General features: G+C 66.8%; 40 protein-coding genes and 1 tRNA gene (2 of these 41 cut by a window edge). 20 read left to right on the forward strand and 21 right to left on the reverse strand.

Annotated features, from left to right (window positions below; genetic code table 11):
• The 7 genes from AC1DX5_RS02210 to AC1DX5_RS02240 form a co-directional block, all read left to right on the forward strand.
• Nucleotides 1-1,837, forward strand: partial view of an alpha/beta hydrolase family protein gene (locus AC1DX5_RS02210; RefSeq protein ID WP_478013979.1) — the 3' portion only. It extends 134 nt beyond the left edge of the window; 1,837 of the gene's 1,971 nt are visible here — the last part of the coding sequence; its start codon lies off the left edge, out of view; its stop codon occupies nt 1,835-1,837.
• A 31-nt stretch (nt 1,838-1,868) separates the two neighbouring features.
• A complete protein-coding gene (locus tag AC1DX5_RS02215; RefSeq protein WP_478013980.1) occupies nt 1,869-3,797 on the forward strand; it encodes a S9 family peptidase in 1,929 nt (642 codons plus the stop codon).
• Between the two features lie 164 nt (nt 3,798-3,961).
• On the forward strand, nt 3,962-4,180 hold the full coding sequence (infA, locus tag AC1DX5_RS02220) for a translation initiation factor IF-1 (protein ID WP_010162480.1): 219 nt from the start codon (nt 3,962-3,964) through the stop codon (nt 4,178-4,180).
• A 56-nt stretch (nt 4,181-4,236) separates the two neighbouring features.
• Nucleotides 4,237-4,806 carry a Maf family protein gene (locus AC1DX5_RS02225; RefSeq protein ID WP_478013981.1) on the forward strand — a complete coding sequence of 190 codons (570 nt, stop codon included), beginning with the start codon at nt 4,237-4,239 and terminating at the stop codon, nt 4,804-4,806.
• Nucleotides 4,799-5,767 carry a ribonuclease gene (locus AC1DX5_RS02230; protein WP_478013982.1) on the forward strand — a complete coding sequence of 323 codons (969 nt, stop codon included), beginning with the start codon at nt 4,799-4,801 and terminating at the stop codon, nt 5,765-5,767. The genes AC1DX5_RS02225 and AC1DX5_RS02230 overlap by 8 nt, the downstream gene beginning before the upstream one ends.
• Before the next feature lies 1 nt (nt 5,768).
• Entirely contained in the window at nt 5,769-5,966 is a 198-nt protein-coding gene (locus tag AC1DX5_RS02235; protein WP_478013983.1) for a DNA gyrase inhibitor YacG, read from the forward strand.
• A 41-nt stretch (nt 5,967-6,007) separates the two neighbouring features.
• Nucleotides 6,008-6,083: transfer RNA gene (locus tag AC1DX5_RS02240), tRNA-Phe, on the forward strand.
• A gap of 7 nt (nt 6,084-6,090) precedes the next feature.
• On the opposite strand, the gene AC1DX5_RS02245 is transcribed toward AC1DX5_RS02240, so the two are convergent.
• The gene (locus AC1DX5_RS02245) at nt 6,091-7,674 is read right to left on the reverse strand and encodes a Na+/H+ antiporter (protein ID WP_478013984.1); all 1,584 of its coding nucleotides are present in this window, start codon (nt 7,672-7,674) and stop codon (nt 6,091-6,093) included.
• Nucleotides 7,675-7,904: 230 nt separating this feature from the next.
• On the opposite strand from AC1DX5_RS02245, the gene AC1DX5_RS02250 reads away from it, so the two are divergent.
• Nucleotides 7,905-8,663 (forward strand): FadR/GntR family transcriptional regulator, encoded by a 759-nt coding sequence (locus tag AC1DX5_RS02250; protein ID WP_465171753.1) that lies wholly within the window; start codon nt 7,905-7,907, stop codon nt 8,661-8,663.
• A 152-nt stretch (nt 8,664-8,815) separates the two neighbouring features.
• Nucleotides 8,816-9,799: a right-handed parallel beta-helix repeat-containing protein gene (locus tag AC1DX5_RS02255; RefSeq protein WP_465175599.1), complete on the forward strand. Its 984-nt coding sequence runs from the start codon at nt 8,816-8,818 to the stop codon at nt 9,797-9,799.
• Between the two features lie 42 nt (nt 9,800-9,841).
• On the opposite strand, the gene AC1DX5_RS02260 is transcribed toward AC1DX5_RS02255, so the two are convergent.
• Complete coding sequence (locus tag AC1DX5_RS02260) at nt 9,842-11,155, reverse strand: sensor histidine kinase (RefSeq protein ID WP_478013985.1); 1,314 nt, start codon at nt 11,153-11,155, stop codon at nt 9,842-9,844.
• On the reverse strand, nt 11,145-12,545 hold the full coding sequence (locus AC1DX5_RS02265; RefSeq protein WP_478013986.1) for a sigma-54-dependent transcriptional regulator: 1,401 nt from the start codon (nt 12,543-12,545) through the stop codon (nt 11,145-11,147). The genes AC1DX5_RS02260 and AC1DX5_RS02265 overlap by 11 nt, the downstream gene beginning before the upstream one ends.
• A 161-nt stretch (nt 12,546-12,706) precedes the next feature.
• Here AC1DX5_RS02265 and AC1DX5_RS02270 point away from each other — a divergent pair, with 161 nt between their 5' ends.
• The 5 genes from AC1DX5_RS02270 to AC1DX5_RS02290 all read left to right on the forward strand — a co-directional run bounded on the left by AC1DX5_RS02270 (nt 12,707) and on the right by AC1DX5_RS02290 (nt 19,973).
• Nucleotides 12,707-12,835: a hypothetical protein gene (locus AC1DX5_RS02270; protein WP_465171749.1), complete on the forward strand. Its 129-nt coding sequence runs from the start codon at nt 12,707-12,709 to the stop codon at nt 12,833-12,835.
• 131 nt (nt 12,836-12,966) lie between these two features.
• Nucleotides 12,967-14,292: an efflux RND transporter periplasmic adaptor subunit gene (locus AC1DX5_RS02275; protein WP_478013987.1), complete on the forward strand. Its 1,326-nt coding sequence runs from the start codon at nt 12,967-12,969 to the stop codon at nt 14,290-14,292.
• Between the two features lie 3 nt (nt 14,293-14,295).
• On the forward strand, nt 14,296-14,976 hold the full coding sequence (locus AC1DX5_RS02280) for an ABC transporter ATP-binding protein (protein ID WP_372857923.1): 681 nt from the start codon (nt 14,296-14,298) through the stop codon (nt 14,974-14,976).
• A 22-nt stretch (nt 14,977-14,998) separates the two neighbouring features.
• Nucleotides 14,999-17,455 carry an ABC transporter permease gene (locus AC1DX5_RS02285; protein ID WP_478013988.1) on the forward strand — a complete coding sequence of 819 codons (2,457 nt, stop codon included), beginning with the start codon at nt 14,999-15,001 and terminating at the stop codon, nt 17,453-17,455.
• Nucleotides 17,456-17,480: 25 nt separating this feature from the next.
• Nucleotides 17,481-19,973 (forward strand): ABC transporter permease, encoded by a 2,493-nt coding sequence (locus AC1DX5_RS02290; protein ID WP_478013989.1) that lies wholly within the window; start codon nt 17,481-17,483, stop codon nt 19,971-19,973.
• A 217-nt stretch (nt 19,974-20,190) separates the two neighbouring features.
• Here the strand turns inward: AC1DX5_RS02290 and AC1DX5_RS02295 are convergent, their stop codons facing one another.
• The 10 genes from AC1DX5_RS02295 to AC1DX5_RS02340 form a co-directional block, all read right to left on the reverse strand.
• Nucleotides 20,191-20,736, reverse strand: a complete 546-nt coding sequence (locus tag AC1DX5_RS02295; RefSeq protein WP_465171744.1) for an NADPH-dependent FMN reductase — start codon at nt 20,734-20,736, stop codon at nt 20,191-20,193.
• On the reverse strand, nt 20,736-22,304 hold the full coding sequence (locus AC1DX5_RS02300) for an aldehyde dehydrogenase (NADP(+)) (protein ID WP_478013990.1): 1,569 nt from the start codon (nt 22,302-22,304) through the stop codon (nt 20,736-20,738). Before AC1DX5_RS02300 ends, AC1DX5_RS02295 begins: the two co-directional genes overlap by 1 nt.
• 187 nt (nt 22,305-22,491) lie before the next feature.
• On the reverse strand, nt 22,492-23,718 hold the full coding sequence (locus AC1DX5_RS02305) for an SGNH/GDSL hydrolase family protein (protein WP_478014033.1): 1,227 nt from the start codon (nt 23,716-23,718) through the stop codon (nt 22,492-22,494).
• 116 nt (nt 23,719-23,834) lie between these two features.
• Nucleotides 23,835-24,947, reverse strand: a complete 1,113-nt coding sequence (locus tag AC1DX5_RS02310; protein ID WP_478013991.1) for an endo-1,4-beta-xylanase — start codon at nt 24,945-24,947, stop codon at nt 23,835-23,837.
• Entirely contained in the window at nt 24,944-26,410 is a 1,467-nt protein-coding gene (locus tag AC1DX5_RS02315) for a mannitol dehydrogenase family protein (RefSeq protein ID WP_478013992.1), read from the reverse strand. The genes AC1DX5_RS02310 and AC1DX5_RS02315 overlap by 4 nt, the downstream gene beginning before the upstream one ends.
• 100 nt (nt 26,411-26,510) lie before the next feature.
• Nucleotides 26,511-27,923 carry a glucuronate isomerase gene (uxaC, locus tag AC1DX5_RS02320; protein ID WP_478013993.1) on the reverse strand — a complete coding sequence of 471 codons (1,413 nt, stop codon included), beginning with the start codon at nt 27,921-27,923 and terminating at the stop codon, nt 26,511-26,513.
• Entirely contained in the window at nt 27,920-29,266 is a 1,347-nt protein-coding gene (locus AC1DX5_RS02325; protein WP_465175590.1) for an MFS transporter, read from the reverse strand. Before AC1DX5_RS02325 ends, uxaC begins: the two co-directional genes overlap by 4 nt.
• Nucleotides 29,267-29,300: 34 nt before the next feature.
• Complete coding sequence (manD, locus tag AC1DX5_RS02330; protein WP_465171736.1) at nt 29,301-30,512, reverse strand: D-mannonate dehydratase ManD; 1,212 nt, start codon at nt 30,510-30,512, stop codon at nt 29,301-29,303.
• A gap of 52 nt (nt 30,513-30,564) precedes the next feature.
• Complete coding sequence (locus AC1DX5_RS02335; RefSeq protein ID WP_478013994.1) at nt 30,565-32,934, reverse strand: glycoside hydrolase family 3 N-terminal domain-containing protein; 2,370 nt, start codon at nt 32,932-32,934, stop codon at nt 30,565-30,567.
• On the reverse strand, nt 32,931-35,327 hold the full coding sequence (locus AC1DX5_RS02340) for a glycoside hydrolase family 3 N-terminal domain-containing protein (protein WP_478014034.1): 2,397 nt from the start codon (nt 35,325-35,327) through the stop codon (nt 32,931-32,933). Before AC1DX5_RS02340 ends, AC1DX5_RS02335 begins: the two co-directional genes overlap by 4 nt.
• 156 nt (nt 35,328-35,483) lie before the next feature.
• Between AC1DX5_RS02340 and AC1DX5_RS02345 the strand changes: the two genes are divergently transcribed.
• From AC1DX5_RS02345 to AC1DX5_RS02370, 6 genes are all read left to right on the forward strand, one after another.
• Entirely contained in the window at nt 35,484-37,631 is a 2,148-nt protein-coding gene (locus AC1DX5_RS02345) for an alpha-glucuronidase family glycosyl hydrolase (RefSeq protein WP_478013995.1), read from the forward strand.
• A gap of 474 nt (nt 37,632-38,105) precedes the next feature.
• Entirely contained in the window at nt 38,106-39,185 is a 1,080-nt protein-coding gene (locus tag AC1DX5_RS02350; RefSeq protein WP_478013996.1) for a LacI family DNA-binding transcriptional regulator, read from the forward strand.
• Between the two features lie 81 nt (nt 39,186-39,266).
• Nucleotides 39,267-41,045, forward strand: coding sequence for an IlvD/Edd family dehydratase (locus tag AC1DX5_RS02355; RefSeq protein ID WP_465171732.1), 1,779 nt, complete (start codon nt 39,267-39,269; stop codon nt 41,043-41,045).
• A gap of 74 nt (nt 41,046-41,119) precedes the next feature.
• Nucleotides 41,120-42,871 (forward strand): glycoside hydrolase family 43 protein, encoded by a 1,752-nt coding sequence (locus tag AC1DX5_RS02360; RefSeq protein WP_478013997.1) that lies wholly within the window; start codon nt 41,120-41,122, stop codon nt 42,869-42,871.
• A 458-nt stretch (nt 42,872-43,329) separates the two neighbouring features.
• A complete protein-coding gene (locus AC1DX5_RS02365) occupies nt 43,330-45,567 on the forward strand; it encodes a copper-transporting P-type ATPase (RefSeq protein ID WP_478013998.1) in 2,238 nt (745 codons plus the stop codon).
• Nucleotides 45,564-46,760 (forward strand): serine hydrolase domain-containing protein, encoded by a 1,197-nt coding sequence (locus AC1DX5_RS02370; RefSeq protein WP_478013999.1) that lies wholly within the window; start codon nt 45,564-45,566, stop codon nt 46,758-46,760. The genes AC1DX5_RS02365 and AC1DX5_RS02370 overlap by 4 nt, the downstream gene beginning before the upstream one ends.
• A gap of 12 nt (nt 46,761-46,772) precedes the next feature.
• On the opposite strand, the gene AC1DX5_RS02375 is transcribed toward AC1DX5_RS02370, so the two are convergent.
• From AC1DX5_RS02375 to AC1DX5_RS02410, 8 genes are all read right to left on the reverse strand, one after another.
• Nucleotides 46,773-48,071, reverse strand: coding sequence for a glycoside hydrolase family 1 protein (locus AC1DX5_RS02375; protein ID WP_478014000.1), 1,299 nt, complete (start codon nt 48,069-48,071; stop codon nt 46,773-46,775).
• Nucleotides 48,068-48,790 (reverse strand): TetR/AcrR family transcriptional regulator, encoded by a 723-nt coding sequence (locus AC1DX5_RS02380; RefSeq protein ID WP_465171727.1) that lies wholly within the window; start codon nt 48,788-48,790, stop codon nt 48,068-48,070. Before AC1DX5_RS02380 ends, AC1DX5_RS02375 begins: the two co-directional genes overlap by 4 nt.
• Nucleotides 48,787-50,496, reverse strand: coding sequence for a carboxylesterase/lipase family protein (locus AC1DX5_RS02385; protein ID WP_478014001.1), 1,710 nt, complete (start codon nt 50,494-50,496; stop codon nt 48,787-48,789). The genes AC1DX5_RS02380 and AC1DX5_RS02385 overlap by 4 nt, the downstream gene beginning before the upstream one ends.
• Nucleotides 50,490-52,778, reverse strand: a complete 2,289-nt coding sequence (locus tag AC1DX5_RS02390) for a TonB-dependent receptor (RefSeq protein ID WP_478014002.1) — start codon at nt 52,776-52,778, stop codon at nt 50,490-50,492. The genes AC1DX5_RS02385 and AC1DX5_RS02390 overlap by 7 nt, the downstream gene beginning before the upstream one ends.
• A 154-nt stretch (nt 52,779-52,932) precedes the next feature.
• Nucleotides 52,933-55,020 (reverse strand): TonB-dependent receptor plug domain-containing protein, encoded by a 2,088-nt coding sequence (locus AC1DX5_RS02395; RefSeq protein ID WP_478014003.1) that lies wholly within the window; start codon nt 55,018-55,020, stop codon nt 52,933-52,935.
• A gap of 29 nt (nt 55,021-55,049) precedes the next feature.
• The gene (locus AC1DX5_RS02400) at nt 55,050-55,925 is read right to left on the reverse strand and encodes a hypothetical protein (protein ID WP_478014004.1); all 876 of its coding nucleotides are present in this window, start codon (nt 55,923-55,925) and stop codon (nt 55,050-55,052) included.
• Nucleotides 55,926-56,039: 114 nt separating this feature from the next.
• Nucleotides 56,040-57,662 (reverse strand): M56 family metallopeptidase, encoded by a 1,623-nt coding sequence (locus AC1DX5_RS02405; RefSeq protein WP_478014005.1) that lies wholly within the window; start codon nt 57,660-57,662, stop codon nt 56,040-56,042.
• Nucleotides 57,663-57,664: 2 nt separating this feature from the next.
• On the reverse strand, nt 57,665-57,671 hold the 3' portion of the coding sequence (locus AC1DX5_RS02410; RefSeq protein WP_478014006.1) for a BlaI/MecI/CopY family transcriptional regulator. Its footprint extends 377 nt past the window's final position; 7 of the gene's 384 nt are visible here — the last part of the coding sequence; its start codon lies off the right edge, out of view; the stop codon is at nt 57,665-57,667.

Below are 57,671 nucleotides of genomic sequence, written 5' to 3' on the forward strand. Positions count from 1 at the left end.
TCCGCTCGAGCTGTTCGCCCGGTTGCCCTTCATGGAAAGCCCGAAGCTGTCGCCCAATGGCACCAAGGTCGCCACTCGCCTCGCGATCAAGGGCGTGCAGCGTCTGGCGATCATCCCGCTGGACGATTTCCAGAAGACCAGGCAGCTCAGCATCGGCGATTCCGACCTGAATGGCTGGGCCTGGGTCAATGACGACTGGCTGGTCGCCAAGGTCGGCGCGGTCTCCAATGTCGGCGGCTCCGACTGGTATATCCGTCGCGCGGTGGGGGTCAGCGCCGATGGCAAGGCGATGCAGATCCTGGGCAAGAACGACGCCGCGCAAAATGCGGACGATCTGCTGTGGATCGCCAGCGACGGGTCGCCGAATGTGTTGCTGGCCATGCAGACATCGGTTTTTTCCGACGATCCCGGATTCTGGCCCGAGGTGCTGCGGTTCGACGTGTCGACCGGCAAGGGCAAGCGGGTGCAGAATCCCGTGGCCCAGGTGTTCGACTGGTATGCGGACGGCGCCGGAACCGTGCGGATGGGCATCGCCTATGACGACGACCGGCGTAGCTCACGGCTGCTGTACCGCGACAATGCCGACGCCTCGTTTCGCACTGTCGTCAAGGCCCGCGGCAAGGATGCGACGCTGGGCAACGTGCCCGCGATGTTCCTGCCCGAGCCTGGCAAGGCGGTTGCCTATGACGATGCCGACGGGTTCGACGCCGTCTATGATCTCGACCTCGCTTCGCTGAAGACGGGCAACAAGCTGTTCGGCGTGGCCGGTTATGACGTCGACGATCTGATCACGGGCGCCGGCGGCACCAAGATGATCGGCGCCGCCTATGTCGACAACCGCCCCCGCACCCACTGGTTCGACCCCGTCCTGGCCAAGGTACAGACGGATCTGGACAAGGCGGTCGGCACGCGCCAGGCGCTCATCACTTCCTGGAGCCGCGATTTCAGCACATTGATCGTCTATGTCGGCGGCGCGGACCGGCCCGGCGCCTATTATCTGTACCGGCTCGACGATGGCGTGATGCATGTCCTCGCCAGGGTGAACGAGGATCTGGGCAACGACGCGCTCTCCCCGGTGAAGACGATCCGCTACAAGGCGCGCGACGGCCTGGAGATCCAGGCGGTGCTGACCATGCCAAAGGGCGGTTCGACGAAGAACCTGCCGCTGATCCTGATGCCGCATGGCGGCCCGTTCGCCCGGGACGACGAGAGCTGGGACTGGTGGGCCCAGTTCCTCGCCAGCCGCGGTTATGCGGTGCTTCAGCCCAATTACCGCGGCTCCTCAGGCTTCGGTAACGCCTTTGCCGAAAAGGGCCGCGGCCAATGGGGCCTGGCCATGCAGGACGACCTGACCGACGCCGTGAAATGGGCGGTGGGCGAAGGCATTGCCGATGCGAAGCGCGTCTGCATCGTCGGCGGCTCCTATGGCGGCTATGCCGCGTTCCGCGCGGCGCAGCGCGACAAGGGCGTCTATCGCTGCGCGGTATCCTATGCCGGCGTCGCCGACCTGCCGGCGATGGTCCGCTACGACGGCAGCTTCCTGAATTCGGGGCGGCGCAAGGACTGGCTGCGCGCCCAGGCACCCGACCTGAAAGCCGTATCGCCGATCAACTATGCCGCGGATTTCTCGATCCCGATCCTGATCATGCACGGCAAGGCCGACCGGGTCGTGCCGGTGAAGCAATCGCGCGAGATGGTCGAGAAGCTGAAGGCGGCCGGCAAACCCTATCGCTATGTCGAACAGCCCAAGGGCGACCATCATTTCTCGGAAGAGGCGGACCGGGTCCAGTGGCTGAAGGAACTCGAGGCGTTCCTGAAGGAAAACAACCCTGCGTGAGCGATCGATGCTCGGCGCGTGGAGAAGATCGATGTGGCGTGAAGCCCTGGGTGCATTCCTCCTGATTACGCCAGCGTACGGCATTGCCGCTGCGGAGAAAGTGGCCTCGACCGAGCCGGTGCCGATCGCCACCTTCGCGGAACAGCCTTTCATCAACAATCCCGTTCTCTCCCCCGACGGCAAGTCCATCGCGGCGGAATCGACGGTGGGTGGCAAGACCTCCCTCTGCGTCTTCGCGCTCGCGGATATGAAGCTGATACGCCGTGTCGATCTGGGCGATGCGGGAATCGCGGAGATCCAGTGGGCGGGAAATGGCCGCATCCTCCTCACGAGATCGATGCAGGCGAGCTTCTTCGGCAGCGATATCGAAATCACACAGCTCTATGCCGTGGATTTGACGACCGGAGAGGCAAAGGTCCTGAATCCCAAGGGCCGCTCGCTTTCCGCCGGCGATGTCATCTACACCGATCCCACCGGTCGCTGGATCCTGCTGTCCAGCCAGCAGAACATGTCCCTCACTCCCTCCGTCAAGCGCGTCGACCTTCTCACCGGTGAGATCAAGCTCGTCGAGCCTAGCCGCTCGAACATCTGGAACTGGTACGCCGACGGCAACGGCGTCGTTCGTACCGGCATCTTTTATGACGGCGACCGCTGGACCCTATGGTATCGCGATGTGCCCGACGCGCCGCTCAAGGCGATCCGCGCACGCAACGCCGTGAAGAACAACGACGGCGCGGTCGATGGACTTTATTTTCTGGGCGGAGCCGACACGGGGCTGATCGTTACCAATGCGAAAACCGGGCGCTTCGCCGCCTACAGGATCGATTTCCGCACCGGTGAAGTCGGTGAGCCGATCTATGAGAATAGCGAAGTCGACGTGACGGAGGTCAGGATCGACCCGGTCACGCGCAGGGTGACAGGCGTGGGGTACGAAAACGACCGCTACCATATGGAATGGCTCGATCCCGAAAAACGGCAGCTTCAGACGACGATCGATCACGTCTTCCCAAAGGCAGACAACAGAATCCTGAACAGCAGCAACGATGGCCAGCGCGTGCTCATCTGGTCCGGCGGCGGCGACGATCCCGGAACCTATTATATGTTCGATCGGACGGCCAAAAGGATGCAGCGAGTCGCCGCGCCGTACGAGAAGCTCCTCGGTGCGAAGCTGTCCCCTGTCAACGCCATCCGATATACGGCCCGGGATGGGCTCTCCATCCCCGGCTATCTCACGCTCCCCAAGGATCGGCCTGCCAGTAACCTGCCGCTGATCGTCATGCCGCACGGCGGCCCTTTCGCCCGCGACAACTGGGATTATGATCGTTTCGTCCAGTTCCTTGCCAGCCGCGGCTACGCGGTGCTGCAGCCTCAGTTCAGGGGATCCACCGGCTATGGCAAGGATTTCGTGCGGCGCGGTTACGGCCAGTTCGGAAAAGCGATGCAGGATGACCTGGACGATGGCATGGATTGGCTCGTCAGGTCAGGCCAGGTCGACCCCAAGCGCGTCTGCATCATGGGCGGGTCTTATGGCGGCTATGCGGCGCTGTGGGGTGCGATCCGCAATCCCGAACGCTATCGCTGCGCGGTGAGCCTCGCAGGCGTGACCGATCTGCCGGGAATTCTCCGATACGACAAACGGATGTTCTCCGCGCCCCGCTACTTCAAGGCCTGGCAGCGCAAGGTGAAGGGCGAAGCGGACAACGAGACCGATCTGGAATCGGTGTCCCCTCTTCTTCAGGCCGATCGCCTGACGGTGCCGGTGCTGATCGTGCACGGCGACAAGGACTATACCGTACCGGTGAAGCAAGGCCGGCAGATGGTCGCCGCCCTGGAACGCCGGAAGGCGTCCGTGCAATCGGTCTTCTACCCCGAAGAAGGACACGGCCTGCAAAAGGAAGAAGACATTGCGGACTTTCTGAAGCGTCTCGATGCCTTTTTAACCACGAACAATCCGGCCTGATCCGTTGCTGCTCCCGCTATCCGAACCTGTCTCGATCCCGCTGGCGAATGGAGAGTTCTGCTGACAATGCCCGCTCCTACCGCCCGAATCGGCAGAGCTTCCCTTTTGGGCGCTTTGGCGCTAAGGCGCCCGCTCACGATTTCCCAACATCGCTAGAGGTTTGTTTGGCCAAGGAAGAATTGCTCGAAATGCGCGGCCAGGTGGTGGAGCTTCTGCCCAACGCCATGTTCCGCGTAAAACTCGAAAACGACCATGAAATCCTCGGCCACACCGCCGGCAAGATGCGCAAGAACCGCATCCGCGTATTGGTGGGCGACGAGGTGCTTGTCGAACTGACCCCGTACGACCTGACCAAGGGTCGCATCACCTACCGCTTCAAGTGACGCGCGCAGCGCGGCATCCCGGCGAAGGCCGGGATCCAGCATAAAAGGAGCCGCCAGTGCGGCTCGTCCTCGCTTCCACTTCTCCGCGCCGCCGCGACCTTCTCGCGCGGCTCGGTGTCGAGCCGGCACGCGTCGCCGACCCAGCCATCGACGAGACCCCGCTGCCCGGCGAGGCGCCGCGCGTCCATGCGCTGCGCCTGGCCGAGGCCAAGGCGCGCGCGGTCGAGCGGCGCGAGGGCGAGATCGTACTGGCCGGCGATACGGTGATCGCGCTCGGCCGGCGTATCCTGGGCAAGGCGGAGGACGAGGCCGAGCTGCGCCGCATGCTCGGCCTGCTTTCCGGGCGCCGCCATCATTGCCTGACCGCGGTCTGCGTGATCGACACCGCGGGCAAGGCGCGCACCCGCCTGTCCGACACGATCGTCGCGTTCAAGCCGCTGACCGAGCGCGAGGTCGACGCCTATGTCGCCAGCGGCGAAGGGCTGGGCAAGGCGGGCGGCTATGCCATCCAGGGCCGGGCCGAGGCGTTCGTGCGCTTCCTGTCAGGTAGCCATTCGGGCGTGATCGGCCTGCCTTTGTTCGAGACCCGCGCGCTGCTGATCGCGGCGGGCATGCCCCTTGGTTGAGTGCCCCTCCATCGAATGGCTGTACGAGGCCGGGATCGGCGAGGCGCGCGCCGCGCTGGTCGAGGACGGCGCGATCGTCGAGGCGCGGATCGAGCTGGATGACGGCGCGCTGCGGGTCGGCGCGGTGCTCGCGGCCCGGCTGGTCGAGATCACCGTCAAGGGCCGCGAAGGGCGCGTGACGGTCGAAGGGGGCGAGGCGGTCCTTTCCCCACTACCGATCGGCATCACCCAGGGCGCGGCGCTTACGGTCGAGATCGTGCGCGAGGCGATCCCCGAGGCAGGCCGCGCGAAGCTCGCCAAGGCCATGCCCGCCGAAGCGGGCGCCGCCCCTGCCCCCGCGCCGGACCTACTCGCCCGGATCACCGCATCGGGGCATCCGGTACGAACCCTGCGCGCGCATGAGCCGGATGCGCTGGAGGCAGCGGGCTGGTCGGAAGTGCTCGAGGAAGCGCTCACCGGCGAGATCGCCTTTCCCGGCGGCGCGCTGCGCCTGTCGCCGACTCCGGCGATGACGTTGTTCGATGTCGACGGCTATCCGCCGCTGGAGACGCTGGCGGTCAATGCGGCCCATGCAGTGGGCGCGGCGATCCTGCGGCATGATATTGGAGGCTCGATCGGCATCGACTTCCCGACGATCGAGGGCAAGGCGGCGCGCCAGGCGGTTGCGGCGGCGATCGACGCGGCGTTGCCCTTGCCCTTCGAGCGCACCGCGATGAACGGCTTCGGCTTCCTGCAGATCGTGCGGCGCCGTGCGCGCGCATCGCTGCCCGAACTGCTCCGCGCCGATCGGGCGGGGGCCGAGGCGCGCGCGTTGCTCCGCACGATCGAACGCACCCCGCCGCCGGGCATGTGGCACCACAAGGTTCGTCCGGGCGTTCTGGCCTGGCTGACGGCGCGACCCGCGCTGCTCGCCGAACTGGCGCGTCGCACCGGCATAACTCATGATTTCGAGGCGATCTGATATGGCGAAGACCGACAAATGCCCGATCTGCGGCAAGCCCGTGTCCCCGGAGCATACGCCGTTCTGCAGCCGCGGCTGCCGCGACCGCGATCTGCTGCAATGGCTCGGTGAGGGCTATCGCCTTCCCGCAGGGCCCGCCGATCCGGAAGAATCATCCAGTGCCACAGCCGGGCTGGACAGCGCCAACGACCGCGATTAAGAGGCCCGCTCTTTCCGGCGCCCATCAGGCGCGCCGGCCATGCCCGGGTAGCTCAGTTGGTAGAGCATGCGATTGAAAATCGCAGTGTCGGCGGTTCGATCCCGTCCCCGGGCACCACTCCTAGCTATCCATCGCGCTGCAGGATGATGCCCAGTTCCTCGACGTCGAGATCGCGTTCGAGATTGTGCAGAACTTCGTCCTCGATCAAGCCGGCGCGGTGGATGCGGATCAGCTCGGCACGCCCGGCGGCAAGGCCGATCAGCACGACGTCGAAATGCGTGCGGATACCCACCATGAACGAATCCGCGTCCGCCGCGTAGCGCTGGATCATGGCGAGGCGCTTGCGAGATTCCTCGAGCAGCTTCGGGTGGATCAGGGTGCCGTCCGGCGCAAAGGCATGCGCCTCCACTGCCTCGGTCCGGGCGCGGACGATGGCGGCTTCCGATGCGGCCATGCTCATTTTCGCCGGCGGATCCTTATCGACCGGACCGACCCATCGGATCAGCCAGCCAAGGCTCGCGCCCTGGATGACCACGGTGGCGAAGATCACGGCAAAGGCAGTGACCAGCATCAGGTCCCGGCCCGGCATCGATTCGGGCAGGGTGAGCGCCACCGCCAGCGTCACGACGCCGCGCATCCCCGCCCAGCTCAGCACCGTCGCCTGCCGCATGCCGAGCGGGCGCGCGCGCTTCCACCCCAGCCCGCGCAGCGCGGCGAGCACCCCGTCGCCGCCGAAGATCCAGACGAAGCGCGCCGCCGTGACCGCCAGCACCACGCCGAGCACCGGGACGGCCATCGTCGTCGAGACTGCCGCGATGCCGCCGACCCGGTCCAGCACGCCGCGCAGCGTGAAGCCGACCAGGATGAAGACCAGCGCTTCCAGCACGAACACCAGGGTCTGCCAGAAGGCGCCGCCGCGCAGCCGGACCTGTGCGGGCAGGAGGATATGCTGATACCAGCCAAGCACCAGGCCGGCGACGACCGTCGCGATCACGCCGGACACATGCGCCGCCTCGCCGGCGATATAGGCGACCCAGCACATCAGCGTGTTGGCCAGGATGATCAGCGTCTGATCTTTCAGGCGCCGGACCGCGACCATCCAGACCCCCGATACCAGCAGGCCGGCAATGACACCGCCAAGCGCGAGGAAGAGGAAGTTCGATGCCGCTGCGCCGGCGTTGAACGCACCGCTCAGCGTCGCGGCGACGGCGAAACGGAACAGCACCAGGCCAGTCGCGTCGTTGAGCAGGCTTTCCCCTTCGAGCAACGCGGACAGGCGCCGGGGAAGCGTGACGCCCTGCAGCACCGCGCGGGCGGATACCGCATCCGGCGGCGACACGATCGCACCGAGCGCAAAACAGGCCGCCCATGGCAGGGTGGGGACGAGCCAGTGGACGACGAGACCGACGACCAGCGTGGTGAACATGACCGCGCCGATAGCGAGTGACAAGATGCCCGGGAGATGCTGCCGGAAACGGCCGAGCGCCGTGTAATAGGCGCCGTCCATCAGCAGGGGCGGCAGGAACAGCACCAGCGCCAGCTCGGGATCGAGCGTGACCGGGGGCAGCCCGGGCACAAAGGCAAGCAGCCCACCGCCCACGAGCAAGGCAGTGGCCGATGGGAGGCCGACGCGCCGCGCGGCCCAATGCAGCGCGACAACCACGGCGAGCAGAGTCAGGATAAGTTCGAAGGTTTCGACAGGGTGCATCGGCTCTCCCGCACATCACCAGACCGATGCGCCGGCGTGGCATGGCTGATCCGGTTCCCACTGTGCCATTGCGAGCCGGCGGGAGCAAAGCCGGAAGCGGTCATGCCACCTGCCTTCTTCGCCCCGGCATCGACGGCGCCGCGATCAGCGGATAACCTTCCCGCGTCAGGCGATCGCGGACCAACCGCGGCGCCGGCGCGCGACGACACCGCCGATGCGAAAGGGAGCGATTGGCAGGGGAAACAGGCATTCCGGACCGTCCGGGCGAACCGGACCATGGCGGACGCAATCTCACCGGCAGGATAGTGCATGATCTCGGCCGCGCCATCGTGACCGAGCAATATTCGAGAGGCTCGCCCTTCCCGGTCGAAGCGGAGCTGTGCCAGCGCTTCGGCGCGAGCCGACCGGTGGTGCGCGAAGCCGTGAAGATGCTGACGGCCAAGGGCCTGCTTATCGCCCGACAGCGCAAGGGGACGCTGGTCCAGCCCGAGGCGCGGTGGAACCTGCTCGACCCCGACATCCTCAAATGGATGCTCGAGCGGGATTTCTCGATCGACCTGCTGATCGACTTTACCGAAATCCGCATCGCGATCGAGCCGCGCGCCGCGGCCCGCGCCGCAGAGGGCGCGACCGGGCCGCAGCGGCGGGCGATCGTGCGCGCGATCGAACGGATGTTCGCGGCGGAACGTGGCGAGGAGGACTCGCTCGCGGCGGACATCGCCTTCCACACCGCCGTGCTGGAGGCGAGCAACAACCGCTTCATGCGGCAGTTCACTGACCTGTCGGAGACCGCGCTGCGCTTCAGCATCCGCCAGACCAACGCGTACAAGGGCGTGACCCGCGCGAGTGCGATGGAGCACAAGCTGATCGCCGACGCGATCGTCGAGGGCGATCCGCGGCGCGCGGCGCGACAGATGCGCAGCCTGATCCAGGCGGCGCTCGACCTGCTGCTCCAGGCCGCGGGGCACCGACCCTTTCCGGAGATATGATCGACGCGGTGACGGCAAGACGTCATAATGAACGAGGCGATGCCGCTTAATATCGGACGGTGGTCGTAAAAGATTCGAGTCGTCGCCAATGCTGAAATTCGCTAATATCGCGCCTCCATTTGCCGCTCTTCGGCACCATGGGGGAGGACAATATGACATCGATCTGGAATCGTCTTGCGCTGTTGCTTGCAACGCTTTGCGCAACGTCGCTTTTCTACGCTGCGCCGGCGTCCGCGCAGGCGACGCGCACCTGGATTTCCGGCGTCGGGGACGACGTCAACCCGTGCAGCCGCACCGCACCGTGCAAAACCTTCCAGGGCGCGATCGCGAAGACGGCCGCGGGCGGTGAGATCAACTGCCTCGATCCGGGCGGCTTCGGCTCGCTGACGATCACCAAATCGATCTCGCTGGTGTGCGACAATACCGAGACCGGCGTGCTGGTGGCGGCGACCAATGCCTTCATCATCAACAGCACGACCGCTGTCGTCCATATCAGCGGCTTCGATTTCGAAGGCCTGGGCCAGACCGGATCGGCTGGCGTGAACGGCATCTATATCCTGAATGCCGCCGCGGTTCATGTGCGCAACACGAAGATTCGCGGGTTTCGTAACGGCTATGGGGTCAATTTCTCGCCGGCCAACGCCAGCGGCCAGCTGTTCCTCGACAATGTAACGATCTCCGAATCGGGTGTCGGGGGCAACGCGAACACCGGCGGTATCCTGGTCAACCCGGCCGCCGGCTTCTCGGCAAAGGTAACGATCAGCAACAGCCTGGTGTCCAACAACACCAATTTCGGCCTGAAGCTGGACACCACCGGAATCGTCGGCTCGTCAATCAACGCGACCGTCACCAACACCGTCTTCTCGAACGACGGAACGGGCGTGCTCGTCACGAGCCCGGTCAACACCGGCACCTCGCAGCTGTTCCTGCGGGACTCGGTGGTGACGCACAACGTATCCTACGGCATCATCGCCAGCGGACCCGGTTCCACGGTTCGGGTGGGTAACACCTCGATCACGGATAATGCGACCGGCATCGCGATGTTCAACACGGCGATGAAAAGCTATGGCGACAATTATCTCGACGGCAACACGACCGACGGCGCGTTCACCGCACCGAACCTCGCGAAGAAGTAACGGGCGTAGATACCGGCACTCGCCCCGGGGGCGGGTGCCGGCCTAGAGGATGATGCGGAACAGCGCGCCGCCAGCACGGCCGTCGCCGATGTCGATCGAGCCGCCATGCGCCACCACGACCTGCCGGGCGAGGTTCAGCCCGACGCCGGTGCCCTCGGCCCGGGTGGTGAAGAAGGGCAGGAAGATATCGCGGCGCAGATTCTCCGGCACGCCCGTGCCGCTGTCCTCCACCTCGATCCAGACACGGCCAGCGACATGCGACAGCGACAGCCGGACCCAATGCTCGTCGGTGCCGCGATGCGCCGCCTCGGCTGCGTTGCGCAGCAGGTTGATCAGCACCTGAGCCAGCAGATCGGGATCGGCGTCGAGCGTGACGTCCGCCTGCACCTCGAGCGTCAGCGGCACATCGATCCATTCGGCGGCGAACAGCTTGGCCAGCTCCGCGGCAAAGGGTCCGGCGTCGAACCGGCGGCGGCGCAAGGTCGGCGCGTGCGACACGGCACGATAGCTGTCGATGAAGCGGCGCAGCCCCTCGGCACGGCGCGATAGCGTGGTCACCGCGACGCGCGCGTCGGGCACGTCGGGCGGCTCGGCATCGAGCAGCATCTCGGCCGTCCCGGCGAGCGAGGTAACCGGGGTGAGCGAGTTCAAGATTTCATGCGTCAGCACGCGGACGAGATCGGTCTGGGCGGCCATCTCGACCGTGTCGAGCGTGCCCTGGACCGGCTCGACCGTCACCGCGCGGATGCGCAAACCGAGCCGTTCGAGCGACGCTGAGCGCACAATTGCGCGCTGCGGCCCGCCAGGCATGCGCAGGATCAGCAGTTCCTGCCGGGTCTCGCCATCGACCTCGAGCCGCGAGGCGAAGGTCTCACCATAGATGGCATAATCCTGCGGCCGGACGCCCTGGTGCCGGCTGAACAGCCGCCGCGCCGCCTTGTTGGCGGGGGTCACACCGTGCGCCGCGTCGATCGTCAGCAATGCCACCGGCATGTCGTCGACCAACGCCTCGAGATAGCGCATCTCGCGCGCCGAGCGGTCGCGCTCCTCCTGTAGCCCACGCATCGCGGCGTCCATCGCCCCGCCCAGCTCGCTGAAGCCGGCACCGCCGCGCCCGTCGAACCTTGTGGCGAAATCCTTGCTGTTCAGCGCCTCGACGAAGCGCGCGACGGTACGGTTGGTGCGATCGACGTGATTCCACAGCCCGCCCGCCGCGGAGAGCACGATCAGCCCGGCGACGATGCGCGCCGCGCCCAGCCCGTCGACCTCGAACGACCAGATGAAGCCGGCCAGCGCGATGAGCAGCGCGCCGATCCACAGACCCAGGGTGAGCGTGAAACGGCGGTCAAAGCCCATGCTTCTCCATCCGCCGATAGAGCGCCGCCCGCGACAGGCCGAGTTCGGTCGCCGCCATAGAGATATTGTAGCCGTTCTTCTTCAGCGCCTCTTCCACCAGCCGCCGCTCGACCTTTTCCAGATTGAGCTCCGACGCGGCCGGCGCGACCACTGCCTCGGGCGCGACGCGCGGCGCCGAGGGCGCGCCGAGCGGGAAATCCTCCGCTTCGAGCGGTGCATCACCCGCCAGGATCACGGCGCGCTCGATCGCATGGCGCAGCGCGCGGACATTGCCCGGCCAGTCGTGCGCGGCGAGCGCTGCCCTCGCCGCGGCGGTCAGCTCGGGCGCGGGCCGGTTGTAGCGCCGGGCATAATGATCGAGGAAATGGGTGACGAGCGCCGCCACGTCCTCGCGCCGGTCGCGCAGGGGCGGCAGTTCGATCTCGACCGTGTTGAGCCGGAACAGCAGATCCTGCCGGAAATGCCGGTCGTCGCGCATCGTCTCCGGAGTCATGTTGGTCGCGGCGATCACGCGGATATCGACCGGGATCGGACGGTTGGCGCCGACCGGTGTGACCTGGCGCTGTTCGAGCACGGTCAGCAGCTTGGGCTGGAGGTGAAGCGGCAGGTTGCCGATCTCGTCGAGAAACAGGGTGCCGCCATCGGCCGCCTGAATCCGCCCGATGCGATCGGCGCGAGCATCGGTGAAGGCGCCCTTCACATGGCCGAACAACTCGGAATCGATCAGCTCGGTCGCGATCGCGCCGAGATCGACCGTCAGCATCGGCGCGCGCGCGCGCAGCGACCTGCCGTGAAGCTCGCGCGCGACGATCTCCTTGCCGGTGCCGTTTTCGCCCAGCACCAGGACATTCGCCTCGGTCGGGGCGGCACGGGCGATCAACGACTGGACGCGGGCCATGGCCGGCGACTTGCCGATCAGCGGGGTGCTGGTGCCGGGCTTGGTATCGGTGATCGCGACCACGCGCGCCTTCTCCACCGCGACGGCGCGGCGCGAACGACGGAGCGACGCCGCGGTGCGCACGGTCGCGAGCAGGCGTTCGTTCGACCAGGGCTTGGACACGAAATCGGTCGCGCCGCGCTTCATCGCCTCGACGGCGACATTCACCCCGGCATGCGCGGTGATCATCACCACCACCAGTTCGGGATCGATCGCGAGCAGCCGGTCGAGCCAGGCCAGCCCTTCCGCCGCATCGGTCGCGCCGCGCGCGAAATTGGCGTCGAGCAGGACGACGTCGGCCGACCGGCCGGCGATCGCGGTGATCGCCTCGTCGGGCGCGCGCGCCGTCACCACCTCATTGAACAGGCCGCGCAGCAACAGCCGCGCGGCGGTCAATATATCCTCGTCGTCGTCCACCACGACGCAGAGATCAAAGTCCGCCGATTTCCCCATTGACCGCTCCCGTACAATCCGCGTGCGAATTCGGACAGTCAATTTCCGTGCCAGGATTGTCCTCCCGGTCACGAACCCCCGTAAATCCGCCAGTTTCCGCATTTGGCACGCGCCATGCTGAACGGATCATTGCCAATCCGGCACATTCAAGGAGAAGACCGATGAAACTCACTTTCACCCCGCAGATCCTCAGCGCCATGGCCGCGATCGCCATCACTACCTGCCTGACCATCGCGTCGTCCGCGCCCGTTGTGACCGTCGCCTCGATCGTCAGCGGCCAGATCGCGTGACCGGGACTCGCGTCCGGTTCCGGACGGCACTGTCCGGAACCGGACACTCGGCCAAGGCCTGACCCGCGATGTTCCGCGATATCGAGGCTGGCACGCCGCTTGCTGAGCATGGCCCGACCAGGGGAGCACAGATGAGTGTCGTACGCATGAAGGGTGACCAGCCGGGCGGAGACCGCCCGGTCACGGGTAGCGGGATGGACCGCGCGGTCGAGACGAAGAAGCTCTCGACGCGCACCAAGCTCGCGCTTGGCGGTGCATTGTTGTTGGTCGCCATCCTCGCCTTCTGGTTCTTAGCGCCGCGCGGCGGATCGCAGACCGTCGCCACCGACCGGCTGACCATCTCGCCGGTCCGCACCGGCCAGTTCGAAGACTTCATTCCGCTCCGTGCGCGTGTCACCCCGCTCCTCACCGTCTATCTCGACGCGATCGAGGGCGGCCGGGTCGAGAAGGTGATCGCCGAGGACGGCGCCAGCCTCGCCAAGGGCGAGTTGATCGTCGAGCTGTCCAATGCCGAGCTTCAGCTCTCCACGCTCGCCCGCCAGACCGAGGTCGAGCAACAGATCAACAATATGCGCAGCCAGGAGCTTGCGCTCGCCCAGACGCGCCTCGCCAATGAGCGCTCGCTGATCGACGCCGATCTCGCCGCGACCAAGGCGCGCCGGCAATATGAGCGCGAGCAGCCGCTCGCCGCGCGCGGCTTCGTCTCGGGCAAGCAGTTCAACGATACGCGCGACGAATATATGTCGGCGCAGAAGCGCATGGACGTGACCCGCCGCAGCCAAGCGACCGACGAGCGGCTGCAAGGCAGCCAGCTCGCGCAGCAGCGCGCATCCGCCGCGTCGATGCAATCGAGCCTCAAACTCGCCCGTGCCAATCTCGACGCGCTCAACCTGCGTGCGCCGGTCGCCGGCCAGCTGTCGGGCTTCTCGATCCAGGTCGGCCAGTCGCTCCAGCGCGGCGAGCGGATCGGCCAGATCGACAGCCCGGGCCGCAACAAGCTGATGGCAGGCGTCGACGAATTCTATCTCGGCCGGGTCCAGCTCGGCCAGAAGGCCAGCGTCGACTGGAACGGCAAGACCTTCGCCGCCCGCGTCACCAAGATCTATCCGCAGGTGCAGAACGGTCAGTTCCAGGTCGATCTGCAGTTCCTCGGCACCGAGCCCGCCAATATCCAGCGCGGCCAGACGATGCAGGCCAAGCTGACGCTGGGCGACCCCGCCCCGGCGCGGCTGATCCCCGCCGGCGCCTTCTACAACGAGACGGGCGGCAACTGGGTGTTCGTGGTCTCGCCCGATGGCGGCAGCGCGGTGAAGCGCCCGGTCCGCCTCGGCCGCCGCAACCCCGATTCGATCGAAGTGCTCGAAGGGCTCGACCCCGGCGAGCGCGTCATCACCTCCCCCTATACCGGTTTCGCAGACAAGGACCGTCTCGACCTGACGGCCAAAGGAAAGGACTAAGCCATGCTCGAAATGCGCGCGCTTTCGCGGACCTACCGCACCGACACGATCGAGACGACTGCGCTCGATGCCATCGACCTCGATATCGCCGACGGCGAATTTGTTGCGATCATGGGCCCGTCGGGCTGCGGCAAATCGACCCTGCTCAACCTGATGGGCATGCTCGATTCGCCCAGCAGCGGCTCCTATGTGTTCAACGGGCAGGAAGTCGCCGGCCTTGGCGAAAGCCGTCTCGCCGAAGTGCGCAAGGCCAATATCGGCTTCATCTTCCAGAGCTTCAACCTGGTCGACGAGCTGTCGGTGCGCGAGAATGTCGAGCTGGCGTTGCTCTATCACGACGTGCCCGCCGCTGAGCGCAAGCGCCGTACCGACGCCGTGATGGACCGCGTCGGCATCGCCCACCGCGCCCGCCACCGGCCGAGCCAGCTCTCGGGCGGCCAGCAACAGCGCGTCGCCGTCGCCCGCGCGCTGGTCGCCGAGCCCAAGCTGATCCTGGCCGACGAGCCGACCGGCAACCTCGACACCAATCACGGCGACGAGGTGATGCGCATGCTGCAGCAACTGAACGCGGAAGGATCGACCATCGTGATGGTCACGCACTCCCCGGCGCATGCCGATTATGCCAGCCGCGTCGTCAACATGCTCGACGGCCGCATCCTGCAGCAGCACCGCCGCGCGGCCTGAACGACACGGGGAGGCTCAGGGGATGTGGCGCAACACTCTGCTGATCACGCTCCGCATGCTGGCGCGGAACCGCGTCTATGCGGCGATCAACATCGGCGGGCTCGCGCTCGGGCTCGCCGGTTGCCTGCTGATCCTGGGCTATGTCCAATATGAGCGCAGCTACGATAGATGGCTACCCGACAGCGCCCGCGTCCATCAGATCCAGACGACGATCCGTCCGCCGGCCCAGGCCATCGTCCATACCCAGGCGAGCCCGTTTCCGCTTCACGACAGGCTGGCTGGCGGCTTTCCGCAGATCGAAGCCATTACGTCAGTCTCCTTGGGAAAGACCGTCACCGAGCATGACGGCCAACCGATGTTCATCGACGTGATCACCGTCGACCCGGAGTTCTTCAAGGTATTCGCCTTGCCCTTCGCCCAGGGCTCGGCGGCGACCGCACTCCGCGACCCCCATACGGTCGTGCTGACCGAGCGCGAGGCGATCCGCCAATTCGGCACCGCCGATGCGCTGGGCAAGCGGTTGAGCCTCGGCGCCGGGCCGGGCAAGCGCGACCGTCGGGTCAGCGGCGTGCTGCGCGACCTGCCGCGCAACACCAGTCTGAAGCTGGGCATCGTCGTCCGCCGCGATCCGGGCCAGAGCCCGGATCGCGGCTGGGGCAATTTCAACCAGCAGCATTTCGTCAGGCTGCGCGCCGGCGCGGACGTCGCGGCGGTCAATGCGGCGCTGCCTGGCTGGGAAAAGCGCGCGATCGAGCCCGAGACGATCGACGGCAAGCCGGCATCGATGGCCGATCTCATGGATTTCACGCTGGTGCCGATCGAGCAGGTCCATCTGGGCGCGGCGCAGGAAGCAGCGATGATGCCCGGCGGTGACCCGCGTTCGCTCGCGACCTTCGCGATCGTCGCGCTGCTGACGCTGGGCATGGCGGTGATGAACTTCGTCAACCTCTCCACCGCGCGCGCCACCCAGCGCGCCCTTGAAGTGGCGCTGCGCAAGGTGCTGGGCGCATCGCGCGGTCAGCTGATCGGCCAGTTCCTGGGGGAGAGCCTGATGCTGGCGGCCTTCGCGATGCTGTTCGCGCTGACCATCGTCGAGCTGGCGACTCCGTGGATCGCGGCCTGGATCGGCGCGGATCTCCACATCCAGTATCTGGGCAAGGGCGGCATGCTGTGGCCCGCACTGGGGCTGTACGTCGCGACCGGGCTGCTGGGTGGCCTCTATCCGGCCTTTTATCTCAGCCGTTTCCAGCCCGCCGCCGTGCTCCGCGCCAACAGATCCTCGGTCGAGACGCCGGGCAGCGGCCGGTTCCGCGCCGCGCTCGTCCTTTTTCAGTTCGCCATCGCGATCGGGCTGATTGTCTGCACCTCGGTGATCTATTCCCAGACGCGTTATGTCGAGGCAGTCGACCCCGGCTATCGCCGCGACGGGCTGGTGCAGATCGCCAATGCCTGGCGCTTCACCCAGGGCTCCGAATATGAGGCCGCGCGCACCGCGATGCTCGCCATTCCCGGCGTCACCGGCGTCGGCCGCACCGGGCTTGGACTCGCGTCGACCGACAAGCCCGTCCGGCTGATGCAGGCGTCGGGCGCCCCCGACCATGTCTCGATGGGGTTCTACGGCATCGACACCCAGTTCCTGCAGACGATGGACATCAAGCTGCTCGCCGGCCGCCTGCTCGGCGATCGCGTCGCCGCCGACCGGATCGCCGGCACGACCCCGAACGACCTCGCCGCGCGGGGCATCAACGTGGTGATCAACCGCTCCGCCGCCGCCAAGCTCGGCTATCGCTCCCCAAAGGCAGCGATCGGCCAAGTGGTGCGGATCGCGTTCGACGGATGGGTGATGGTCCCCTCCACGGTTGCCGGCGTGGTGGAGGATACGCGGTTCCGCACCGCGCGGGATGCGATCGAGCCGATCGTCTATGCCTATGATCCCGAGCACACCGACCAGGTGCTCGTCCGCTATGCGGCCGCGCGCCCGGGCGATGTGATGGCGGCGCTGAACAAGGTCTGGCGCAAGTTCGAACCCGAGATCCCGTTCGAGGCGCGCTTCGCCGACGATATCGTTCGAGAGCTCTATGCCGCCGACCGCGCGCGCACCGCGCTGTTCGCCGCCTTTTCGCTGCTCGCGATCGTGATCGCCTGCCTCGGCCTGTACAGCCTCGCCTCGTTCGCCACCGAACGGCGCACCAAGGAGATCGGCATCCGCAAAGTGCTGGGCGCCAGGGTGCGCGACATCGTCCGGCTGCTCGCCTGGCAATTCTCCAAACCCGTGGTGCTCGCCAATCTCGTCGCCTGGCCGGCGGCGTGGTGGGCGATGCGCGACTGGCTCAACACCTTCGACACGCGGATCGCGCTGACGCCCACTCCCTTTGCGCTCGCCGGCCTGATCGCGCTCGCCATCGCGCTGGCGACCGTCGCGGGCCAGTCGATCCGTGTTGCCCGCCTCAACCCCATCCACGCCCTCCGTTACGAATAGGACCAAGGACATGTGGCGCAATTACATGACCGTCGGCATCCGAGCGCTCGCCAAGAACCGCGCTTATGCCTTCATCAACATCGCCGGCCTGGCGCTGGGCATCGCCGCATGCCTGCTGATCCTCGGCTTCGTGAAATATGAGTTCAGCTACGACAGCTGGCTACCCAATGCCGACCGCACCTATGAGCTGCAGGATTTCTACCATGCCACGCCCCAGGGCGGCGAGGACATGAAGCTGCAGGTGACGAGCTATGTCTCGGGCGTCGCGCTGAAGAAGGATTTCCCGCAGGTCGAGCATGCCGTCTATGTCAAGAACACCGACGCGGTGGTCATCAAGGACGGGCAGCCGGCCACCATCGACGACGGCGTGTTCACGGACGGGCCGCTCTTCTCGGTGCTGGAAATGCCCTTCATCTATGGCGATCCGGCGCATGCGCTCGACGATCCGCATTCGATGACGCTCAGCCAGACCCAGGCGAAGAAATTGTTCGGCGCGGGCAATCCGGTCGGCCGGACCGTGACCCTGACCGCCGGCGACATGACCGCGGACTACCGGATCACCGGCGTGTACCGCGACCTGCCGAAGAACACGTCGCTGGCGATGAACATGATCGCGCGCTTCGATCCGGGTGCTTTTTTCGCCCGGGTGCCGTCCGTGCTGACGAGCTGGAACAGCCAGGGCGGCAATTATTTCGTCCGGTTGAAGCCCGGCAGTGATGTGAACGCGATCCATGCCGCGCTCCCGGCCTGGGAGAAGCGCAACATCCCCGACGAGAATGACGGCAGCCGCAAATATAATGCCGGCGACGACCAGGACTGGAAACTGGTCAATGTCCGTGACATCCATCTTGGCGCGGGGCAGATGGCGTCGATGCGGCCGGGCAATGATCGCGGCACGATCATCACCTTCGCGATCATCGCGCTGCTGATCCTCGCCATGGCGTGCGTGAACTTCACCAACCTGGCGACCGCCCGGGCGACTCAGCGGGCCCGCGAAGTGGCATTGCGCAAGGTGCTCGGCGCGACCCGCGGGCAGCTCATCACCCAGTTCATCGGTGAATCGATCCTGCTCGCGGCCATCGCGATGCTGGTCGCGCTGGCGCTGGTCGAACTGGCCCTGCCTGCCCTCAACGCCTTTCTGAAGGCCGATATCGAGCTGCGCTATTTCGCGCTCGACGGCCTGATGCTGCCGGTGATCGGGCTGACCCTGCTCGTCGGGCTGGCGGGCGGCGTCTATCCCGCGCTGGTGCTGTCGCGCTTCCAGCCGGCACGCGTGCTCAAGGCCAACAAGTCCGCCGCCGATGCCGAAGGGTCGGGCCATTTGCGCAACATCCTGGTGGTGGGCCAGTTCGCGGTCTCGATCGGCCTGATCATCTGCACTGCGATCGTCTATTCGCAGACCGTTTATGCCCGCACGGCGGATGCCGGGTACAAGCGCGACGGCCTGTTGCAGATCGCCAATATCGCCCGCCCCCAGGTGGACCGGGTCTCACGATCGCTGATGGAGGAAATCCGGCGGATTCCCGGCGTCACCTCGGTCGCGCGCTCGACCATCTGGGTCAATCCGGGCAATAATTCGGTGACGACGGTCAATGTGCCGGGCAGCACCAACCCCGTCGCGCTCGGCATCTACGGCGTCGATCCGGACTTCTTCAAGACGATGGGCATCCGCCTGGTCGCCGGCCGGACCTTTTCCGAGAACCAGCCGCGCGACGACGCGACCACGCCCCAGCCGGCGGTTCCCGAAGCGGAACGCGCGCTCGTCCAGCGCGGCGTGAACATCATCCTGAGCGAGGAAGCGGCGCGGCGGCTGGGCTTCACCGATCCGCAGACCGCGCTGGGCAAGACGGTGATGACCGGCATGACCTTGGCCGAATATGGCCAGGTGCCGGCGACCGTGATCGGCATCGTCAGCGACGTGCGTTATCGCTCGGCGCGCGACCCGATCCAGCCGATCTTCTATTTCTACCAGACCAACACTTTCTACAGCATGGCCGTGCGCTTCCAGGGCGTGGCGCACAAGGCAGTCTATGACCAGATCGAGGCGATCTGGAAGCGCCAGGTTCCCGATATCCCGTTCGGCGCCAAGTTCGTCGACGACGTCGTCCGCGACCTCTATAATGCGGACGAGGCACGCGCCCAGTTGTTCGGCATGTTCGCGATCCTGGCGGTGGTGATCGGTTGCCTCGGGCTGTTCGGCCTGGCCTCCTTCACCGCGGAACGGCGCACCAAGGAGATCGGCATCCGCAAGGTGCTGGGCGCCCGCACGCGCGACATCCTGCGCCTCCTGGTGTGGCAGTTCAGCCGGCCGGTGCTGATCGCCAACCTGATCGCCTGGCCGGTCGCCTGGTGGGTGATGCGCGGGTGGCTGAACGGCTTCGATACGCGGATCGCGCTGACGCCGGTGCCGTTCCTGCTCGCCGGGCTGCTGGCGATGGTCATCGCGATCGGGACGATTTCGGCGCACGCCTATCGCGTGGCAAGGACGAGCCCGATCCGGGCGCTGCGCTACGAATAAAGGGGACGTCGCGGCAGGCTCCTTTTCCTCGGCCTGCCGCGGCAACATCCCAACCCGTGATCGGCTCCTGGGACGGCGGCGGGAGATATGGGACACCATCTTGTCCCATATCTCAGGACGGGGCACTAGCGGGCGATGCCAGAAATATCTTTATATATCAGATATTTAATTCGCACCGAACGCCCAAATTCGTTCGGAGCGCGGGACGCCGGAAAGATCAGAGCGAGGCGACGAACCCCGCCATGAACCGCGCGAGCTTCGCGCGCACGGCATCGTCGATCAGATTGCCCTCGGCATCGAAGGCCTGGCCGGCGCCGGAGACCAGCAGCCTCTGCCCGGTCCAGAGTTCGGTGCCGAGCGTACGCAGAGTCGGCAGCCACGCATTTTGCGACAGGATCGTGCCGAAATTGCCGGGTGAAGCGCCGATCATGGCGACGGGCTTGCCGCCGAACACGCGTGCAATGTCCGAGCCGGGCCGCGACATCCAGTCGATCGCGTTCTTGAACACGCCCGGCACGCCATTGTTATATTCGGGCGTGACGAGCAGCAGCCCGTCCGCTTCGGCCACCGCGTCCTTGAGCAAGGTGACCGCGTCCGGGATGCCTTCCGCCTCGACATCGGCATCATAGAGCGGGACGCCGGCGATCGAGTGGATCGCCAGCGCCGCGCCCTCGGGCATGGCATCGCGCGCTGCCCGCAACAGGCCGGCATTGAAGGAATGCCGTCTCAGGCTTCCCGAAATGCCGACCAGCCGCAGTCCCATCAACGCTTGCCGTCGACGAGGCGCTCGATGCCCAGCGGATTTGCTTCCCGGAGTGCTGCGGGCAGCAGGCCGTCCGGCAGATCCTGGTACGACACCGGGCGCAGGAAGCGGTCGATCGCCTTGCTGCCGACCGAGGTCGAGCGGCCATCGGCGGTCGACGGATAAGGACCGCCATGGACCATGGCATGCGCCACTTCCACGCCAGTGCCGAAGCCGTTGACCAGGATGCGGCCGACCTTGCGCTCGAGATGCGGGATCATCTTCGCCGCCTCGGGATGATCCGCCTCGACGATGTGGATCGCCGCGGTGAGCTGGCCTTCGAGATGATCGACGACATTGGTCACCGATTCCAGATCCGCGCAGCGCACGATCAGCGAGGCCGCGCCGAAAATCTCGTCCTGCAGCTCGTGATGAGTCAGGAAATCCTCCGCGCTGGTCTGGAACAGGCCGGCCTGGCCCTGGCAATGATGACCCGGCTTGCCGCGCGCGACCGTCTCCACCGTATTGTGGCTGCCGATCGCCTCGACGCCCGTCTGGTACGCCTTGGCGATGCCCGGGGTGAGCATGGTCGATGCGGGCATGTCGCCCAGTGCCGCCGCGGCTGCCGAGACGAAGGTATCGAGATCGGGGCCGTCGAGCGCGAGGATCAGGCCGGGGTTGGTGCAGAACTGGCCGGCGCCGAGCGTCAGCGAGCCGACAAAGGCCTTGGCGGTCGACTCCGCTTTCTCCGCCAGCGCGTTCGGGAACAGCACGACCGGGTTGATCGAGCTCATCTCGGCATAGACCGGGATCGGCTCGGGGCGGTTCTGCGCGATCTTCATCAGCGCGGTGCCGCCGCCGCGCGAGCCGGTGAACCCGGCCGCCTTGATGCGGGCATCGGCGACCAGGCCCTGGCCGATGGTGCGGCCGGAATCGAACAGCAGCGAGAAGACGCCTTCGGGCAGGCCGCACTGAGCGACGGCGTCCTTGACCGCGCGGCCGACCAGCTCCGAGGTGCCGGGATGCGCGCTGTGCGCCTTGGCCACCACCGGGCAACCCGCGGCGAGCGCCGAGGCGGTGTCGCCGCCCGCGACGGAGAAGGCGAGCGGGAAGTTGGAGGCGCCGAACACCGCGACCGGACCGACGCCGATGTTGCGCAGCCGCAGGTCAGGCTTGGGCGCGGGCGCGCGGGCCGGATCGGCATGGTCGATGCGCACGTCGAGATAATGGCCGTCGCGCACGACCTGGGCGAACAGGCGAAGCTGGCCGCAGGTACGCCCACGCTCGCCCTCGAGGCGGCCGCGCGGCAGGCCGGTTTCGGCCATGGCGCGCACGATCAGATCGTCGCCGATCGCGACGATATTGTCGGCGATGGTTTCGAGGAACCTGGCGCGATCCTCGGGCGAGGTCTCGCGATAGGTGTCGAACGCCGCGTCGGCGAGGGCGCAGGCAGCGTCCAGGTCTTCGAGCGTCGCGCCGCCGAACGCGGGCTCCATCGGCTCGCCGGTCTCGGCCTGGACCGCGCGGATCTCGCCCTGGGTGCCGCGTACGGCACGCGCGCCGATGAACATTTCGCCGTTGATGGTCATGCTGATCTCCTTGGCCGCTTCCGCGGTCGGTTCGGGGTGTAAATAGTTACGGTTGCGGCGTGTTCGAGGGGCGGGGAGCCCTGAATCGCCTTTTGCCTCTAAATTCCGTGCCGCGATCCGGACCAGCGGCGCGGCTCGCCTGTGCCGTGGCCGGTGTCGCGGTGTCAAAGCCCTTGTTCGATCCCCTTCATTTGAACAGCGCCAGCGATACGGCGTCCCCCATCGCGCGGTGGCCGGCGACGCTCGGGTGAAGATGATCGCCCTTGTCGAGATCGGCACGCATGCGCATCGGATTCTTCGGGTCGCGCATCACCGCGTCGAAATCGACCACTGCGTCGAAATTGCCGGGCGTGCGGATCCAGGCGTTGATCGCCTGACGATCGGCCTCGTTCCGCGCGTCGGGATGATAATAGTCGTTGCCGCCATAGGGCAGGATCGTCCCGCCGATCGCCTTGATGCCAGCGGCGCGGGCGCGGGTGACGATCTGACGATAGGCGCCGATGATCCGGCGAACGAGCGCGGCATGCGCTTCCGGCGTCTGCGGCGCATCGCGGGTGAAGGTGCCGAGATCGTTCACGCCCTCCAGCACGATCAGGTAGCGCACCCCGGTCTGCGCCAGCACATCGCGGTCGAAGCGCGCGAGCGCATTGGGGCCAAGCCCGTCGAGCAGCAGCCGCCCGCCGCCGATGCCGTGGTTGAGCACCGAAATCTTGCGCGTGGCGGGCGAAGCCTGAAGCCGGTCGGCCAGGCGATCGGGCCAGCGATCATTGCCATTGGTGGTGGAACCATTGCCGTCCGTGATCGAATCGCCCAGCGTCACGACCGCGCGTGCGCCGACGGGGGCGAGCACCTCGACTCCGGCGATCTGGTACCAGTGATCGACCGTCTTCGCGCCAGTCAGCTCGGGCAGCGCCACCCTGTTGCCGGTCACGACATAGGAGGTCGCGCGTGAGCCGGGATGACCGGTCTGGCGCGCTGGTGCGTCGGGCAGGTGAAGCGTGATGGCAAGGCTGGCCAGCGCCGGTACGCGCAGCGCCACCGGATCGGACAGGTAGCTGGCGCCCGCGGGAATCGTCACGTCGGACACGCCGTCAAAGGTCAGTGCCCGGTCGCTCGCCGGGTCGATCTTCGAGGTGGCGCTTCCCGCCGAGAGGGCGACATGCGCCGCGTCGACGCGCAGCGGCTCGGTGCCGAAGGCGTTGGACAGCATCACCCGGATCTGTTGTCCGCCGACGGTGACGCGCACCATCTGGCGCAGGGTCGCGTCCTTCAGGTCGGCATCGGGCAGGGCGTTGTTCGGCTCGGGAACCTGCTGCGACGAGGCCCAGCTCCGCAGCCAGCGCTGAGGCGGCGGCGCGGCGGAGCCGGCCACGGCCATGCACAACAGGGATGCGGCGAACACGCGCCTGATCATGCTCATCGGCAGGTCCCCTCTTATCGTTGCGATCACACTTCTTGTGCTCCCGCGAAGGCGGGAGCCCAGGCTGGGTCCCCGCCTTCGCGGGGACACAAGAAGCAGGCGCTGGCTGATCATCGTTGCGCCGCGCCGCCAAGCGCCGCCGCAACCGCCTCGCGGATCGGCTTGGGCTCATAATCCATGCCATAGGGGCAACAGCGCTTGGCCTGCCCGTCGGGGCGCGGCGTCAGGCCCTGCAGCCAGCTATACTTGTCGGCCAGCCCCCAGAACAGGATCGTGTCCAGCTGCGGATAGGCGAGCAGGGAGTCGAGGAACGCCCTGGCATAGTCCGCGACCGCGCGGTCGCGCGCGACGATGTCGGTCGGCAGCAGCTTGTCGTTTACGTCCATCTCGGTGACGAGCAGTTTGAGGCCCATGCCGGTCACCGCGTCGAGAAAGGCGCGCCACGCCTTTTCGTCGCGCGTGCCGAACGGGGCGCCATTGCCGCGGCCGGGCGCGCCGATATGCGACTGGATGCCGAGCGCATCGACCGGAGTGCCGCGCTTCTTCAGCGCTTCGAGCAGCTTGAGCACGCCGCTGCGGTGAAGCTCGTTGCCGGGCTCCCAGCTCATATAGTCGTTGTAGACGAGCTGCATGTCCGGCGCCGCCGTCCGCGCCGTGCGGAAGGCGATGTCGATGACGGTCTCCGCGCCGAGCGGCGTGGTCAGCACGGTCTCGCGCAGTTCGCCCGTCTTCTCGTCGACCGCCTCATTGACCACGTCGAAGCTGGGCAGGCTCTTGTAACGGCCAGCGACCGTCGAGACATGCTCGGTCAGCAGCCGCTCGGCCTCGGCGCGCGGGCTGGTGCCGAAATCATGTTCGACCAGCCATTTCGGATAACGCTCGGTCTTCTGCCACAGCAGCGTATGGCCGCGTGTCGCGAGCCCAACCGATTTGGCCCAGGCGATCAGCGCATCGGCGCGGGCGAAATCGAAGGTCTTCGCATCGGGGCGCAGCGCCTGCCATTTTAGCTCGTTCTCGGGGACGATCAGCCCGCATTGCTCGGCGATCAGCGCACGATAGCGCTGGTCCTGGAAACCCCGGCCACCCAGACAGGTGCCGAAGCGGATGCCGCGCTGCTTGCCGATCGCGTCGAGCCCCGGCGCTGCCGCCAGCGCCTCGCCCGGCACGAGCAGGGCCGCCGCAGCAGCAGCGCCGAGCGCTTCACGGCGGCTGAACCCGGTCACAGTGCCTCCACCGTGGCGCGTGCGCCGTTGGCGGCGAGCGATGTGAGGTGCCGCACCAGCGCGGCTCGGAAAATCTCGTCGGCGGCCAGCGCCGGCGGGAACACTGCGTCGATCGAGAGCAGCGCCGCGACCTGTGCTGCGGGATCGGTTACGCCATCGAGCCGGGCGGCGGTGACGGCGGCGAGCGGATCGTCGACGACATGCGTCGCGCCGCTATCGTCGCGCGCGCCCTGCCAGCGCATCCACGCCGCGACGGCGAGTGCCAGCGCGTCCACCTCGAGCCCCTCCGCACGCCGCGCCGCGATCGGCGCCAGCAGGCGTTGCGGCAGTTTCTGCGACCCGTCCATCGCGATCTGGCGCGTGCGATGCTGGAGCGCCGGGTTGGCGAAGCGCTCCATCAGCGCCGTGCGATAGGCGGCGACGTCGAGCCCCGGCGGCGGCGACAGGGTCGCTTCGGCCTCGTCCCACAAAGCCTCGACGAAGCGCTTGAACGCCGGGATCGCGACGACCTCATGGACGAAGTCGATACCGGCCAGCCCGCCGAGATAGGCAATGCCCGAATGCGCGCCGTTGAGCATGCGCAGCTTGGCTTCTTCCCATGGCGCGACATCGGCCGTGATCTGCACGCCGAGCTTCTCGAACTCGGGACGCGGACCGCAGAAACGATCTTCGATCACCCATTGCAGGAAGGGCTCGGCCTTCACCATCGCCTGGTCGCTCGCCCCCAGGGCGGTTTCGAGTTTCTCGACATCCGCCGGGGTGGTGGCGGGCACGATGCGGTCGACCATCGTCTCAGGGAACGCGCCATGCGCCTCGATCCACTCGGCCAGCGGCGCGCCGTGTGCCCGGGCGATGGCGAGCACGGCCTGTTCGAGCCGCCGGCCATTATGCGGCAGATTGTCGCAGGTGATGGCGGTGAAGGGCGGCAGGCCCAGGTCGCGCCGCGCGGACAGCGCCGCGACGAGGAATCCGGGCGCCGTCTTCGGCGCGGTCAGATCGGCGCAATCCGCCGCGACATCGGGGTCGCCCACGAGCAGCGCGCCAGTCGCCGGGTCGAGCTTGTAGCCCTTTTCGGTCACGGTGAGCGTGACGATGTGGGTGTCGGGATCGGCCAGCCGCTCGACCAGCGCCTCCGGACTTTCCGGGGCGACGAGTACCTCGCGCACCGCGCCGATCACTTTCAGCGCATCGCCCGACCCGTCGCGCGTGACGACGGTGTAGAGCCCATCCTGCGGGTTCATCTCGTCGCGCACGCCGGCGGAACGCAGCGACGCGCCGGTGATGCCCCAGCGCAGGTCGCCGGATTCGAGCGCTGCCTCGAATATCACGGCCTGATGTGCGCGGTGGAAGGCGCCGATACCGAGATGCACGACGCCAAGTTTTACAGCGAAGCGATCGTAGGAAGGGACGGCGACGTCAGCCGGGAGCGCGTCGAGCGTTTCATTGGAGAGGCGCTCTACCATTTTGCTTCCCCGGCGAAGGCCGGGGCCCAGTTACGACCGGCCCGATACTGGGCCCCGGCCTTCGCCGGGGAAGCAGTAAGGGCAGGAGAAGGGAGGTTCGTCACAGCTTGTACGCCGCCTTCACCAGATCATAGGACAGCGCCTTCGCCACCTGATGCGCTTCATCCTCTTCGAGCCGGTGCTCGGCAACGAGCTGGGCGAGGAAGGTGCAGTCCATCCGCCGCGCGACATCGTGGCGCGCCGGGATCGACAGGAAGGCGCGGGTGTCGTCGTTGAAGCCGACGGTGTTGTAGAAGCCCGCCGTCTCGGTCGCGCGCTGGCGGAAGCGGCGCATGCCCTCGGGGCTGTCATGGAACCACCAGGGCGGGCCGAGCCGCAGCGACGGATAATGGCCGGCGAGCGGTGCGAGCTCTCGGCTATAGGTGTCCTCGTCGAGCGTGAAAAGGATCAGGGTCAGGCGCGGATCATTGCCATAGGCATCGAGCAGCGGCTTGAGGTTGTGGACGAACTCGCTGGGCAGCGGGATGTCGGCGCCCTTGTCGCGGCCGAAGCGCGCGAGCACGCCCGGGTTGTGGCTGCGGAAGGCGCCGGGATGGAGCTGCATCACCATGCCGTCCTCGATCGACAGGCGCGCCATCTCGGTCAGCATCTGGCCGCGGAACAGCTCGGCCTCGGCAGCGCTCGCCTGGCCCGTGCGGACCTTCTGGTAGAGCGCCTCGGCCTCGGCGGCGGGCAAATTGGCGGTGAAGGCGCTGGGATGACCGTGATCGGTCGAGGTCGCCCCGGCGTCACGGAAGCGCGCGCGGTGGAACTGGTGCGCGCGGAGATAGCTCGCGAAGGTCGCGATATCCTCGCCCGCCTTCTCGCCGAAGCGCGCGATATTGGCGAGGAAGCCGGCGGCCTCCGGGTCCATCACGGGATCGGGGCGATAGGCCGTCATCACCCGGCCGCTCCAGCCACTCTCGCGGATCGCGCGGTGATGGTCGAGCGGGTCGAGCGGGCTTTCGGTCGTCGCGATCGCCTCGATGCCGAAACGCTCGAACAGCGCGCGCGGGCGGAAGGCGGGTGTCTTCAGCGCGGCATCGATCGAGTCGTAATAATGGTCAGCGGTCGACGGATCGAGCCGCTCTTCGAAGCCGAAGCATTCAGCGAACACCCAGTCGAGCCACATCGACGACGGCGTGCCGCGGAACAGATGATAATGGTCAGCGAAGATCTTCCAGATCGCGCGGCCGTCAGTTTCGGTCGGGCTGCCATCCTCGGTCGGCACGCCCAATTTCTCCAGTGGCACGCCCTGGCTGTAGAGCATGCGGAAGACATAATGATCGGGCACGATCAACAGCTGCGCCGGATCGGCGAAAGGCTGGTCATAGGCGAACCAGGACGGATCGGTATGGCCGTGCGGGGAGACGATCGGCAGGTCTTTGACACCGGTGTACAAGGCACGCGCAATGTCGCGCGTGCGGCCCTCGGCAGGGAACAGGCGGTCGGGGTGGAGCGTCAGCTTGGTCATGGATTGCCTTCGTTGTGCGCGAGAACGGCCGGCTCCCAGCGCGGCACGATCAGGTGGACGACAAGCAGCGCGAGCAGATAGGAGCACGCCGCGAGAATGAAGATCGGCTGGAAGCTGCCGACGGTCGCCAGGATATAGCCTGCGTATTTCGCCATCAAGGCGCCGCCGATCGCGCCGGCGAGGCCGCCGAGCCCGATCACCGAGCCGGCGCGCCAGCGTGGGAAGAGATCGCCCGGGATGGTATAGACATTGGCCGAGAAGCCCTGATGCGCGGCGCAGGCGAGCCCGATCAGCCCGGCCGCGACCCACATGTTCGGCGCGGCGGTGGCAAAGGCGATCGGCAGCGCAAACAAGGCCATGAAGAACATCGCCGTCTTGCGCGACCGGTTGATGGAATAACCCTTGCCGATCAGCCGCGACGAGATCCAGCCGCCCGCCACCGAGCCGATATCCGCGATCAGATAGATCATCACCAGCGGCGGCCCGAATTCGAGCATCTTCACATTATATTGCTTGTTGAAGAAGTCGGGCAGCCAGAACAGGAAGGTCCACCACACCGGATCGATCAGGAAGCGCCCGGCCATATAGGCCCAGGTCTGACGGTGGCGGAACAGCGCGCGATAATCCTGGAACAGCGCGATCACGCCCTCGACAAACCCGCGCTTCACCCGAACCTGCTCGGGCTGGGCCGGATCGGATTCGATGAAGGCGAGTTCCTCCGCCGAGACACGCGGATGCTTTGACGGGCGGTTGTAGAAACCGAGCCAGGCGACCAGCCAGATCACCGTCAGCAGGCCAGTCAGGATGAACGCCCAGCGCCAGCCGAACGCGATGGTGATGATCGGCACCAGCAGCGGCGTGACGATCGCGCCGATATTGGAGCCGGCGTTGAAGATGCCGATCGCGAAGGCGCGCTCGCGTTTCGGAAACCATTCGTTCGCGGCAGCCAGCGCGGAGGGGAAAGTACCCGCCTCGCCGAACGCAAGGGTCAGCCGGGCGATCATCATGCCCGTCGTGGTGGTGAAGAAGATGTGGGAGACGTGCCCGATCGTCCAGAGCGAGACGGCGATGGCATAGCCGATCTTCGCGCCGACCCGGTCGACCACCCGCCCGAAGATCACATAGGCAACGCCGTACGTCAGCTGGAACGCCACCGCGAGATCGGCATAACCCTGCTCGGTCCAATGATATTGCGCGGCGAGATCGGGCTTCAGCACCGACAGGACGAGCCGGTCGATATAGCTGAGCACGACCGCCGCGAAGAGCAGTCCGCAGACGATCCAGCGAACCTTGCCTGACGGCTTGGGCAAGATCGGCGCCTCGGCGCTGACGGTCGCGTTCATTCGGATCCCCTCACCTGTCGTTGCTTCGGCATGATCACCAGTTCGTCATCGTGCCGTCTTCAAGGCGGTTCACCGGGAGATAGGCGCGCTTGTATTCGTACTTCGCGGCCAGTTCTTCATCGAGATCGACGCCGAGGCCCGGCTTGTCGCCCGGGTGCATCAGGCCGTTGTCATAGCTATAGGCATGCGGGAAGACCGCATCGGTCTCGTCGGTGTGACGCATATATTCCTGAACGCCGAAATTCGGCACCGACAGGTCAAAATGGAGCGCCGCCGCCATGCACACTGGCGACAGGTCGGTTGCGCCGTGGCAGCCGGTGCGGACATTGTGCATGTCGGCAAAGCTCGCGATGCGGCGCAGATGCGTGATGCCGCCGGCATGGACGACGGTCGCGCGGATATAGTCGATCAGCTGCTCCTCGATGAGCTGCTTGCAGTCCCAGATCGAGTTGAAGATCTCACCGACCGCGAGCGGGCTGGTGGTGTGCTGGCGGATCAGGCGGAAATTCGCCTGATTCTCGGCCGGGGTCGCATCCTCGAGCCAGAAGGGGCGATATTGCTCCAGGTCCTTGCCGAGGCGACCGGCCTCGATCGGGGTCAGGCGGTGATGGATGTCGTGCAGCAGATGCACGTCCCAGCCGAGCGCTTCGCGGGCCTTTTCGAACAGCGGCGGCACCGAGCGGAGATATTTCTCGCTCGACCAGACATTCTCGGTCGGCAGGTCGGCATCGGCCGGCTCGTAGAAATAGCGATCCTTCGACACGCCATAGGTCGAGGCAAGGCCGGGCACGCCCGACTGGAGCCGGATCGCCTTGTAGCCGAGCGACTGGTAATGAAGCGCGTTGTCGATCGTCTCCTCGATCGTCTTGCCGTTGGCATGGCCATAGACCATCACGCCCTCGCGGCTCGCCCCGCCGAGCAGCTGATACACCGGGAGACCGGCGATCTTGCCCTTGATGTCCCAGAGCGCGGTGTCGACCGCGGCGATCGCCGACATGGTCACCGGGCCCCGGCGCCAATAGGCGCCCTTATAGAGGAACTGCCACACATCCTCGATGCGGTGCGCGTCGCGCCCGATCAGGCAGGGCACGACATGATCCTGCAGATAGCTCGCGACGCTCAGCTCACGGCCGTTGAGGGTCGCGTCGCCCAGGCCGTAGACGCCCTCGTCGGTCTCGATCTTCAGGGTGACGAAATTGCGCCCGGGGCAAGTGACGATGACGCGGGCATTGGTGATCTTCGGCATCAGAGCTTTCCGTTAGTGACGATACACCCTGCCCCGTTCGGGAGAGAGGGCATCATGCTATTACCAGTGTCGTGCTTTTGACATTGGCGGAGCTGTTCCCCGCCATGATTTCCACCCGACCCCCCTCTACGACTTCCTTCATCGCGACGTTCCAGATGCGAAAAGCCTTGGGCCCGAGCATGAAGCGGACCGTCTTCCGTTCGCCCGGCGCGAGCGTTACCCGATCGAAGCCCTTCAAGGCCATCACCGGTTGCGTGACCGAGGCATCGAGATGGCGGATATAGACCTGCACCACCTCATCCCCTGAGAGCGCGCCGCTATTGGCGACCTCGACCGAGACGGTGACGTTGCCGTCCGGTGCGATGGTGGTCGCGGACAGCGTCGGCGCGCCGATAGTGAAGCTGGTGTAGCTGAGGCCGTGCCCGAAGGGGAAAAGCGGTGCGGCATCGTCAAACAGATAGCCACGCCGCGCGCTTGGCTTGTGGTTGTAGAAGAACGGGATCTGGCCTGCGTCACGGATCACCGTGACGGGCAGCTTGGCGCCCGGATTCACGTCGCCGAACAGCGCCTCGGCCATGGCGGTGCCGCCTTCCTGCCCGACATACCAGCAATCGAGGATCGCGTTGGCCTTGGCCGCGACGGTCGGCCAGCTCGCCGGCCGGCCATGGATCGCGACGACCACGACCGGCTTGCCCAGTGCGTGCAGCGCCTCGAACAGGGCATTCTGCTCGCCGAGCAGATCGACGCCGGTCCGGTCGCCGAGATGGTTCTTCGCGAAACCCTCCCGGCTGGTCAGCTCATTGTCGCCGACCGCCAATATGATCACATCGGCTGCCCTCGCCGTCTCGACCGCTTCGGCGATCATCGCGCGGTTCTCCGCGGGATCGGCGAGGATTACCTCATTGTCGGTCGGGTTCTCGCTGGTGGTGATGGCGACGCCCCGGGCGTGGATCACCTCGCCGCCGAGCCTGGCCCTGATGCCGTCGAGCAGGCCGATCTTCTGCTTGGGAACGCTCGAATAACCGCCGAGCCGCGCCGGGGCGGCATTGGGGCCGATCACCGCGACCTTCTGCGCGCCGGCCTTGAGCGGGAGAATGCCGTCATTCTTGAGCAGGCAGATGCTCTTGCGGGCTGCCTCCAGCGCCAGCGCGCGGGCTTCGGCGTTGCCGGTGATCTGCGCGGCGAGCGTGGCGTCGCCATAGGGATTCTCGAACAGCCCGGCGCGGAACTTCAGCGTCAGCATGCGCGCCACCGCGGTATCGATCGCCGCTTCGCTCACCCGGCCCGCGCGCACCTCCTCGGTCAGCATGCGATAGGCGATGCCGTCGGGCAGCTCGCAATCCACGCCCGCGGCCAGTGCGCGCCGTGCTGCATCGGACTTGTCGGCGGCGACATGGTGGATACGGTCGAGTTCCTCGACCGCGCCATAATCGCTCGCGACCACGCCGTTAAAACCCCATTCGCCGCGCAGCACATCCTGCAGCAGCCAGTGATTGGCATGGCTCGGTACGCCGTCGATTTCGTTATAGGACGGCATCACCGCACCGATCGCGGTGCGCTCCACCACTTCGCGGAAGGGTGGGAAGAAATTCTCGCGCAACTCGCGCTGCGAGATCTGGGCGGGGCCGACATTGGTGCCCGATTGCGGCTGACCGTGCCCGGTCATGTGCTTGAGCGTGGCGAACACCTTGTCCTTAGCCAGCCGTTCGCCCTTGCCGACGCCCTGCAGCCCCTCGACCGCCGCGACGCCCATCTCGCCGCAGAGATAGGGGTCTTCGCCGAACGTCTCCTCGATCCGGCCCCAGCGCGGATCGCGCGCGATATCCACCACGGGCGACAGCACATAGGGCACGCCCCGCGCCCGCGCCTCGCGGGCGATGACGGCGTTCACCCGGCGAACTAGGCTGGTATCAAAGCTTCCCGCCAGCGCGATCGCCTGGGGAAAGCTGGTCGCCTCGGTCGCCATGAAGCCGTGCAGCGCTTCCTCATGGAACAGCATGGGGATGCCGAGGCGCGTCTTTTCCAGTGCCCAGTGCTGCGCAGCATTGTTGAACGCGATATTGTCCGCCGGCGTTCGCCAGCGCGCGCCGGTGCCGCCTTCGGTATTGACGATGCCGGGCCCGCCGCGCTTGTCCGACGGGCGGCTGATCTGGCCGATCCCGTTGGGATAGGCCGTGCTCGCCCTGGCCGGATCGAAGGCCAGGCCGTCCATGATCTCGGCCTTGGTCGCCCAGAGCGCGATGGTCTGCGCGATCTTCTCTTCGAGCGTCATCCGCCCGAGCAGGTCCTTGACCCGGTCGGCAATCGGCGCGCGCGCGTCCTTGTAGAGCGGCGCTTTGCCGCGCGCGAAGGCGACCCCCGGCGTCAGCGCAGCGACGCTGGCCGAGGACAGCCAGACCAGGAGCTGGCGCCGGCCGATCATGGCGCGACCGTCAGGGTAGCGGATTTCAGATCGACCGAATTCGCCCCAGCCATGATCTCGAACTGGCCGGGCTCGACCACGCGCTTCATCTCGAGGTTCCACATCTGGAAGGCGCGGCGATCGAGCGTGAAGCTCAAGGTCTTCGTCTCGCCCGGCTGGAGTGTGACGCGGCGGAACGCCTTCAGCTCCTTTACCGGCCGAGTCACCGAACTGACCATGTCGCGGACATAGACCTGCACGACCTCGTCACCCGCACGCTTGCCGGTATTGGCGACATCGACCTTCACCTCGACCTGGCCATCAGGGCGGATCGTCGTCGCCGACAGCTGCGGCGCACCGACCGTGAAGCTGGTATAGCTGAGCCCAAAGCCGAACGGGAAAAGCGGCGTCGCCTCGCTGAACAGATAGCCGCGGTGCGCCGATGGCTTGTAGTTGTAGAACATCGGCAGTTGCCCGACCGAGCGGGCGATCGTCACCGGCAGCTTGCCGCCCGGATTGACGTCGCCGAACAGCGCATCGGCGACCGCGTTGCCGCCCTGCTCGCCGAGATACCAGCCCTCGATCACGGCATTGGCTTCCGTCGCGACCTTGTTGATGGCGAGCGGCCGGCCGTTGATCATCACGACGATAATCGGCTTGCCCAACGCCTTCAGCGCATCGAACAGGTCCTGTTGCTGGCCGACCAGGTCGAGGCTCGACCGGTCACCGAGATGGTTGTTCGCCCAGCCTTCGCGGCTGGTCTGCTCGGTATCGCCGATGGCGAGAATGATGGTGTTCGCGCCCTTCGCGAGCGCGACCGCCGCGGCGATGCGCTTCGCATTCTCGGACGGGTCGGCCAGGGTGACCTTGTCCTCCCACCAATCGTCATTCTCGGTGATCTTCACGCCTTCCGACGTGACGACAGTGGCGCGCGCGCCGAGCTTTGCCCTGATCCCGTCGAGGATCGAGACCGTCACCGGCGGCTGGCCGTAATAGCCGCCGAGCCGCGCCACCGCCGCGCTCGGACCGATCACCGCGATGGTCGGCTTTGCCGCACCCGTCGGCATGGCGAGCGGCAGCGTGCCGTCATTCTTGAGCAGTATCATCGACCGCGCCGCCGCGGTCCGCGCCAGCGCGCGTGCCTCGGCATTGTTGGTGATCTTCACCGCGGCCGCGACATCGGCATAGGGATGCTCGAACAGCCCGGCACGGAACTTGATCTCCAGCATTTTGCGCACGGCAGAGTCGATCACGGCCTCGGAGACCTTGCCCGCGCGGACCGAGTCGACCAGCGTCTTGTAGCTGTCGCCCTCGGGCAGATCGGAATCGACGCCGGCGTTGATCGCCAGCAGCGCCGCCTCGGTCCGGTCGGCTGCGATATGGTGGATCGAGCGCAGCTGATCGATCGCATCGTAGTCGCTGGTGATCGCGCCAGTGAAACCCCATTCGCCGCGCAGCACATCGCCGAGCAGCCATTTGCTCGCATGACTCGGCGTGCCGTCGATCTCGTTATAGCTCGGCATCACGGCGCCTGGCGCGGCGCGGGTGATCGCCTGCTCGAAGGGTGGGAAGAAATTCTCGCGCAGCTCGCGTTCAGAAATTTGCGCGGGGCCGATATTGGTGCCGCTCTCCGGCTGGCCATGGCCAGTCAGATGCTTGAGCGTGGCTAACACCTTGCCCGGCGCGAGCTTCTCCGCCTTGTCCGCGCCCTGCAGGCCCTGCACCGCCGCGACGCCCATTTCGCCGACGAGATAGGGATCCTCGCCGAACGTCTCCTCGATCCGCCCCCAGCGCGGGTCGCGCGCGACATCCACCACCGGCGACAGCGCCAGGGTCACGCCGCGGGCCGCGATCTCGCGCGCGGTGATCGTGTTGATCTGGCGGATCATGTCGGGATCCCAGCTCGAGGCCAAGCCGATCGGCACCGGGAAGCTGGTCGCATCCCGCGCAGCATAGCCGTGCAGCCCTTCCTCATGGAACAGGATCGGGATGCCGAGCCGCGTCTTCGTCAGCGCGTAACGTTGCAGCGTGTTGACCACATCGATCGTGCCCTTCACGTCGTGACCGGGCGTCACGCGCGGCGAGCCGGCGCCGAGCGTATCGGACGGACGGGCGAACCCGCCGAACCCATTGGGGAAGAGCGCGGCGACCTTGATCGGATCGATCCGCTTCTTCGCATCGAGCATCTGCGCCTTGGCGCCCCACACCGTCAGCAGCTGGCCGACCTTTTCCTCGAGCGTCATGCGTTTGAGCAGATCGTCGACGCGCGCAGCAATCGGTGCGGTAGAATTCTTGTAGAGCGGGTTAGCCTCCGCAACGGGCACGGGCGGCGGCGCAGCGCCGGCGAGCGCGATCGGCGCGGTGCAGGCGAGCAGAATCGCCAGCGAGCGGTGAAGACCATGCGGCGCGACCATCGGCATTCGGCTACCCCCTCGGCGGCGCTGATTCGTCGGCCAACACCAACGTCAGCGCCTTTTTCTGATAGCGCTACCATGCTAAGTCAGGCAAAGACTGTCAATCGCCGATGGCCAAGCAAAGGGCCGTGGCGCGTGCGTTTGGAGAGGAATGACATGGGTCGGTTGATTGCCTGGTGCGCGGCATTGTTTCTGACGCTGGGCGCGCTGCCCGGCATCGCGCAGGCCGAGGACGGCTATGACCTCTGGCTTCGCTACCGCCCGCTGCCCACCGATATCCAGGCCCGCGACCGTGACCAGGCGACGGCCCTGTTGTTCGAGCGCAACGATCCTTCGATCCTCAAGGCGGCGGAAGAACTCGACCGCGCGCTGTCGGGCCTGCTCGGCGCGAAACCGCCGGCCGGCGCCATCCAGCCCGGCGCAATCCTGCTCGGCACGGCCGGCGAGCCCCGCATCCAGGCGCTCAACCTCCCGCTCGGCAAGCTCGGCAGCGAAGGTTATCTGATCCGCAGCCTTGCGGTCGACGGCAAGAAGGTCACGGTTGTCGCAGCGAATAGCGGCGTGGGCGTGCTCTATGGCAGCTTCGCGCTGATCCAGCATCTGCAGCGCGGCCTGCCGCTCGACGCGCTCGACATCGCCTCCACGCCGAAGCTCAAGCTGCGGCTGCTCAACCATTGGGACAATCTCGATCGCACGGTCGAGCGCGGCTATGCCGGCCAGTCGATCTGGGACTGGTGGAAGCTCCCCGACTTCAGGGACCCGCGCTACACCGATTATGCCCGCGCCAATGCCTCGATCGGCATCAACGGCACCGTGCTCAACAACGTGAACGCCAAGGCCGACAGCCTGACCGCACCCTATATCGCCAAGGCGGCGGCGCTGGCGGATGTGTTCCGGCCCTATGGCATCAAGGTCTATCTCTCGGCGCGCTGGTCCTCCCCGATCGAGATCGGCGGATTGAAGACCGCCGACCCGCTCGACCCGCAGGTCGCCGCCTGGTGGAAGGYCAAGGCCGACGAGATCTACAAGGCGATCCCCGATTTCGGCGGTTTCCTGGTCAAGGCGAACTCGGAAGGGCAGCCCGGCCCGCAGGATTACAAGCGCAACCATGCGGAAGGTGCCAACATGCTCGCCGCCGCGGTGCGCCCGCATGGCGGCATCATCATGTGGCGTGCCTTTGTCTATCAGCACGAGAATCCCGAGGACCGCGCCAAACAGGCCTATGACGATTTCAAGCCGCTCGACGGCCAGTTCGCGGACAATGTCATCGTCCAGGTGAAGAATGGCGCGATCGACTTCCAGCCGCGCGAGCCTTTCCATCCGCTGTTCGGCGCCATGCCGAAGACGCCGCTGATGATGGAATTCCAGATCACCAAGGAATATCTCGGGATGGCGACTCACCTCGTCTATCTCGGGCCGCTGTACGAGGAAGTGCTGCAGGCCGACACCTTCGGCCATGGCAAGGGATCGACCGTCGCCAGGGTGATCGAGGGCGATCTCGACCAGTACAAGCTGACCGGCATGGCCGGGGTCGCCAATATCGGCGTCGACCGCGACTGGAGCGGATCGACCTTCAACCAGGCCAACTGGTTCGTCTTCGGCCGCATGGCCTGGGACCCGCAGGCCTCGGCGAAGCAGGTCGCGGGCGAATGGTCCGAGCTGACCTTCGGCCCGAACCCGGCGGTCACGCCCAGGGTCGTCGACATCATGATGACCTCGCGCGACGCAGTGGTGAACTATATGACCCCGCTCGGCCTCGCCCATCTGATGGCGACCAGCCATCATTACGGCCCCGGCCCCTGGGTGAAGGATCTCGCCCGGCCCGAATGGAACCCGGTCTATTATCACAAGGCCGATGCGACCGGCATCGGCTATGACCGGACCAAGACGGGCAGCAATGCCGTCGCGCAATATGCCCCGGTGCTCGCCAGGCAGTTCGGCGATGTGAAGACCACGCCCGAGCAGGACCTGTTGTGGTTCCACCATGTCGGCTGGGACTATCGCATGAAGTCCGGCAAGACCTTGTGGGAGGAGCTTGCCGGCAAATATTCGCTGGGCGTGCGCGAGGTGGCCGACATGCACGAAGCGTGGTCGGCGCTTGCTCCCTATATCGACCGGGAGCGCTTCGCGAAGACCGACGGCTTCCTGTCGATCCAGCAGCGCGAGGCGCAATGGTGGCGCGACGCGAGCCTCGCTTACTGGACCAGCGCATCGGGCCGGCCGCTCCCGGCGGGCGAGGCGCCACCGGCAAGGCCGCTCGCCGAGTATGAAGCGATCTCCTGGCCGTACGAGCCCGGAAGATGAGCGCTAACAGATCGGGAAATGAAGGAAGGATGAGGCCGGCGCGGGAGGATTGACACTTCTCTAACATAGGAATAGCTCTGCATGTGATCGCTACCATGCCAGATGGCACGGAGCGTGGAACGGGCACGAAGAGGCCCGCACTGAAGGGACAGGATGATGAGGGAGCTGCTTCACCAACGCGCATTCGACCGATCCGCCGGCGCAGCCCGCGCGGTCGCGACGCACGCCGCAGCTTTGCAAACATGGTTTTTCGGCCCGCACGGCCGCTGCTGATCCGGATGGCGGCGGCTGTGGTCGCACGCCGCCATCCAGTCCCGGCATGGGCGCTCCTCGCTGCCCATGCCGGATGATCTCCCCTAGGGCGGCCGGCGCATATCCGGCCGCCCCTCTTTTTATCCCCCACCACCGAATATAACGTTCACATTGCAGCGCATGCCGCAACATTATAGCCACCGTGCCGAGGAGCATCACGCTTTGAGCCAACAAACGTCCCGTCGGCAACGCACCACCGCCACCATCACCGATGTGGCGCGCAAGGCCGGCGTCTCCCCCATGACGGTGTCGCGGGTGCTGAACGGCGAAGGCAATGTCCGCGCCACCACGCGCGAGGTGGTCAATGCCGCGATCGCCGCGCTCAATTACTCGCCCAACCCAGCCGCGCGCAGCCTCGCCGGCGCGGCGCCGGTGCGGATCGGGCTGCTCTATAGCAACCCCAGCGCCGCCTATCTCAGCGAGTTCCTGGTCGGCAGCCTCGATTATGCCAGCCGCGCCAACATCCAGATCGTGGTGGAGAAATGCGACGGGCTGGAACAGGCCGAGGAAGCGGCGGCGCGCCTGCTGCGCAGCGGGATCGAGGGAATCGTGCTGCCCCCGCCGCTGTGCGATTCCCTGCCGCTGCTCGAGGTATTGCGCCAGGCGAACGGCTTGGCGGTGACGGTCGCCAGCGGCCACCCCGCCCCGGGCTTCTCCGCCGTCAGCATCGACGATCACCGCGCCGCCTTCGCGATGACGCGCCACATCGCCGCGCTCGGCCATCAGCGCATCGGCTTCATCATCGGCAACCCCGACCAGACCGCGAGCGAACGCCGCCTCGCCGGCTATCGCGACGCGCTCGAAGCGGTCGGCCTGCCCTATGACGAGAAGCTCGTCGTCCAGGGCCTCTTCACCTATCGCTCCGGCCTGGACGCCGCCGAGCATCTGATCGATACGCCCAACCCGCCCTCGGCGATCTTCGCCAGCAATGACGACATGGCCGCGGCGACCGTCGCGGTCGCGCATCGTCACGGGCTTGACGTACCCAACGACCTCACCGTGTGCGGCTTCGACGATACCGCGCTGGCCACGACGATCTGGCCGGAATTGACAACGATTCACCAGCCGATCACCGACATGTCGCTTGCTGCGGTCGAGCTGCTGGTGAAGGAAATCCGCAGCCGCCGCGCCGGACACCGCGACCCGTCGCAGCACCGCCAGCTCGACTTCCAGCTGGTGCGCCGCCAGTCCGATGCCGCGCCGCGCCGCCGCCCTTCGGTGACGTCGGCGCGACCGTCCTGACGAGGTTTGCGCGCGACCGTCGTTGAGCGTAACGGATCTTTGCGTTAGCGGTACCATTCGAGACGACCAGGAGAGGCCATAGTGCAGCGTGAACCCGTAAAGCCATTCCGTTCGCGGGACTGGTTCGCCGATCCGGAGCGCTCGGACATGACCGCGCTCTATCTCGAGCGGTTCATGAATTACGGCATCACCGCCGCCGAACTGCGCAGCGGACGGCCGATCATCGGCATCGCCCAGACCGGCAGCGACCTGTCGCCATGCAACCGCATCCATGTCGATCTCGCGCGGCGCACCCGCGAGGGCATCCGCGACGCGGGCGGCATTCCGATGGAATTCCCGACGCATCCGATCTTCGAGAATTGCCGCCGCCCGACCGCGGCGCTCGACCGCAACCTCGCCTATCTCGGCCTGGTCGAGATCCTGTACGGCTATCCGATCGACGCCGTGGTCATCACCACCGGCTGCGACAAGACCACGCCGTCCGGCATCATGGCCGCCTCGACCGTCGATATCCCGGCGATCGTGCTCTCCGGCGGGCCGATGCTCGATGGCTGGCACGAGGGCGAACTGGTCGGATCGGGCACGGTCATCTGGCGGTCGCGCCGCAAGCTTGCCGCGGGCGAGATCGACGAGGAGGAGTTCCTGCGCCGCGCGACCGACAGCGCGCCCTCGGCCGGGCATTGCAATACGATGGGCACCGCCTCGACGATGAACGCAGTCGCCGAAGCGCTCGGCCTGTCGCTGCCCGGTTGCGCCGCCATCCCCGCGCCGTACCGCGAACGCGGGCAGATCGCCTATGAGACCGGCCGGCGTATCGTCGACATGGCCTATGAGGATCTGCGGCCGTCGAAGATCCTGACGCGCGAGGCGTTCCTCAACGCGATCCGCACCATCACGGTGATCGGCGGTTCCTCCAACGCGCAGCCGCATCTGATGGCGATGGCGCGCCATGCCGGGGTCGAGCTCCACCCGTCGGACTGGACCGAGCATGGTTATGACCTGCCGCTGCTCGCCGATGTGCAGCCGGCCGGGCGCTTCCTCGGCGAACGGTTCCACCGCGCCGGCGGCGTGCCCGCGATCCTGCACGAACTGGCCGAGGGCGGCGTGCTCGATGGCGGCTGCCTGACCGTGACCGGGCGCAGCATCGGCGAGAATATCGCCGGCCGCGAGTCGCGCGACCGCGAGGTGATCCGCCGCTTCGCCGAGCCGCTGAAGGAGAAGGCCGGGTTCCTCGCTTTCTCGGGCAATCTGTTCGACTTCGCGATCATGAAGACCAGCGTGATCTCCGAGGAATTCCGCAACCGCTATCTCAGCCACCCCGGCAAGGAAGGCGTGTTCGAAGGCCGCGCGATCGTGTTCGACGGATCGGACGATTATCATCATCGCATCAACGATCCCGCGCTCGAGATCGACGAGAACTGCATTCTCGTCATCCGCGGTGCCGGCCCGATCGGCTGGCCAGGCTCGGCCGAGGTCGTCAACATGCAGCCGCCCGACGCGCTGATCCAGCGCGGCATCGCCTGGCTGCCGACCCTCGGCGACGGGCGCCAGTCGGGCACGTCGGACAGCCCCTCGATCCTCAACGCCTCGCCCGAGAGCGCGGTCGGCGGCGGGCTCGCCTGGCTGCACACCGGCGACGTGATCCGCATCGACCTCAACACCGGGCGCTGCGACGTGCTGGTCGACGAAGCCGAGATCGCGCGGCGCAAGGGCGGCCCCGCCCCGGCCTTCCCGTCGAGCAACACGCCGTGGGAAGAGCTGTACCGCGAAAAGACCGGGCAGCTGGAGGATGGCGCGGTGCTGGAGATGGCGGTCAAATATCGCGGCATTGCCGCGAAGACGCCGCGGCATAACCATTGAGGCGTATGGGGCATCCTGCCGGTCGAACCAACCTCGCTTCCCCGGCGAAGGCCGGGGTCCAGTTGGACAGGTCGATGCAACGAAGCGCAGCTTCCGCCACGGGCCGTCCCCAACTGGGCCCCGGCCTTCGCCGGGGAAGGAAGGGGTGGAGCGAAACGATCACCAAGGGTCTGCGGGTCGCGATCACCGCTCTGCTGGCAGTGCCGCTGATGGGCGCGGTCGCGCCGGCGGCCCCTGTCGCCCGTTTCGCCTGGTTCGACTATAGGGGGGAGGACCCGGTCGACCGGGCGATGAAGGCCGGACCGGACACGTATCGCAACCCGGTCCTGCAGGGATTCTATCCCGACCCGTCGATCCTGCGGGTCGGCCGGGATTATTATCTGGTCAATTCGACCTTCACCTATTTCCCCGGCCTGCCGGTGTTCCACAGCCGCGACCTGGTGAACTGGACTCAGATCGGCAATGCGATCGACCGGCCGGGCCAGGTCGATTTCAAGCAGCTCGGCACGTCGCGCGGCATCTATGCGCCCGACCTCACCTACCGCGCCGGCATTTTCTACATGGCCGGAACGTGCGTCGATTGCGGCGGCAATTTCGTGATGACAGCGAAGAGCGCCGCCGGCCCCTGGAGCGACCCGCACTGGAACGCGATCGAGGGCATCGATCCCTCGCTGTTCTTCGACACCGACGGATCGGCCTGGATCCTCAACAATGGCGTGCCGGAGGGCAAGCCGCGCTATGACGGCCACCGGGCGATCTGGATCCAGCGCATCGATGCGACGACCCTGAAGCCGTTCGGCCCACGCACGGTCATCGTGGACGGCGGCGTCAGGCGGGCGGACAAGCCGATCTGGATCGAGGGGCCGCACCTGTTTCGCAAGGACGGGTGGTACTATCTGATCGCGGCCGAGGGCGGCACCGCGGAGAACCACAGCGAAGTGGTGTTCCGCAGCAAATCGGTCACTGGCCCCTATGAGCCGGGGCCGGTCAATCCGATCCTGACTCAGCGCACGCTCGATCCGGCACGGCCTTTCCCGATCGCCTCGACCGGCCATGCCGATTTCGTGACGACGCCGAAGGGCGACTGGTGGAGTGTGTTCCTCGGTACGCGGCCGTACAAGGACGATTTCTACAATACGGGCCGCGAGACCTTCCTGTTGCCGGTGCGCTGGCGGAACGGCTGGCCCGAGGTGACCGCACCCGGGGCGGCGGTGCCCTATGTCCATGCCCGGCCCGCGCTGGCGCGGGGCAAGGCCGCACCGATACCCAACAGCGGCGCCTTCCATGTGCGCGACGAGTTCGCCGGCACGAAACTCGCGCCCTATTGGGTGCAGATCCGGGCGACCGATACCGGCTGGCGCCGGCTGTCCGGCGGCGCGCTGGCGATCGATGCGCGTCCGGTGGCGCTGGGCGGTGCGGGCCAGACCGCGTTCCTCGGCCGAAGGCTGCAGCATGGCTGGGCCACGGCGGAGACAATGGTGGACTTCACGCCGAGGCGCGAGGGCGACCGGGCGGGGATCGCCGTGGTGCAGGACACGGCCTATTTCTACGCGCTGACGCTGAACGGGACGGCGATCACGGTGGAGAAGCGCAGCGGTCCGAAAGACCCGGTCGATGGTATAGTCGTTGCTTCCACCCCCTACGCCGGCACGCGCGTGCGGCTGCGCATCGTGCTGCGCGGCGATCGGTGCGACTTCCTTTATGCGGGCGCCGACGGGCGCTGGCATATGCTGGCGAAGGACCAGGATGCGACGATCCTGAGCACGAAGATAGCGGGCGGCTTTATCGGTGCGATGGTCGGCCCGTTCGCGCGGGCGAGCGATTAGCGCGGGGAGATATGGGACACCGGACTGTCCCGTTTCGCCGCGCTGCCCCGTAGAATATTCCTGTTGGAAGCTTCGGCGCGGCGCCCAGTATTCGCCGATTTTCGCGACCCACCTGCGAAGGGGCCGGAATCGAGCCCTATTACGGGCCTGCACGGGGTTCGCAGTATCGGCCAGTATAAATGTTGGAACGCCAAGAACGCGCCGACGAACAGACGCGCGACACCAATTGAGCGGGGACTGGCCGAATTTCGCGACCCCCGTCGGTTCCTGTATCGGCGTTACTCGCGAATAGTTGCCGCATGAAATCTGTATTGGCACGCCCGAGGCCTTTCGCCTTCGCCGGCACTGACCGCCGGGCCGAGCATGATATTCCGACGATGAAGACCAGTGAATCGCCGCAATAAGGGTGTTCCCGCATTGCACGGTTCGTGATGCCCGATGAAAGCAGAGGTCGCCGGATGAGATCGCAACGTTTGCGGCGTGCCGGCTGGAGAAACGCCGTGATCGCTTCGCACGATAACCCGCACTCCCATGCTTCGCCCGCTCCCGGCGAGGACCGGCACGCGGCCGCAGCGCCGCCGGGGACGATCTGGACCTGCCCGATGCACCCGGAAATCCGCCGGGATCGCCCCGGCGCCTGCCCGATCTGCGGCATGGCGCTGGAGCCGCTGGTGGCGAGCGTCGATGCCGGGCCGAACGCCGAAATGATCGACATGACGCGTCGCTTCGTGATCGGCCTCGCGCTTGCGCTGCCGGTTTTCCTGCTGGAAATGGGCGGACATCTGGTGCCTTGGCTCCATCACCTGGTTCCGCCAAGGGTTTCGGGCTGGATCCAGTTCGCCCTGGCGACGCCGGTGGTGTGGTGGGCAGGCTGGCCCTTCTTCGCCCGCGCCTGGACGTCGCTGCGCACGCGCAACCTCAACATGTTCACGCTGATCGCGATGGGGACCGGGGTCGCCTGGAGCTACAGCGTCGTGGCCTTGACGGCACCGGCGATCTTTCCGGCGACGTTCCTCGGCATGGACGGATCAGTCCCGGTCTATTTCGAGGCGGCGGCGGTGATCACCGTGCTGGTGCTACTCGGCCAGATGCTCGAATTGAGGGCGCGCGCCTCCACCTCGGATGCGATCCGGGCGCTGCTCGACCTGGCCCCGAGGACCGCGCGGCGGTTGAGCGCGGACGGCAGCGAGGAGGAAGTCGCGATCGAGCTGATCGCGGTGGGAGACAGGCTGCGGGTGCGCCCGGGCGAAAAGGTGCCGGTCGATGCGATCGTCGAAGACGGCCGATCGGCCGTGGACGAATCGATGCTCACCGGCGAATCGATGCCGGTCGCCAAGGCGCCGGGGGACCAGGCGATCGGCGGCACGCTCAACCAGAGCGGCGCGCTGATCGTGCGCGCGCAAAAGATCGGCCGGGACACGATGCTGGCGCGCATCGTCGCGATGGTCGCGCAGGCGCAGCGATCGCGCGCACCGATCCAGCGCCTGGCCGACCGGGTCGCCGGATGGTTCGTGCCGGCCGTGCTCGGCATCGCCCTGCTCACCTTCGCCGCCTGGGCGATCTGGGGCCCGGCGCCGGGTGCGGCGCACGGCCTGGTCGCTGCCGTCGCAGTGCTGATCATCGCCTGCCCCTGCGCGCTCGGCCTGGCGACCCCGCTGTCGATCCTGGTGGGCGTCGGGCGCAGCGCCGAGCTGGGCGTGCTGATCAAGAATGCCGAGGCGCTGGAGCGGCTCGAAAAGATCGACACGCTCGTTGTCGACAAGACGGGAACACTCACTGAAGGCAAGCCGAAGGTCATCCGGATCGTCGCCGGCGCGGGATATGACGAGCGCACCCTGTTGCGATTGGCGGCGGGGGTCGAACGCGCCTCCGAACATCCGCTCGCGCTGGCGATCGTCGCCGCGGCCGAGGCGGAGGGGCTGGCCATTCCGGCGGTCAGCGATTTCGATTCGCCGAGCGGCCGGGGCGCGACCGGCAGGGTGGACGGCCAGGCGATCACCCTGGGCAATGGCCGCTTCATGGCGGAAGGCGGGATCGCCACCGCCGCGCTGGACGGGCAGGCCGATCTGCTGCGCCGCGACGGGGCAACCGCGATCTTCATCGCGGTGAACGGCGTCGCGGCGGGGATCGTCGCGATCGCCGACCCGGTCAAGGCGACCACGCCCGACGCGCTCGCCGCGCTGCGCCGCAAGGGCATCGCCGTCGTCATGCTGACCGGCGACAACCGGACCACGGCCGACGCCGTCGCGCGCCGGCTCGGCATCGACGAGGTGGAAGCCGACATCCTGCCCGAGGGCAAGAGCGCGGTGGTCGAGCGGCTGAAACAGGCGGGCAAGATCGTGGCCATGGCCGGCGACGGGGTGAACGATGCCCCGGCGCTCGCCGCGGCCGATATCGGCATCGCGATGGGATCCGGCACTGACGTCGCGATCGAGAGCGCCGGCGTCACGCTGCTGCGCGGCGACCTGATGGGCATCGTGCGCGCGCATCGGCTGAGCGAGGCGACGATGGCGAACATCCGGCAGAACCTGTTCTTCGCCTTTTTCTACAATGCGGCGGGCATCCCGGTCGCGGCGGGGCTGCTCTACCCGTTTTTCGGCATCCTCCTTTCCCCGGTCATCGCCGCCGCTGCGATGACCCTGTCCTCGGTGAGCGTCGTCGCGAACGCGTTGCGCCTGAGGAGGGCCGCGCTGTGAGCGTCGGTGACGCATCGGGCCTGCCGCTGATCCGGGGCGAGGTCGCGCCGGGCTTCGAGCCGGTGCGGCGCGCGTTCATCGAGAATTTCACGCATCGCGGCGAGCTGGGCGGGGCATGCTGCGTCTATCGTCACGGCGAAAGGGTCGTGGACCTGTGGGGCGGCGTGCGCGACCGCGCGACCGGGACGCCGTGGCAGGCCGACACGATGGTGCTGGTCCATTCCGCCACCAAGGGGCTGGCGGCGATGACGGCGGCGCTCGCCCAGTCGCGCGGCTGGCTCGATTATGACGAGCGGGTGTGCACCTATTGGCCGGCATTCGCGCAGGCCGGCAAGGAACGCGTCACGATCCGGCAGCTGCTCGCCCATCAGGCGGGGCTGCATGCATTCGACGAGCCCGTCGACCATGCCGTCATCGCCGATCCCGCCCGGCTGGCGGGCGTCATGGAGCGGCAGCGGCCGGCCTGGGAGCCGGGCACGCGGCAGGCCTATCACGCCATCAGCCTGGGCTTTTACCTGGGCGAGATCATGCGGCGCGTGGATCCGCGGCATCGCAGCCTGGGGCAGTTCTTCCATGAGGAGATCGCATCGCCGCTGGGGCTGGATTTTTATATCCGCCTGCCGCCGGATATTCCCAATGCCCGGCTCGCGCCGCTCGAATCGCCCGGGATGCTCGCGATGTTCCTCACCCTCCCGCTCCGGCTCCAGATCGACCTGCTACGGCGGCGTTCCCCCTTCCACCGAGCCATGATCGCGAACCCGGGCACGGTGCTGTCCTATGATCCGGAGCATATCTATACGCGCGATTTCGAGGTTCCATCGGGCGGCGGCGTGGGCTCGGCGCGCGGGATCGCCCGCGCTTATAGCGCCTTTGCCGCGTGCGACGGGGATCTCGGGCTGAAGCAGGAGACGATCGACCTGCTGATGGCGCCGGCACGCCCGCCGACCCATGGTTTCTACGACGCGGTGATGCGCGGCGAGGCGCAATTCTCGCTCGGCTTCATGAAACCGAGCCCGCAATGGCCCTTCGGGCATGACGGCGCGTTCGGCGCGCCGGGGGCCGGCGGGTCGCTCGGCTATGCCGACCCGCGAACCGGGATCGCCTATGCCTATGTCACCAACCGGATGGGCACCGCGCTGACCGGCGATCCACGCGACCTGGCGTTGCGCGACGCGCTGCGATCGCTGGCATGAGGCGCGCGGCCCTTACCGGCCGCGGATGAGGCTCGCAAAGTGCCGCGTGCTGGGTTTCAGCGTGCGCACAAAGGTCTGGCGGTCGACGGCGACCATGCCGAAATGCTGGCCATAGCCCTGAGTCCATTCGAAATTGTCGAGCAGCGACCAGTAGATATAGCTTTTCACGTCGATGCCCTCGTCGAGGCATTTCCGGACCTCGGCGAGGCTGTCGTCGAGCCAGGCGATACGGCGGGTGTCGTCGTCGGTGGCGATGCCGCTTTCAGTGACGAAGATCGGTTTCTTCGTCTTGCGCGCGGCGAGGCGGATGGTGTGGCCGAGCGCCTGCGGATAATATTCATAGCCCGCCGCGGTCATCTCCGTGCCGGGCGGTGGCGGCACCACACCCTTCGCGTCGAGCCGGACCCTTGTATAGGTCTGCACCCCGACGAAATCGCTGGCGTTCACCGCATCCCACCAGTCGCCATACACCATCGCCTCGATGCGCGGGGCGAGGCTGTTCTCGCCGACCGGCTCGATCGCCTGAGTCGACAGAGTAACGCCGACGGGGAAGTCGCCGGGGCCGGCCTTGATCGCCTGATAGGCCTTGGCATGCGCCTCGAGCAGATGCGCATCGATCCGGTCCGGGTCAGCGAACAGGATCGAGGAGAAGCCGGGGGAATTGGTCGCACGGGCGGCGGCGGCGATCATCGCGGTGCGCTTCGCCCGGTATTCGGGCGTGGCGCCCATGCGCAGCAGCTTGGCGAGCAGGTGGATATTCGCTTCGTTGAACGGGGACGCCATGCCGATCTGGTCGCCCAGCGCGCGGGTCGTGCGTTCGCAGAAACGGGCGAACAGCTCGGCGCTGTCGGGGGCCTCCCACCCGCCGCGTTTGGCGAACCAGAGCGGCACGGTGAAATGATTATAGGTGACGATCGGCAACAGGCCGTGCGCGCGGCACGAGGCGAGCACCTTGCTATAATGATCCAGCTCGGCCTGGGAGAAATGCCCGGCTTCGGGCTCGATCCGCGCCCATTCCACGCCGAAGCGGTAGCAATTCAGCCCGATTGACCGGGCGATCGCGAAATCCTGATCATAGCGGTGATAGCTGTCGCAGGCATCGCCCGACGGATCCTTGTAGACCGTCTCGGCCAGGTTCTCGAGCAGCCAGCTGTCGGAATTCACGTCATTGCCTTCGCTCTGGTGCGCCGAGATCGCCGCGCCCCAGAGGAACCCCTTCGGCATCGCGCGCAGCGTCGCCGCGCGGGCCGGCGAGACGCCGACCGCCGTGGCCGCCGCCAGCCCTGCCAGCACGTCGCGCCTGGTCGTCATTCCGATCCTTTCCCGGTTGCCGGCTTCTGGCAGATGGCATGGAACCCCGCGGCCATGAACTTCGCCATATGCCGCTTGATCGATTCGAAATCATTGGACGAGCACAGGCCGTGCGACAGCTGGTCGAGCCGGCCGGTGCGCGCCATGTTGTGCGTCATCGCGCCCGAGACGAAGTGATAGCCCCAGAAGATCGTTTCCTCGTCGCAATCGGGCATCGCTTTCTTGAGCAGGTCGATCAGCGCGAGGACGACGGGGTTGAAATATTTGGTCATCTTGCCCGCGCCCCAATCCGTGGCGCTGTTGGCCTGGGCGGCGATCTTGCCGAACGCGATCCATTGTTCCGCATCGTCGATCTGGACGTTGAGGTCGGCATCGATCCAGGCGTGCAGCGCGCCCTCGACCGTGACCTTGTCGCCCATTTCCTCGGCATAGCGCCGCATCGCCTCGAGCCGGTTGCGCGCCGAGATCGGCGCCTTGCGCGCCCAGACCGCCTCGTAGATGCTTTCCTTGCCGTTGAAATGATAATGGATCAGCGTCGAGCTGACCCCGACCCGCGCGGCGACGTCCTTCAGGGTGACGCCGTGATAGCCGAATTCGGCGAACAGCTGCTCGGCGGCGTCGAGGATGCGCTCCATCGACGCCTCGCGCACGCGGGCCTTGTGATTGCGCGCGCGCGGGGCCGGCTCGCCTTCCAGCATGGCTTGATCGGTATTGCTCATCGTGACTCTGGTTGCCGGGGTGCGGCAGGCGCGTCAACGCCGCCGCCGCGGTTCGCCGCCTGCGCCGGAAAGGCCGAGAAGCCGATATCGTACCGCCAGCCGCGCCCCTCCCGCAGCCGCCGTGCGACCAGCGCATCGGCCCAGGCAAAGGCCGCGGGCTGGAGGCGGCGCCCGGCGGAAGGACGGTCGTCGATATCGAGATAGAAGGGTCGGCGGGCGGTGTAGCGGGGCCACGGCACCGCACCCGGCGCCGCCGGGACGCCGGCACGGACGAACGAGACCCAATAGCGCATCATCGCATCCGACAAGCGCGCCTCCGACTCCGTCAGCGGCGGGCGCGGCCAGTTCGGGCCGAGCGTGGCCGATGGACCGACCTGGCCGAAGATATAAGGCAGCTCGCTGGCATGGAAGGCAGCGAGATCGCGGGCGCGTTGTGCCGGGGTGCTGTGCCGGAAGAAATAGAGATAGGCGGGCTGCCCGGCCGCCGCCTGTTGCCGCACCAGATATTGGGCGGCCCAGCCGTACAGGCCGTCGCGGACCGACGCCATCACGTCCGCCCTCGGATCGGCCCCGGGATAGACGGCGAGATAAGCGTCGGCCGCCGCACCGAAACGGCGCCGCACATCGGCGACATAGGCGGCCTGGCTGTCGGGCGCCCTGGGCATCAGGAAGAGCAGCGAGCGGATCTCGCCTTCGTTGAAGCCGGCGAGGACGGGCACCTTCGCCTGTTCGCCGCGCGCGAAAGTATCGGCGAGCTGGCGCTTCAGCAGGGTGCCGTCGATCACCGGCTCGGGTTGCCAGCCGGTCGCGAGGCCGGCCTTGAACAGGACAGCGGGATCGGCCGCGCGAAGGGCCGCAGCATCCGACGCCCCGGCGGCCTTGGCCAGCGCCGTGCCCGCCGCCTCGGCGGAGGGCAGGCCGCGCGTTTCCGCATGCAGCGCGCGATAGGAGGGCATATAGCCGCTCTGCACGATCGCCCGGGCGAACAGGCCCCGCGCCGCCGGGCTGGCCAGCAGGGCGATGGCGCTGAGGCCGCCGGCCGATTCTCCGGCGATGGTGACCCGGCCGGGATCGCCCCCGAACGCGGCGATATTGGCCCGCACCCAGCGCAGCGCCTCGATCTGGTCGAGCAGGCCGTAGTTGCCGGAAAGGTGCCGCGGCGATTCAGCGCTCAGCGCCGGATGCGCCAGATAGCCGAGCAGGCCGAGCCGATAGTTGATCGAGACAAGCACGATGCCCTGCCGCGCCAGTTTCGCGCCGTCATAGAGCGGCTCGGAGCTGCTGCCCCCCGACAAGGCCCCGCCATGAATCCACACCATCACCGGCAGCTTGCGGGCACCGGCCGGCGCCCAGACGTTGAGCGTAAGACAGTCCTCGCTCGTCGCGACCATGCCGCCCGAATAGAGGCCGGTCGGCGACTGTGGCGGCTGAAGACAGGCATGGCCGAACGACCGCGCATCGCGGACGCCCTGCCAGCCGGGCGCCGGAGCGGGCGGTCGCCAGCGCAGCGCGCCCGTCGGCGGCTTGGCATAGGGGATGCCCTTGAAGGCAACCACCTTCCCGGCGGGATCGGCCATGCCCTGGAGCATGCCCTGGCGAATGCCGACCCGTGCCGCATCGCCGGGCGCGCCCGCCGCGGCGGTGACGGCGAGGCACAGCGAGGCGATCGCCGCCGAGCGCAGGAGCGGCCCTTTCGCGATCACCACAGATTATAGCCGATCCGCACGCCGAACGTCCGCGGGCGGACGATCGCGTAGCGGCTGTACACGAACGCCTCGGGATGGATGTAGGTGGTCGCGCGGCTGTTCCCGACATTCTCCATATAGAAGGTCACCGACAGATCCTTGAGCGTGATGCCGGTCTGCAGGTTGAGATAGGTATAGGCGTCGGTATTGTCGTAGAGCGGGCTCAGCACCCCCGGCTTGCCCGGCGTGTTGGGGAAGCCGTTGGGGAAGGACCCGACATGCTGGAGCTGGAAGCTGGTAAAGCCCCTGGCGCCGCTGCCCATGTCGTAATTATAGGCGCCGAAGAACGACCCCTGCACGTGCGGCGAGGCGAGGCGGGAACCGTTCACCGCGCCCGAAATCGCTGCTTCCTGCTTTGAAAGCTCGGTCACCTTGGCTTCGTTGAGCGAGCCGTTCAGGCCGAACAACAGCCCCTTGAACGGCGCGACGGTGATCTCCGCCTCGATGCCCTTGCTCGACGCCCGCCCGACATTGGTGGCGAACTGGACCGAATCCGACTGGCGATTGGCCTGAACCTGGATGTTGCGCCAGTCGATATAATAAGCGGCGAGGTTCGCGGTCAGCTTGCCGCCGAGGAAGCGGCCCTTCAGGCCGAGTTCGTAATTGATGAGATTGTCCGAGCCCGCCCCCGCCGGGATGACGAGGTCGGTCGGATCGACGGCGCTGACGCTGCCCGCGCGCCCGTTATAGACCGGCGTGCGATAACCAGTGGAGACGGTGGCGTAGGTCGTCAGGTTGCGGGACGGCTTGTAGCTGAGGCTCGCCTTCCACGACGCCTTGCTCGCCGAGGGGTAGCGCGCGGTCGCCGCCCCATTCGGCACCAGTGCGAGCGGCCCGGCGATGCCGAACAGCGCATAGGTGAAATAGGCGGTGTTGAAGCCGGGCTTGGTATCGACCGTACCGCCATATTTGCCATAGCGCGCGCCGCCGGTCGCGGTGAGCGTGTCCGTCAGATGATAGCTGATCTCCCCGAAACCGGCGAGTTCATAGGTGCGCGAGACACTGCCGAAAGAAGCGAAGGTCGTACCGGGCAGGCCGGTGATGCGGCGGGCGGCGAGGAAGGACGCGCTCGACAGGTCGCGTCCGTTCAGGTCGAGATTGCGGTGCAGGTAGAAGCCGCCGACCACCCAGTCGAATTTCCCGCCCGCATCGGAGGCGATCCGCGTTTCCTGGACGAAGGTCTTCTGGCGATAATCGTCGTCGAGATAGAAGGGGATGGCCTGGGCAATGGGCACGCCCGTGGCGAAGGTGCCGGCGAGATCGACGTCGAAATCGCCATCGGCGATCGAATAGGTCGAGGAGCTGGTCAGGTGGGCGCCGTCGAACTGATAGTCGATCGTGCCGTTATAGACCTGCGTGATCGAGGTATAGCGATCGGGGATCGAGCTGTAGCGCTTGCGGTCGCCGAGCGACGGCGAGGTCAGCGCCGAATCCTGCGGCTCGCTCTTCTCATAGGAGCCTAGCAGCTTGATGCTCAGCCGGTCGGTCGGCTTCCAGAGCAGGGTGGCGCGGCCGCCCCAGTCCTTCAGCGTGTTGGCATTCTTCACGCCCGTCCCGAGATTGTCGACATAGCCTTCCTCGTTCCGGTAATAGCCGACGACGCGCAGCCCGAGCTTGTCATCGACCAGCGGCACGTTGACCATGCCGTTATAGCGCTGGCGGATGCCGCCGCCGTCGGGCGTGAGGCCGATATCGACCAGGGCGGACGCATCATATTTGGTGAGGTTCGGGCTTTTCGTCAGGATGCGCAGCGCGCCCGACAGCGAGCCCGAGCCGAACAACGTGCCCTGCGGCCCGCGCAGGAACTCGACCCGCTCGATATCGTAGAGATTGGGGCTGAGCGTCACCGTGTTGCCGATCGTGCTGAGCGGCAGCTCGTCGAGATAGATGGTGGTGGTGGTCTGCAGCCCGGCGCCCCAGCCATTGGTGGAGATGCCACGCGCGGTGAAGCGGGCATTATTGTCGCTCGCCTGGTTGAGCACGACGCCCGGGGTTTCGCGCGCGATGCCCTCGAAGCCGACAATGCCCTTCTGAGTCAGTTCCTCCTGCGAGAACGCCGTCACGCTGAGCGGCACGTCCTGCAGCCGCTCGTTGCGGCGGGTGGCGGTGACGACGATGTCGTTGGGATCGGCCGCGCCTCCGTTCTGGCTGGTCGAATCAGGCGCGGCGCTGGTCTGCGCTGCGGCGGGAGCACCCGCGACGATGAGCGCGAGCAGCGACGACGTATAGGCAAAGCGGTTCATGTCCCCTCCTTGTCGCTGCCGCGTCTTGGTGACGCTGGTCCGCGAACGTGGGGACCATGACATAGCGGGAGGCGATGTCAATACTGACTGTTGAGTAAGTCAGTATTGATGCTGCGACGGCGTTTCATGCGGCGACATCGGCACGGCCATCCCGCTAGAAGCTCCCTTGAACCGACAGCGTGAAGATCGGCCCGACGCGCTGATGCTGACGTTCAAAGAAGCTCACCGGCGCACCGTTGCGACGGCCGGAATAGACCGTGCGGTAATTGCGGACATGGCCGTTGTTGAGGTTGAAGACCTGGAAGTTCACCTTGAGGCCCTTCACATCCTTCAGCTCGACGAATGCGCTGGCATAGGGGCCCTCCCAGTTCTGGTTGATCTCGTCGAGATAGTAGGCAAGCCCATAATGCTGGAACGAGAGGCCGCCGCCCCACGCGAACTGCGTGCCGGGAACATCGTGGCGCAGCGTCAGTTCGGCCCAGCGATCGCGCGTGTTGCTGATCACGCGTTCGGTGCCGGTCAGCGGGTCGCGCACGCGGCTCCGCTCCAAGCCTAACTCCGCATCGAGCTTGGCCCCCTTCCAGCCCAGCGGGTCGAACTGGATCGTGCTGATGCTCTCGATGCCGAGCCGGGTCGCGCTCGGCAGGTTGCCGACCGCATCTCCGTCCACGCCCACCGGTATGTGGTCGACAATGTCCTGGACCCAATAATGGTAGAGCTTGAGCCGTGTCTTGCCCCACCGCCCGAAATTCCGGGCGACCTCCCCGGTCGCTTCCCAGCTTTGCGGCGGCACGAGATTGGGATTGGCGTCGTTCTCACGATTATTGGTGATGTCCTGGTTGGCGAGGAAATCGTAGAAACTGATCTGGCCGACCTTGCGCTCGACCTTGAGGCTCGCATCCCAGCCCCTGGCGGGGCGCCAGGCGAACGAGGCGCTGCCTTTCGGCCGGAAGAAACGACGTGCCGGCTCGGTGCTGCCCAAATCGGCCAGCTCCGAATATTCGGCGCCGCCGGCCAGTTGCAGATCGAGAGTGCCAGTCAGCGGGCGGCTCAGAGCAACGATGCCTTCATAGCGCTTTTCGACGACGATCCCGCTGCCCTGCGGAAAGGGGATATCGGCATAGCTGCCGTCCGGCCTCAGGCTCGCCAGCGTGCTGGTCTGCGCGAGGCGGTTGTCGGCACGCTCGAGTGAAACGGTCCAGTTGTTGGCACCGCCTTTCCAGCGATATTCCAGCCGGCCGATCGTTTCGCCCGTCTTCGAATCCTGGCCGTAGCGCGTGCCGGTCGAGGGCGCCCCGCTGTCATAGTCGGTCCGCTGGTCATAGGTCGCCGGCGCATGCTCGAAGTGGCGCAGGCCGATCAGCTTCAGCCGGCCGCCGGCCAGCGGCACCGAGATGTCGCCGCTCACGTCATATTGGAAACCATAGGTGCGGCGGCGATTGTCCCAGTCGTTATCGTCACCGTCGACGCGCACGCGCCGCTGGAAATTGTCGCCGCGATTCCAATAGGGGTTATAGGCGAGATTGAGGTTTGCCTGGATCGGGCCGTTGCCGCCATATTTGAGGATGGCGGAGACCTTCGCCTGATCGAAACTGTTCCAGTAAACTTGGTCACGCGTCTCCACCAGCGCGCCGGTCGACGACAGGATTCGATAGTCGTCCCCACCCATCGCCCCGCGGCCGGGGCTGTTCTCCACGGACAGCGTATAGCCGAGCGCGCCGCTCGTCCCGCTATAACTGACCGATCCGGCGAGCCAGCGCGGCTTCGCGTAATGGAGACGCAGCTGCGGATTCCAGCTGTAATTGCCGCTGGCCTTGCGGTTGGCCTTGAGGATCACATCGGCGATCTGCCCGGTGAGACCGGCGATGCCGAGCGAAGCGGCTTCCTTGATCTCGATGCGTTCGACGTCGTCGGCGGGCACCTTCTGCAGCTGCGCGATGGCCCCGCCGGTCTTGTCGGTGGCGCGCTGGCCGTTGATCAGCACATTCTCCGAAGCCTCGCCCAGTCCGCGCGTGTCGTCGGCGCTGCGAATGGTGAAACCCGGCACCTGATTCAGCATGTCATAGGCAGTCCTGGGCGCGAAGCGCGCGAAGTCGGCCGGCGTGAAGATCTTCGCGCTGGTGGGCGCGGGCTCGCTATTGGCGGGGCTGGCCGGATCGACCTGCGCCTTCGCCGAAACCGGCGCGAGCAGCGTCGCCGATACCGCCAGCCATTCGCCGGCACGACGGGCCGTCAACGTCATACGACGCCGGGGATTCGAAGGTGCGCGGCTCATTTGCCGGCCCCCCGCTTGCGGGGGCCGACACCCGCGATCCGCAATTTGATCAGGTCGCGGGCCTCGAGGTCCCTCCCCCCGTCCTGGCCAAAGGCACGGACATAGTCGGGCGTGACGCCGAAGATGCGCATCTGGATCAGCGTCTCGGGGGTGAGGTCACGCAGGCCGAGGGCGCGCATCGACCGCACATAATCGGGTGTGACGCCGTGAATGCGAAAGGCGAGCAGATTGTCCCGGCCGATCCGGTCGAACCCGAGCCGGGCATATTCCCGGATCGCGTCGGGCGTCACGCCGTGGATCTTGAACGCGACGAGCGTTTCGATCGCACCGCCCTTGTAACCCGTGTTCGCGAAGCCGCGCACCAGGTCCGCGGTGATATGGAAGATGCCGAGCTGGACCATTTCGTCGAGCGTGGGCGTTGCCCAGCCCTCGGCGTGCAACGCATCCAGCACGTCAAACGACACGCCACTCATAATGAGAACGAAGCTCTGCTCGCCGTTCGGCCGGGCGATGCCGCGCGCCGCGAGCCGATCGGCAAAGGCGGCGTTCGGGGCCAGCGAGCAGGTGCCGTCCGCGCGGCGATCATGGCTGAGCCCTTCGCATGAAAGCGTGCCTGCAGGACGCACCAGGCGAAACTGGACGCGGCCGCCGCGGTCGAAGGCGTCACGCGCCAAACCATCCAGGTCGGACAGCGGCAGCGACTGGGACCAGTTGTTGCGCTGTTGCCGCCCGGCATGGCGCTCGACGCGCAGTTCGATGTCGGAGGCGCCGCCAGGATGCATCTCGAAATGGAGGCGATCAATCGTGGCTGGCGGGGCGGCGGATGCGCAGCAGGCAAGCAGCATCGCGGACGCGAGCAGGGAACGAAGCATGGCAGGGTCTCCTGGTGAGGGCAAAGCGGTGCCCTTCGCCCCGGAAGGGGGCGTTCGGGCAGTGCGATTTCTGGACGTGCGGTGGGGCGGAGGCGGGTGGCCGTTACGAGCTCGTTACGGGTCGTCGCTCTCCCTATCGGGGTCGAAGCCTACGGCTTTCAGCCCCGTCAGCTTGTCGGGCGAGGTGACGTCGATCCCGCGCGCCCTGAGCTTGCGCACATATTGGGGCGTGACGCCGAGGCTGATCATGCCCTGATAGTCGTCGAGCGAGCCGTTGACGCCGAGCTTGCGCATCGCGCCGATATAGGCGGGATCGATCCTGAGAGCCCGCGCGCCGAGCAATTGCTCGAAGGTCCCCGACAATCCCGCAGCGCGCATGTCGCGGACATAATCGGGCGTGACGCCCAGCGATCGTGCCTGCACCAGCTGGTCGGGCGTGAGGTCGGGCCAGCCCGCCTGCGCCATGGCGCGCTTATAGTCGAGCGTGACGCCGACGGCGCGCATCGCGATGATCTGGTCGACATCCACTCCTTGAGAACCGCGATCGGACGAGCCGGTTTGTGAAGCCGCGACGGCGCGAGCGGACAGTTTCTCCTGCAGGGCCACTTGCAGCGCAGGGCTTGTCTCAACCAACGCACGGCCAGTAGCGGAAGCGGGAGCAGGAGCCGACGCGATGGTCGCGGTATGTGCCGATTCGGACGCGGTCGAGGCGGCCTGGCTCGGCGCGAACGTCACCGCGGCAAGCGGCGCGGCCATGGTGAGCATGCCCGCAGCGAACCCCGCCACCCACGACTTGCCCGAAGGCTGGCGCGCCGGGCTGACGTCGAGCACCCGCGCCACGCGGCGGCGCAATGAATTCTTCGCCGGCGCGACGCCGTGCGCGCCGAGCAGCACGCCCCGGCATTCGTGGCGGGCGACACCGATCAGCAGCTCGGCATAGTCGGGCCCGTCGATGTCGGCCGCGAGCACGGCATCGTCCGCCGCTTCTTCGCGCAGCTGATGCGCCTCGCGCGCCAGCACCCATGCCAGCGGATTGAACCAGAAGGCGGCGGTGGCGACACGGGCGAGCATCAGCTTGGCCCAATCGAGCTGGACGACATGCGCGAGCTCGTGCGCGATGATCGCCTCGGCCTGTTCCGGCGCGCGGGCCGCGGCGTCGCTGAGCAGGATCGTCGGGCGCATCAGGCCCCAGCTGATCGGCGAGGCAAGCTCGTTGCTTCTGAGCAGCGCCGTGCCGCTCTTGAAGCCCATCCGCCGCTGCGCCCGGGCAAGCGCGGCCAGCCATTCGGGCTCGACCAGCACTTCCGCACGCTCGCGCAGTCCGACCAGGCGAAACAACGCAGCAATAGTGAGCAGCAGCAATGCCGCGGTTGGCACCAGATAGGCATGCCGCGCCATGACCATCACGGCGTCGCCGAACCGCGAAGGCTGTTCAGATATGGCTTTGGCCTGCTGTTCTGCCTGAGAGGGGACGGCCCTCCCGCTGGTCAGTGCGGCTTGTGGGGCCGCGATGCCGGGTGGCGCCGTGGCCTCGACGAAGCCCGCCACGGACTCGGGCAATGGCAAGGACAGCGACGGCAGCGCCAGGCCCGCAAGCGGCAGCGCGACCAGCGCGAACAATCCGAGATGCGCGATGGTCGATCGCTCGGCGGCCGAGCGGCGATGAGTCAGGCGCAACAGCAACAGCGTCGCTGCCGCGACCAGCAGCGATTTGAGCGCGAGGAGCAGCACGGCCATCGTTATTCC

The sequence above is a fragment of the Sphingomonas sp. P2_B6 genome (assembly GCF_056404755.1).

Bases quoted from the DNA above. Each gene is read 5' to 3' on its own strand.
- AC1DX5_RS02215 (WP_478013980.1), top strand. From the start codon at position 1,869: ATGTGGCGTGAAGCCCTGGGTGCATTCCTCCTGATTACGCCAGCGTAC.
- AC1DX5_RS02235 (WP_478013983.1), top strand. From the start codon at position 5,769: ATGGCGAAGACCGACAAATGCCCGATCTGCGGCAAGCCCGTGTCCCCG.
- AC1DX5_RS02245 (WP_478013984.1), bottom strand. From the start codon at position 7,674: ATGCACCCTGTCGAAACCTTCGAACTTATCCTGACTCTGCTCGCCGTG.
- AC1DX5_RS02255 (WP_465175599.1), top strand. From the start codon at position 8,816: ATGACATCGATCTGGAATCGTCTTGCGCTGTTGCTTGCAACGCTTTGC.
- AC1DX5_RS02260 (WP_478013985.1), bottom strand. From the start codon at position 11,155: ATGGGCTTTGACCGCCGTTTCACGCTCACCCTGGGTCTGTGGATCGGC.
- AC1DX5_RS02265 (WP_478013986.1), bottom strand. From the start codon at position 12,545: ATGGGGAAATCGGCGGACTTTGATCTCTGCGTCGTGGTGGACGACGAC.
- AC1DX5_RS02270 (WP_465171749.1), top strand. From the start codon at position 12,707: ATGAAACTCACTTTCACCCCGCAGATCCTCAGCGCCATGGCCGCGATC.
- AC1DX5_RS02275 (WP_478013987.1), top strand. From the start codon at position 12,967: ATGAGTGTCGTACGCATGAAGGGTGACCAGCCGGGCGGAGACCGCCCG.
- AC1DX5_RS02280 (WP_372857923.1), top strand. From the start codon at position 14,296: ATGCTCGAAATGCGCGCGCTTTCGCGGACCTACCGCACCGACACGATC.
- AC1DX5_RS02285 (WP_478013988.1), top strand. From the start codon at position 14,999: ATGTGGCGCAACACTCTGCTGATCACGCTCCGCATGCTGGCGCGGAAC.
- AC1DX5_RS02290 (WP_478013989.1), top strand. From the start codon at position 17,481: ATGACCGTCGGCATCCGAGCGCTCGCCAAGAACCGCGCTTATGCCTTC.
- AC1DX5_RS02295 (WP_465171744.1), bottom strand. From the start codon at position 20,736: ATGGGACTGCGGCTGGTCGGCATTTCGGGAAGCCTGAGACGGCATTCC.
- AC1DX5_RS02300 (WP_478013990.1), bottom strand. From the start codon at position 22,304: ATGACCATCAACGGCGAAATGTTCATCGGCGCGCGTGCCGTACGCGGC.
- AC1DX5_RS02305 (WP_478014033.1), bottom strand. From the start codon at position 23,718: ATGATCAGGCGCGTGTTCGCCGCATCCCTGTTGTGCATGGCCGTGGCC.
- AC1DX5_RS02315 (WP_478013992.1), bottom strand. From the start codon at position 26,410: ATGGTAGAGCGCCTCTCCAATGAAACGCTCGACGCGCTCCCGGCTGAC.
- uxaC (WP_478013993.1), bottom strand. From the start codon at position 27,923: ATGACCAAGCTGACGCTCCACCCCGACCGCCTGTTCCCTGCCGAGGGC.
- AC1DX5_RS02325 (WP_465175590.1), bottom strand. From the start codon at position 29,266: ATGAACGCGACCGTCAGCGCCGAGGCGCCGATCTTGCCCAAGCCGTCA.
- manD (WP_465171736.1), bottom strand. From the start codon at position 30,512: ATGCCGAAGATCACCAATGCCCGCGTCATCGTCACTTGCCCCGGGCGC.
- AC1DX5_RS02335 (WP_478013994.1), bottom strand. From the start codon at position 32,934: ATGATCGGCCGGCGCCAGCTCCTGGTCTGGCTGTCCTCGGCCAGCGTC.
- AC1DX5_RS02340 (WP_478014034.1), bottom strand. From the start codon at position 35,327: ATGGTCGCGCCGCATGGTCTTCACCGCTCGCTGGCGATTCTGCTCGCC.
- AC1DX5_RS02360 (WP_478013997.1), top strand. From the start codon at position 41,120: ATGCAACGAAGCGCAGCTTCCGCCACGGGCCGTCCCCAACTGGGCCCC.
- AC1DX5_RS02365 (WP_478013998.1), top strand. From the start codon at position 43,330: ATGAGATCGCAACGTTTGCGGCGTGCCGGCTGGAGAAACGCCGTGATC.
- AC1DX5_RS02375 (WP_478014000.1), bottom strand. From the start codon at position 48,071: ATGACGACCAGGCGCGACGTGCTGGCAGGGCTGGCGGCGGCCACGGCG.
- AC1DX5_RS02380 (WP_465171727.1), bottom strand. From the start codon at position 48,790: ATGAGCAATACCGATCAAGCCATGCTGGAAGGCGAGCCGGCCCCGCGC.
- AC1DX5_RS02390 (WP_478014002.1), bottom strand. From the start codon at position 52,778: ATGAACCGCTTTGCCTATACGTCGTCGCTGCTCGCGCTCATCGTCGCG.
- AC1DX5_RS02395 (WP_478014003.1), bottom strand. From the start codon at position 55,020: ATGACGTTGACGGCCCGTCGTGCCGGCGAATGGCTGGCGGTATCGGCG.
- AC1DX5_RS02400 (WP_478014004.1), bottom strand. From the start codon at position 55,925: ATGCTTCGTTCCCTGCTCGCGTCCGCGATGCTGCTTGCCTGCTGCGCA.
- AC1DX5_RS02405 (WP_478014005.1), bottom strand. From the start codon at position 57,662: ATGGCCGTGCTGCTCCTCGCGCTCAAATCGCTGCTGGTCGCGGCAGCG.